Below are 57671 nucleotides of genomic sequence, written 5' to 3'. Positions count from 1 at the left end.
CTGAAGGCTGTTTTGACTATTCTGACGTTGGCCGCAGGGTTTCAGGGCGGGGAAGTGACGCCCCTGTTTTCGATCGGCGCCAGTCTAGGCTATTGGCTGGCCCCGTTCCTCGGCTTGCCGACAGAATTTGTGGCCGCACTGGGTTATGCGAGTGTGTTCGCATCCGCAACGAATACTTTCATGGCACCCATATTCATCGGGGCGGAGATATTCGGTTATGCGTATCTGCCTTATTTCTTTACAGTAGTGGGCATCTCCTACGTCTTTAACAATAACCGCTCCATCTACACCGGACAGTTGAACAATTTTATCTGACGAAAAAGAAGGCCGCCAAAATCAGCTTGTGATTTTGGCGGCCTTCTTTGCTTTTCTAAGGATATTTTTACGGCGATGGGTTCCGTTCTTTTCCGTACAGACTCACAATAACGAACCAGGTGCCGAGCAAGCCCAGAATGATGATGTAGGCGCTGATGACGCCAGCCGAGATGTAGCCGCCTAGCGTCAATCCCAGCGCGGCGAGGAGTTCCGCACCTTGGTAGGAGAGGGAACTGAAGGCCAGATAGGAGGCTTGTTTATTTTCAGGGATCAGATCCACTTTCCGGGCGTTGATATTAGGGGAGGAGGCCAATTCGCCGATCGTCGCCAAAATCATCAACGGCACCAGAATATAAATGCTGTTGAATACCGCAATCAACCCGTAGCCGATGACATACAGCACCAGTCCATAAAGAATGGCGCCCCGTTCCGATCTCTTTTCGGTCAGCTTGGAAATCAAAAAGGTGAAGCAGACAACCAAGATCGTATTGATCACCTGCAGGATACTGAGCATCCTTACTCCGTCGATGGGGACGGAGAAGAGCGTGATTGCTTCAAATTCCCGGGAAAGACGGACACCGGTATAGTTTTTCAAGGAAAATTCAGCCGCGTTGAACAGCGCCATGCCCAGGATGAGCAACACCCAACGTTTGTCTTTCGCCGCAATGCGGTAATTCAGCAAAAGGTCCTTCAAGGGATTTTTGTGCAGCTGCGCGGAAACCTGATTGTTGTAGTCCAACTTTCTCTGGAATGACAGGGCCAGCAGCAATTGCAGGATGGCTGTAACCAAGAAAAGATGGAGCAGAAAATGTTTGAATAGGAAGCCGCCGATCGAAAATCCCAAAGCCATCGAAAGATTGAAGGCCCAATATTGCATTTGATAGACCGTCTTGCGGTCAACGGGTGTGGTCGAGTCCATCAGCACGGCATCGAAGGCTGGGGAATAGAGGTTGAAAGAGATGCCGCAAATCCAATAGCCGATGACGAGCCAAAAATTGGCTGTCAGTATACCCGCAAACGTCAAGGCTATCAAGAGCAGAGATAAGCCGTATGACGTTTGGAAAATGAATAAAATCCGCTTTCTCTGGAAAGTATCGGCCAGATAGCCGCCGACGATCCCCGCGGTGAAGGCTGAAACGACATTCACCATGACGATGAGTCCGGTCCATTTTGGGCTGTAGATGCCGGCCAGATAGATGATCAAAAAAGGGATGGTGCAAGAATAGATTAAGCTACCCAAAAAGGAGGTAACCAAAGTTGTTTTGATGTTTTTTGAAAGAGGAGCGTACATAGATCACCTTCCTGTCGCTGATTGAAGAGCATATAGGTCAACATAGCACAATCCGTCGCTTTTTTCCAGCAATAGGAACGGGAACGGGGCGCTGAATGAAAGTCGGAATATAACAAAAATCGGACAATAGGTTATCATGGACAAAATATAAGTAACTGTTTATAATCAGTTAAGAAAATCAGACTTTAGCCATACGCATAATAACAAAGATGCTGATACAATGAGAATGCAGAAAAATGAGATATTTTAACGGAAGGGTTGCATTTCAGAAAAGCTTACACATAAATTACACAAAGCATATATTCGTCACGTATAATGAGATTGAACCGAGGAATAGGAATACGAGAGGTGATAGAGTGGAAATGGAAAGTACCCATCAAATGATTGATTTGAATCGCAAAATTATCCGAGGCTTGACGGTTGTGGGGTCAATATTGACACTTCTTTTGGGAATCTGGGTTTATCGTTCAGGCTTTTTCGAAGCGGAAGGCAGTTTCAAGGCCGTCCTGGAAGGAATGGGCATATATGGCCCCATCGCTTTCCTTTTGATTCAAATCATTCAGGTTGTCTATCCCGTCATCCCAGGAGGCATCACACTGGTCATAGCACAGTTGGTTTTTGGCCCGCTCTGGGGATTCGTGTACAGCTTCGTCGGGGTCCTGGTCGGATCGGTCATCAATTTCCTGTTAGCCCGCAAATATGGCAAAACTTTCGTCCGGGCATTCGTTTCTGAAGCAAGCTACCTCAAATACTACACTTGGCTGACCAAGGGCAAACGCTTCGACTGGCTGTTGGCATCGGCCTTCGCTTTGCCGGGCTTCCCCGATGATTTTTTATGCATGGTTGCCGGCTTGACAAAAATGTCCATGAAACGGTTCATGGCCATCTTCATGCTATTCAAACCCGTTACCCTGTACATTTATGGTATCGGGGGCGCCTCCCTTTTAACGTGGCTATTTCTTAATGTGCCGACCATCATCAAGGGATGGCTTGCTATCCAACCTGCCTTACATTAGACAAAAAATAATACTCTTCCTAAAAGAAAACGTGAAATCTTTTCCTTTTAGAAAGAGTATTTTTGTTAATCACATGCTTATTTTCTGCGGACCTTCATCAATGCTTTTGCAACGAAGGGAGCGATCAGGCCAGCGGCAACCGCTTCTCCGACGCCGTTTGTTGCAACAATTCCTGCTAATACTTTCAAAAGGTTAGAAGGATCGACATTAAGGGCTGCGGCGTATTCCGTTCCATAGAAGAGCGCGATGAAACCCAATACGAGAATGGTGTTGGTCAATGAGCCCATAACAGCGGCAACGACCATGCCGGTTTTTTCTTTCTTTTTTTTCAAAAAGGCTTGGTACACTAAACCGGCGACAAGTCCGACCAAAACACGTGGAACCACGGCGATGATGGGATTTGTCCATAAAAGCAAATCCAAAGGGGAAGCGGGCAGGGTATAGGCTTTGAACATGCGGGTCAATCCCCAGACCAATCCGACGATCATTCCGTCTTTTGTTCCCAAAACAAAGGCAGCGACGATAACGGTGATATGGATGATTGTCGGATTCAATGGCGGAATCGGAATGTTCCCCAAAAAAGGGACAAAGGTTTGGATGATGATAAAAGCAGATAAAATACCTAAAATTGCGATGCGATATGTTTTATTTCTACTATTTTGCACGAGACACAACCTTCCTTAAATTTCATGATTTTTCAGATAAACGTTAACTCATTGGTATTTTACCAAAAAGGCAGACAAAAAAATAGAAAGAGCCGACAAAATAAAAAAATGGATTCTGACCAGAAAAGTGTATTCGTTTTATTTCGACCGAAAAAAGGGTAAAATATAAATATAGTTGCAGGAAAGGAAAGGGAAATGAAAAAGATTTTTATCGGATTTATCCGTGGGTATCAAAAATTTATATCCCCGCTGTTTCCGCCGAGTTGCCGGTATTATCCGACATGTTCGAATTATGCCGTACAGGCAATCCAGAAACATGGCGCAATAAAAGGCAGCATCATGGGGATGACACGCATTTTGAGATGCCACCCATTTATAAAGGGCGGATATGATCCCGTACCGGATGCATTCAGCATCCATCACAACAGAGAGCATCAGCATAGTCACTCCGATCACGAGCATTTCCACGAACACTAGGATTTTTGCATATACCATTCCAACAATCAAAGGAGAGAGTAGTCATGGACGAATTAAAGAAAATTTTCTTAGCAGGTATCGGGTTCACCTCAACTTCAGTAGAAAAAGCAGAGAAACTGATCAACGAAATGGTTGAAAAGGGGCGCGTAACCGTCCAAGAAGGAAAAGAGCTGCAGGCGGAACTGACACGGAAAGCGACAGAATCGGTTCCGGCCACAAAAGCCGAAATGGAAGCATTGGATTTTGCGAAAAAAGAAGATGTTGAAGCCCTGACCGCAAAAGTCGATGCGCTCAATGAAAAATTAGATCAATTATTGAATAAATAGAAGGAAATTGGGTAAGGGGAGTTCGCGATGGTGAGAGACAAACGATTGAATGAAATAATAAGAATCCTTTCCACCTACGGGGTTCAGTTTGTCTACCATAATCAAGTGAAGACTAGCCATAAAGATCAAGACCCGGAAAACCTGCGTCTTGCATTCGAAAAACTGGGCCCCAGTTTCATAAAAATAGGGCAAATCCTCTCGACCCGCATCGATATCCTGCCGCAGGCATTTGTGGAAGAATTAGCACAGCTGCAGGACAAGGCGCCCGAGTTCCCTTTTTCGGAAGTGTCACGCATATTTATGGAAGAAACAAGCTTATCGTTGGGGGATGCTTTCCTGTCGATCGACGAGAAACCTTTAGCCAGCGCCTCAATTGCGCAGGTGCATAAAGCCATCTTGAGGACAGGCGAAGTTGTTGTCGTGAAAGTGCAGCGGCCAATCATCGATGAACTGCTGATCCGTGATTTGGATATCCTGATCCGGTTAAGCAAAAAAATTCCGGCAGGCTTGGTGGAAGTCATCGACCCGAAAGAGGCTCTGGAGCAGGTGAAAGCCAATACGTTGAATGAGCTGGATTTCCGCAACGAAGCCCATATGCTCCAGCGGTTCCGCGATTTGAACAAGAACATCGCCTGTATCGGCGTCCCCAAAATTTATCCAGGTTTGACGACCAGGCGCATTTTGGTGGAGGAATATATCGAAGGGACCAAAATCAACAATCATGAACAACTCGATTTGCTCGGCTATAATGAGGAGGATATCAGCCGTAAATTGATGTTGTCTTATTTAAAACAGGTATTCCATGACGGCTTTTTCCATGGCGATCCCCACCCAGGCAATTTCATCATCAAGGAAGGCAAGATCTATTTCATCGATTTTGGCATAATGGGTGAGCTGTCGGACAGTACAAAGGCATCTTTAAATGATATTATGCAGGGTTTGGCCTCGAGAGATATCGACAAGATGGTGAAGGTCTGCCTGGAATTGGGCACCCCCAGAGGCCGGGTCGACAAAAGAAAGCTATATGCGGATATTGAGCTGATGTTCGATATGTATTTATCGAATAATATGTTGACCGTGAATATGGCGACATTCATCACCGACTTCATCAGGATGTTCAAACGGCATAATATAGCCATCCCAAGCGACTTGACCATTTTGGCGAAATCCTTGTCGATACTGGAGGGCGTTTTCCAAGAGATATCACCGGAGTTGAAGCTTATCTCGCTTGCGAAAGACTACTTGAAGGAAAACATCAATGTGGCTACCTTGATGCAAAAGTTCTCGGCTGAAAAGTTGGCATTGAAGAGCTATGCCATCCTAAAGGACAGCAGCGAAATTCCGGGAAGCATCCTGACCTTATTGAAGCAGATGGCGAGCGGAAGGACGATGCTGAAGCTCGATGTGGATGAGTTGGATGAAAAATGGAAGGACATCAAAAAAATGTCCAACCGGGTGGTCATTTCCTTGATAGTGGCTGGCTTGCTCCTAGCCTCTTCGATCATGTCGGGTACACCGGGCGGCCAATTTTTGGGACAGGCTGGCTTCGTCATTGCCGGCTTGTTCGGCATTTGGCTGCTCATCTCCATATTCCGGTCGGGGAATCTCTGAATGACTGGCGGAAAGCAAGCGGAGCGGATGTGTTTTGCCTGCTTTCCTTTTTTCATTAAAAAAAACTAAAAATATTTTTTAAGGTATTGAAATAAATGGAAAGCTGGTATATTATATATTGGTCAGCTTTTGATGGAAAGCTTACGGAGGAGTAGCGAAGTGGCTAAACGCGGCGGACTGTAAATCCGCTCCTTAGGGTTCGGCAGTTCGAATCTGCCCTCCTCCACCATTGGGCTATCGCCAAGCGGTAAGGCAACAGACTTTGACTCTGTCATTCGTTGGTTCGAATCCAGCTAGCCCAGTCATGCAAAAACAGGAAAAATACATCCCACTGCGGGATGTGTTTTTCCTGTTTTTTTAGCAAAAAGTTCACAAATTAGTAAAAAGTTCATTGTAGAAATCGTGGTATGATAAGACATGTAGATGTTTACATGAAAAAGACAAATTAAAAATAGGAAAGCAGGGCAAACACATGGCTAAATGCGCAGATTGCAACATGGATTTAATGAAAGGTTTGACACTACATACACAAGGCGTTTATCAAGTTGAAGTTTCAAAAGGAAAAACATTGAATGATTCAGTAAGAGCATCTTTAGAAGCGGCTGTATGCCCTGGCTGCAGCAAAGTATCTTTCTACTTGCCTGAAGAAGAACTTGCAAAATTAGTCGACTGATGACGGCCGTTCTGTGATTGTCTTCATCCATTACAAATAAAACGAGTCCGGGAGCAATCTCCTGGACTCGTTTTTTTGGATACGATAATCAATGTTCGTTCGGATCGTTCCTTGCGTCATCATGTGTCGGGTGAACGGTACCCGGTACATGGTCGGGACCTGCGTAGATCGTATATAATTTAAGCGGCTGGTCACCCGTATTGGTGATATTGTGCCACATATCGGCAGGCACAAAGACAGCGTCATCATCAGATACGGCTTGTTCGAAGTTCAGGTTATTTTCAGCCGGCCCGATTTGGCACAGTCCTTGGCCTTTTTCGATGCGGATGAATTGATCGATGCCATGATGGACTTCCAAACCGATGTCATCTTTTGGTTGAATGGTCATTACGGTCACCTGCAATTTTTTCCCTGTCCAGATGGTTGTGCGGTAATTCTCATTTTGTAACGTTGCGTCCTCAATGTTCACTACATAGGGCGTTTGACCATGGTCCTTAAAATCGATAGTCATGCTGATTCCTCCTGTTTGAATGGATTGATTATTTATAATGGTTACAACCTAAGTACACCAAAATGAGAAAGTTGTGCAATCGATAAGCTTGATTGACCATTATTTTTTGTGCATCTTAATTGTACGCCTTTTGAAGCGCTTACTCAAGGAAACAATCTGCATTTTGCAATATCGTTTATGATATAATTGTATCTATAATATTAGCAGGGGGTGCACATGTGTCAATCGATTGGGGAGAAATGATCACTTGGAGCAATGCTTTTAATTTATTGGATATCTTGATTGTGTGGTATCTGGTCTATAAGCTGATCATGATATTTAAAGGGACGCGTGCCATTCAACTCTTAAAAGGGGTAGGCATCTTTGTGCTGATCAAATTTGCAGCGGTTTTTTTGCAGCTGCAGACCATCGATTGGATCATGAATAGCGTCATCCAATGGGGCGTTGTCGCCGTCATTATCGTATTCCAGCCTGAAATCAGAAAAGGATTGGAACATCTCGGGAAAACCGGGTTCCGGAAACGCTCCAAACGAACCATCAATGCAGGTGAACGGTTGGTGGCGGAACTGGACAAAGCCGTCCAGTACATGGCGAAACGGAAAATCGGAGCGCTCATTTCATTGGAAGAACAGGATTCCTTGGACGAGTATGCTTCAACTGGCATACCGATCGGAGGAGTGGTAACCAACCAACTGCTCATCAATATTTTCATTCCGAATACGCCTTTGCATGATGGCGCCGTCATCATCCAAGATTATAAAATAGCAACAGCGGCAAGCTATTTGCCACTTTCCGAAAGTTCCTTGATACCAAAAGAATTAGGGACACGTCATCGGGCGGCGATCGGCTTGTCCGAAGTCAGCGATGCCATCACAATCATCGTTTCAGAGGAAACGGGTGGCATCAGCATCGCCCATGGAAATAGACTGTTACGGGAAATGACAAGGGAAAATTTTGTGGCCTATTTGACGGACCAGTTGGTTGTGGAAGACCAGGAGGAAAAATCCACTAATTTCATTCAAGACATTTTTGACAATATGAAATGGGGGAGCTCCGAATGAAGAAAAAAGATGCCAAATTTTTCGAGAAAAAATGGGTTCTCCGGGGCGTTTCCTTGCTGGTTGCGTTACTGCTGTTCGCGTATGTCTATTCCGAAAACTACGGATTATCTACAATCAACAGGAACAGCTCCATCAGCACCAGCACGCAGGAGACCATTTCCAATGTGCCGATCCAAGTGGATATCAATACGGATCGTTATTTTATTTCGGGACTTCCCGAAACGGTTGTGCTCACTCTGAAAGGTCCCCAGAGTGTGTTGATGCAAACCATTTCCGCCGCAGATTATCGCGTGGTGACGGAGGATCTGAATGCTTTGGGGGCGGGGGAACATACCGTCCAACTGAGGGTGGAGAACCTGTCAAACGAAATAGAATACCAGCTTACGCCATCGCGGGTAAACGTGGTCATCGAAGAACGCGTGTCCATCAAGAGCCCTGTGGAACTCCGCTTCGATGAAAGTCTGGTCAACCCAGCATACAATGCAGGCAATCCGGTTTTAAGCGCCAATACTGTTACGCTTACAGGTCCGGCATCTACGATCGCGCGCGTCAAAAATGTATACGTGATCGTCCCTGCTGAAAATGGATTGACAAATTCGATAAATATGAATACAGTAGTACAAGTAGAAGACAGCGATGGCAATAAATTAAACGTTTCTGTCGAACCGCAAGAGGTAAATGTCAAAATTCCCATTACGCTTTATGGGAAGAAAGTACCGCTGATTGTGCAGCAAGTCGGCGTCCCTGTTGAAAACAAACAGTATGCGATTGAGATATCCGGCGACGATGTCGTCACCTTAACCGGTGATCGAGCCTTATTGGAAGGAATCGATCAAATCGCATTGCCGGTCAGCGTTACTGGCGTAGCTGAGAACAAGACGCAGACGATCGTCATCCCGCTGCCGAGCGGATCATTGACAGCGACGCCGGGCAGCGTAGAAGTCACGATAACGGTTAAAGATGCGAATGCAGCTTCAACGGCCGCTGAATCGAGTTCCGTTCCAACGGCTTCAGATACATCATCGGCAAGCGAGAGCAGCGTGAGTCCTTCGACGGAACAAGCCAGCAGTGGCAGCCAAAAGGACAGCAGTTCATAAAAATAATAATAATCCATGAAGACGAAATAAATATAAAATTTAAAGGAGATTACAGGTAATGGGTAAGTATTTTGGAACAGACGGTGTAAGAGGCGTTGCGAATAGCGAATTGACACCGGAATTAGCTTTCAAACTAGGCCGTTTTGGAGGATATGTCTTAAGACAACATGCTAAAGATATAGCACATCCACTCGTGTTGGTTGCGCGTGATACTAGAATTTCAGGACAATTGTTGGAATATGCACTGGTTTCCGGCTTATTATCAGTCGGTATTGAAGTGTTGCAATTGGGAGTCATCCCTACACCGGGTGTCGCTTATCTGACACGCATTCAAGGTGCCGTGGCAGGCGTCATGATTTCTGCATCGCACAATCCTGCCGGCGACAATGGCATCAAATTCTTCGGCGCTGACGGCTTCAAACTGTCGGATGAACAGGAATACGAAATCGAAGCATACTTGGATCAAGAAGAGGATACTTTACCGAGACCTTCCGCTGAAGGCTTGGGGACAGTGGATGAATATCCGGAAGGCGTTTTGAAATATGCGCAATACTTGCAAACGACCATCCCGGATGACTTATCCGGCATCACCGTCTGCCTGGATGCGGCAAACGGGGCAGCATCACCGGTCGTCAATCGTTTATTCGCAGACTTGGAAACAGACTTCTATACAATGGGTGCAAATCCAGACGGCATCAACATCAACAAAGGCGTCGGTTCGACGCATCCGGATGTCCTAGGTAAATTTGTCGTTGAGAAGAAAGCGGATGTCGGCTTGGCATTTGACGGCGACGCCGATCGCTGTATCGCGGTGGATGAGAATGGGCGCATCATTGACGGCGACAGAATCATGTTCATCTGCGGTAAATATTTGAAGGACCACAATAAATTGAACCACAACACAATCGTCTCCACTGTCATGAGCAACCTGGGCTTCCATAAAGCTATCGAAGCCGCAGGCATGATCGCTTTGAAGACGCAAGTCGGCGACCGTTATGTCGTGGAAGAAATGCGCAAAAATGGCTACAACTTGGGCGGCGAACAATCCGGACACGTTGTCTTCCTTGAAATGAACACAACCGGCGATGGCCTGTTGACTGGTATTCAATTGTTGAACGTCATGAAACAAACCGGCAAAAAACTTTCAGAGTTGGCTGATGAAGTAACCATTTACCCGCAAGAATTGGTGAACGTGCGCGTTTCCGATAAAGATGGCGTGATGGACATTCCGGCTGTGAAAGCTGTCATCGAAGAAGTTGAAGCGGAAATGAACGGAAAGGGCCGCATTCTGGTTCGCCCAAGCGGAACCGAACCATTACTGCGCGTCATGGCGGAAGCCGAAACAGACGAAAAATGCCATGAATACGTTATGCGCATCGTCAACATAGTGAAACAAGAAATAGGCATCTGATAAAGGCTGTCATATAACGTTCAGGGTCGTGAAACACTGCAGGAGTGGTGTTTCATGGCTCTTTTTATTCATGCACCGAGAACACCCGTGATTTCAATCATGGGATGAATCGGAATGATTGCAAAGCTATACAACCGCATGTTAAAAATGTATAATGCGCTAAAAGCGGCCGTTTTTTTGTAAGCGGAACCAAAGTTTTGGAGGCTAGTCCGACTATGACACGGAAATTTTTATCAAATCCTGATTCTGCCTGCCCTGCTGAAAATGAATAAGGAGGTGTGGCCATGACAAAACCAAAACGATTCCATGCAAATGAAGACCTTTTTGAGTTGCCGAACATAAGGAGGGTTGGCCATTATCTCAGCGGAATGATCATGCCGAATGTGAGTGTCTTCATCACTTGGGGTATCATTACAACTCTCATTCAATACCTTCAGGGTCCGCTCCAGCAATCCTTTATTGAAATGGATCACATCATGATTTATTTTCTCCTCCCGGTTCTGATTGCCTATACTGGGGGACGATTGATCGAGCAAAGAGCCGGGGTCGTGGCGGCCATCGCGGTGATTGGAATTCTTGTAGACTTTGAAGACCCGCAAATACTGGGAGCTATGGTAATAGGACCGTTGGCTGGCTGGAGTGTTTTCCTTTTCGATAAATATTTTTTGCCAAAGGTCAAAGCAGGTTATGAGATGCTGATCCGTAATTTTTCGGCGGGGATCATCGGCATGCTGTTCGGCTATTTGAGTCTGGTTTTTATCGGCCCGTTCATTGCGGGCGTCACTCAGAAAGCGGGTCTGTTCGTTGGCTGGTTGATCCAGCGGAACCTGCTTTTGTTGGCCAATATTTTTATCGAGCCGTTGAAAGTGTTGTTCTTGAACAATACGCTCAACCACGGTATCTTGACGCCATTGGGGATTGAGCAAGCGGGGGATACAGGAACTTCGCTGCTCTTTTTGATCGAAACGAATCCCGGGCCGGGGCTGGGGGTATTATTGGCATTTATTCTGTTCAGCCGTAAAGAACTGAAGGCCAATGCCAGCGGCGCATTAATGATTCATCTGATCGGCGGGATCCATGAGATTTACTTCCCGTTTGTTTTACTGAACCCTTTGTTGTTTGCGGCCGTCATTTTGGGCGGCATGAGCGGCACTTTGATTTTTGAATTATTTCAAGTGGGTTTGAAGGCTCCGGCTTCCCCGGGATCGCTCGTGATGATTTTAGCGAATGCACCGCAAAATATGCTGCTGGGGGTTACTTGCGGCATTTCAGTAAGCGCTCTGATTAGTTTTTTGATCGCCGCCATCGTGATCAGAAAAGATTACACAAAAAAAGAAATTTCAGAAAAGGTGACGAAATTGACGGAAGTTCAGAAGATTTTATTCGCTTGTGACGCGGGCATGGGTTCAAGTGCGATGGGAGCCAGCATGATGCGGCAACAATTGAAGGAAAGGGGCATTTCCATCCCCGTTGACTACACTTCCATTTACCGCGTGAATGATGATCCCCATCTTTTGCTTATTACCCAAAATGAGTTGAAGCATTTAGCCGAAATCCAAGCCCCCCACGCCCAAATAGTCACAATTGGAAATTTTTTGGATCAAGAGGAGTATACGAAAGTTGTGGCGTTGCTGACTGAGGAACATGAAAAAAATGTTAGTCCGGAACCGTTCGGAGAAAAAATACCGTATCAAAAGATCGTCTTTTTATATGCTGATGGTGTGCGGGGTTCCCAGACCATGGCGGTGCAGGCGTTCCGCAATTTAGCGCAGAAGTACAGCGTAGTGATCGACGTTGAAAAGCAACCCCTGGAACATCTGCTTTTGGATCAAAGGAATCTATATATCGTCACTGAAAAATTTGCTTCTGAAAACGCGCTGCCGAAGGGACCGCTGCTGATTGTGGAGCATCTTATTGCAACGAACAAATACGAGAAACTATTGAGGGGAGACTTGTCGGATGTTTCTAACGCCTAGAGAGACTATCATCTTAAAAGAATTGCTGCATACTGCCTCGCCGGTCACCGTGGAACACCTGATGAGTCTTCTTAAAGTCAGCAAGCGTACGGTTTACCGCGAATTGGCAAATCTGGAGCTGTCTTTGGAATCCATCGGTGCAAAGCTGGAAAAAGCGGGACTGGGTCGTTTCCGATTAATTGCTGAGGATAGCGTAAAAACAGAAATTCTCTCCGCCGTTTCTGAAGATGAGCCTTCCGAATTATCTGCCACCGAACGCCAACATGCCATTTTGCTGCAGCTATTGAACAGTGATCAGCCGATCAGCATGCAGACTTTTCTGGATGAATTCCTGATCAGCAACACCACGTTTTTTGCCGATATCAAACAGTTGGAAACGCGGTTGGCTCGCCTGCCCCTAACAATCACGAGAAATCGCGGCTATGAACTTGCCGGCAGCGAAAAGTATCGCCGTCTCTTATTGGCCAATATTCTGGGGATAGAGATCAATGAGTATCACTTCTTTCACTTTTCAGAATCGAAAGATAAAGAAAGTTTCTTTTTGCAATTCGTAAATCAAGAACAGCTGCTTTTTGCTCAAAAACTGGTACGGGAAATCGTAGAACCACGTTTTTCTGACTTGAGTGACCGGAAACTGGAATTTTTGATTTTGATGCTGACCATTGCCATGGATCGCGTCCCACGAGGCCACCAGCTGGTGGAAGATTCCTATGCGGGACAAATCAATAAAGAACTTTTGGATTTAGCGAAGCAAATTTTTGCCAAAATCGCAGCGCATACGAAGCAATTGTATGCGGTCAGTGAAGTCGTTTTCTTTGCTAATTTATTGGGCGATTTTTCCAAGTCCTTGGATGACGATTTTTTTAAGGAAAGCTTTGATACGCGCTTAGCTTATCAAGTGAAGCAATTGATCGAAAACGTCAGTCGCGATGCGGAAGTCAATTTCTTTGAAGATCCCAATTTGTACAAAATGCTCTTGACGCACCTTTCGGGGGCGTTAAGCCGAGCCATTTTAAACCAAGGAAACCTCAATAATCCCATCCTGGAACGAATCATGGCGCAATACTCGGAAGTTGCGAGTGCGATCCGCAACGCCTTGCCGCAAGTCTTTCCGCAGCAGCAATTTTCTGAAGAAGAGATCGCCTATATGGTATTGCATTTCGCTAATTCCCTGGAACGCAGCCCTAAAGTCATTGCAGTGGATATTGCCGGAATTTCCCCCAGCGGATTGGCTTCGACGCGCATGCTGGAAATGCGTTTGCGGAAACATTTTCCTTTCATCAATGATATCGTCTTTTTTCGCATAGCCGACCTGGGGAAACTCAATCTGGAAGAGAAGTTTGATTTGACCATCTCTACTTCATTGTTGCCGGGATACAGCGGGAAATATTTATTGGTCTCCCCTTTGCTTTTGGAGGACGAGGTCAAGCAACTCAAAGAAGCGTTTCGTGCAATCAGTCATACGAAGCGGAATGTCCAGCTTCCGGCGAAGCCTAGCTTGTCCGAAAATGATGACTATCAGGAAGTCATGACCTTTATCGATGAAATCAATCAGTTGTTGAAGCATTTTTTCGTCAAGCCGTTGGAGAATAACGCCAATGTTTTTGAAACGGTCTCTTTGGCTGTGAAAAGCATTGCAGCTGACACCATCGCCGATCCGGCAACGGTCCGGGATAAATTGATGAATCGCTATCAGCAAGCGCCGATCGGCATTCCCAATACCCACTTTGCCTTGTTCCACGCCTCCCACGCTGCGGTTCTACAACCCTGTTTTTGTGTCTTTGATTTGAAAACGCCACTTGAAATAATGGGTATGGACAAAAAAACAATGACTTTATCCCGGATGCTGGTCATGCTGGCCCCCGATCCGATCGAAGAGAATGTCGCTAAGATGCTGGGAAAAATCAGCGGAGCGATCATCATGAACGATTTGGGGATCGAGATTTTTAATTCCGGCAATGAAGCGATCATTTACCAATTGTTGTCCGCCCTCTTGATCGAAGAAGTGAAGAAGTGAGGAATCCTTATGATTACAATCAAAGATCAGCATATTCTGTTGAATCAAACTTACCGCACTGCCGAAGAAGCGCTTGTCGCCGCCGGGGAATTCCTGGTGGCGCAGGGGTTGGTATCACCGCCCTATATCCAATCCATGCTTGCGCGCCAGCGTAAAGTGAGTGTCTACGTCGGCAATTTTGTCGCCCTGCCCCACGGTGACAGCGAGGGACAGCCTTATATTGAAGAAGAGGGCATCTGCCTGATTCAAGTGCCTGACGGCGTTGATTTCGGCAACGGACAGGAACCGCAAATTGCGACTGTTCTTTTTGTGGTGGCCCTTAAGGAAAAACAATTGGAAGCCTTGCAGGATATCGCTTTTTTCTGCTCGGATCTCGAGAACGTGATGGCGTTGAGCGATGCCAAAGATTTACAAGCGATACAAGAAATTCTAAAAAACGGATAATATATCCAAATTAAACTAACTACAAAATGTAATCAGTCCTTCCACCGGATGGAAGTCTGATTGCATTTTTTTGCGCTTATTTCCTGCATAGGTCTTCCTGAACAAAAACTAAATCAAGGCTTGGCACAAATAAACGTGCCAAAGCACGACTATAAACCCAAGTGGGAAGCGCATACAATAAAGACATCAAAAGAAACAGTTTGAAGGGAGAAACAAAAGATGGAACAGACACAACAGGCATCGCTAAAGGCAAAAGTTCAAAAGTTTGGCAGTACGCTTTCAAGCATGGTGATGCCAAATATCGGGGCACTCATCGCTTGGGGAGTTTTAACGGCACTATTCATTCCCGATGGCTATTTGCCGAATGAATCCTTCGCTACGATGGTTGGCCCGATGATTACGTATTTAATTCCCTTGTTGATCGGCTATACCGGAGGAAAAGTAATCGCAGGCGATCGCGGTGCAGTTGTCGGCGCAATCGCCACAATGGGAGTCATCGTAGGGACTGACATTCCCATGATGCTGGGGGCCATGATCATGGGCCCGTTGAGTGGTTTTGTCATCAAGAAATTCGATGACATTTTCCAAAGTAAAATCAAAACCGGTTTTGAAATGTTAGTCAACAATTTCTCGGCAGGCTTGATCGGGTTTGCTTTAGCCCTTCTGGGATTTGTGGCGATCGGACCGGTGGTGGATGGTTTGACACAAGCAATGGCAGCCGGCGTAGAAACTATCTTGAATGCACACTTGATTCCTTTGGCGAATATCTTTATCGAACCAGCGAAAATTCTTTTCTTGAACAATGCGATCAATCACGGGATTTTGACACCGTTAGGAACGGAACAAGTCGGTGAAACAGGACGTTCGATCCTCTTCTTATTAGAATCAAATCCTGGTCCTGGGTTAGGCGTGTTATTAGCCTTCACTTTGTTCGGCAAAGGCTCAGCAAAATCGACAGCGCCAGGCGCTATGATCATCCACTTCTTCGGCGGAATTCATGAAATTTATTTCCCTTACGTCATGATGAAACCGCTGTTATTTTTAGCGGTTATCTCAGGCGGCGTTTCCGGAAGTTTTGTGTTCCAACTTTTAGGTGCCGGTTTACGGGCTCCGGCTTCACCAGGTTCAATCATCGCGATCTTAGCTATGACACCAATGGGGGGAAATCTACCCGTTATTTTAGGGGTCGCGGCAGGCGCAGCAGCATCCTTTGCGGTAGCAACCGTCATTTTGAAAGCCGACGCCACAGAAGCAGTCGATAATTTTGAAGAAAGCGTAAAAGCGACACAGGCCGCAAAATTAAGCGCGAAAGGGCTTGCGGGCCAAACAAGCATGGCGGGAATCCAACACATCATTTTTGCCTGCGATGCAGGGATGGGATCCAGTGCAATGGGAGCCTCTATCCTACGCAAAAAAATCAACACCGCCGGGTTACCCCAAGATGTTACCAATCGCGCCATCAATAATCTGACGGATGCGGCGAACACGTTGATCGTCACCCAGGAGGAATTGCAGGAAAGAGCCCAACAAAAAGCGCCAAGTGCAACTTTTGTCGCAATCGAGAATTTCCTGAACTCGCCAAAATACGATGAAATCGTGGCGACGCTATCCGGCATTAGCCACGAAGAAATAGTCGTTGAACCGGCAGCACCGACCCTTGGTTTTGACTTGGCAAATATCAGTGAAATCGTGTTGGTCCATGACGACCGCAAAGGCTCCGCCACGATGGGGCAAAAAGTAGTAGCACGGATTTTGGAAAGGGAGGCTTTGGCAATCCCTTTGAAAAAAATGCATATCAATGACTTGAAAGCATCTCCACAAACGTTGGTGATCAGCAAAAACAGTTTGACGCAAGCGGCCCAGAAAAAAGTTCCAAAAGCCGTGCATCTATCAGTCGACAGTCTGATCACCACGCCGAAATATGAAAGTATCGTCGCCAACTTGAAGGAAATAGCTTAGGGAGAGGAAGAATTAAGATGAAAAATTTAGATGCTGAAATGATCGTTTTGAATAAAGCTTTTGCTTCGAAAGAGGAAGCCATCCGGTTTTGCGGCCAAAAATTAGTGGAAGCAGGCTGTGTGGATGCGGATTATGTGGAGGCCATGGTGCAACGGGATCAAATACTGTCGGTGTATATGGGGAATTTCATCGCGATTCCCCACGGTACCGATGCAGCCAAAGACCACGTGAAAAAATCAGGCATTTGCGTTGTTCAAGTCCCTGATGGGGTTGATTTCGGCGACGGGCACGATGAAAAAGTGGCGACCGTTCTGTTCGGCATCGCAGGGGTCGGGGATGACCATCTGCAGTTGATCCAAAAAATCGCGCTGTATTGCAGTGACGTAGATAACGTCGTGATATTAGCGGACGCTTTAACAAAAGATGAAATCACTGGCAGCTTAGCCATTGCATAAGGAGAGATGAAAATGAAAGCAGTACATTTTGGAGCCGGAAATATCGGCCGCGGTTTTATCGGGGAAATTCTTAATCATAATGGGTACGCAATTACCTTTGTAGATGTAAACGAAAAAATTATCGAAGCCTTAAAAACGCGGGGCGGCTATACGATCGAACTGGCGGACGAGTCACGCGAACAGATCCAAATCCAGAACGTCACCGGCCTGAACAATGCCAAAGAAGCAAATAAAGTTGTGGAGGCGATCGTTGAAGCGGACATCATCACGACTGCCATCGGTCCCAATATTCTGCCTAGAATCGCGCAATTGATCGCGGAAGGAATAGCGGCGCGTGCAGCCCGGAAAATTAACCAGCCGATCGACATCATCGCCTGCGAGAATATGATCGGCGGATCGACTTTCCTGGGGGAAGAAGTAAAAAAATATTGCACGGATACTGCTTACCTTACTGAATACGTCGGATTTCCCGATGCGGCGGTAGATCGTATCGTTCCGATGCAGCAACATGCGGATCCTCTCTTTGTGCAAGTGGAACCTTTCAGCGAATGGGTAGTACAAGGGACCGCATGCAAAAGCCCGATCCGTCTGGAAGGCATCGCATACGTAAAGGACTTGGAGCCGTATATTGAACGCAAACTTTTCAGCGTCAACACGGGGCACGCAACGGTAGCCTATACCGGTGCTCTGCAAGGTTATGAAACAATCGATGAAGCGATGCAGGATAATCTGGTCGTCATCCAATTACGCTCTGTATTGCATGAAACCGGTAAACTGTTGATCGCGAAATGGGGATTCGATGAAGCAGAACACGAGAAATATATCGAAAAGATCATCGGCCGTTTCCAAAACAAATACATTTCGGACGCAATCACCCGTGTGGCGCGCACGCCTTTGAGGAAATTGGGCAACCACGAGCGCTTTATCCGCCCGATGGTCGAGCTTACCCAAATCGATGAGATGCCTTTCCACTTGCTGGAAACGATCGGCATGGTCTTCAATTATTTCGACCCTGAAGATGAACAATGCCAAGAGTTGAAAGAAATGATCCTGAAAAACGGCTTGGATAAAATCATTCCGGAAATAACCGGGATAGACAATCAAAAAATCTTGGGCAGCATCAAACAGAACGTCGAGAAGTACGCGTATAAGGTGGCGTAATTCCAGGGAATATTGCTTTGCGCGTAACTATCAGGTATACCCGTTGTGTCGTCAAACGGTCATTCGAGACATCTTGAGTGAAATCAAGCGGCACAACGAGTATAAGTTTTTCTTAAATAATGCTTTAAACTAGCGTTACAAGTGAAAGCGAATGAGAAACATTTTGACAATGTCACTGTTTGTAGGATAAAATACATGTATTCTGGAAAATTTATATATAGGAGGATAGAGGAAAAACATTTGGATAGCGCCAGACTTCGAGGATGTGCAGGTTTCGCTGGGAATAAGCCGGTTGAAACAATTTCTTGAAGTGACGAGGATTGGGTTTATCGAAGGATTCGGCGGATGACCCAAGGCAAGTGTAGTCTACAGGATTGAAAGAAAAGAGACCGTTCAGGCGTCAGCTGACGTTGAAAGGTCTTACAGAGATCAATCCCCACACCCAGAACACAAAAAACATAATAAAGGGGATTTTTGCGCTTATGTGTGGAATAGTGGGATATGTAGGAAAAGGCAATGTACAGGAAGTATTATTGCATGGATTAGAAAAATTGGAATACCGCGGCTATGATTCAGCCGGTATTCTTGTCGTTGATGCTGATAACAAAGGCCACTTGTTCAAGGAAAAAGGCCGCATCGCAGATTTGCTTGCAATCGTGGACATGGATATCGATGCGCATGTAGGCATCGGACATACAAGATGGGCAACACATGGCGTGCCGAGCGTAGAGAATGCGCATCCGCACCAATCAACGGACGGACGTTTTACATTGGTCCATAACGGGGTCATCGAGAACTTCAAAGAAATCAAAGATGAATATCTGCAGGATGTGACTTTCGTCAGCCAAACGGATACGGAAATCGTTGTGCAGCTGATCGGGAAAATCGCTGCAGAAGAAAATTTGAATGGAAAAGAAGCTTTGCGCCGCGCATTGTCGATCGTAAGAGGATCTTATGCCTTCGCGTTGGTGGATACACAAGCACCAAACGTCTTTTACGCAGCCAAAAACAAAAGCCCGTTGTTGATCGGCTTGGGCGATGACTTCAACGTTGTTGCCAGCGATGCGATGGCTACTGTTCAGATCACGAATCAATACGTGGAAATCCATGATGGTGAAATGGTCACTTTGACGGCTGAAGGCGTCACAATCGAAACATTGAACGGAAAAACGATAGCACGCAATCCATATACGGCTCAAATCGATGCCAGCGATCTGGAAAAAGGGACATACCCTTACTACATGTTGAAGGAAATCGACGAGCAACCCGCTGTTATGCGTAACATCGTGCAAAAGTATCAAAATGAAGAGGGTCGTCTGACTGTTCCGGAGGACTTGGTTACTGCTATGTTGGCTGCTGACCGTATCCATATCGTTGCATGCGGAACGAGCTACCATTCCGGTTGGGTAGGGAAACATTATCTGGAAAAATTTGCACAGATCCCGACGGAAGTGCATGTCGCCAGCGAATTTTCCTACAATCCACCATTATTAACAGGCAATCCGTTCTTCGTTTTCCTTACACAGAGTGGAGAGACTGCGGATAGCCGCCAAGTGCTGGTGAAAGTAAAAGAATGGGGATACCCATCTTTGACGATCACGAACGTAGCCGGATCGACATTATCGCGTGAAGCGGACTTTACCTTGCTGTTGCATGCAGGTCCAGAAATCGCGGTTGCTTCCACCAAAGCCTATACCGCACAGATTGCTGTCTTGGCTGTTTTGTCGGATGCTTTAGGAGCGAAATTAGGCCATGATATGGGCATCAATATGGTCCGTGAATTGGGAATCGTAGCGACTGCAATGGAAGCTGTCATCGACGATAAAGAACGCATCGGCGAATTGGCTAATATTTACTTGCCGAACACACGCAACGCATTCTATATCGGACGTGGATTGGATTACTATGTTTCCATGGAAGCAGCGCTTAAATTGAAAGAAATCTCCTACATTCAAACAGAAGGCTTCGCAGCTGGAGAATTGAAGCATGGGACCATTGCATTGATCGAAGAAGGCACACCGGTGCTGGCAATCATCACGCAAGCAAATGTAGCAAGCCATACGCGCGGAAACATCGAAGAAGTCCGTTCACGCGGAGCGAATACATGTGTCTTCGCGATGGAAGGCTTGGCGCACGATAACGATCAAGTCATTCTGCCTGCCGTCCATCCAGCATTGGCTCCATTATTGACGGTTGTGCCGACGCAACTTATGGCATACTATGCCACACTTGCCCGCGGTTATGACGTCGATAAACCAAGAAACTTGGCGAAATCGGTTACTGTTGAATAATCCTGGGCAGACTTATTGAGAAATAGATGAATTCATACAAGGGCGATTTCTTCTCCACCTATCGGGGTGTGGGAGGGGTCGCTCTTTTTCGCGCCCGCATTTGGCTGTGTTTGCAGATTGATGCGCACAGATTTACGTGACACATCCTTTTTTGAAACAAAAAAAACAAAAACAGATTACCGCCATCATGGCGGCTCTCTGTTTTCGTTCATTTTTAAGCCTTAAAAAACCATTGCATATGGTCATAGGGATGATGGCTCAGTATCCTTTCGGATGTGGTCACAAACCCAATTTTTTCATAAAGGCGTTTCGCCTTCAGATTATCCTGCTCGCAGTTCAACCCGATGATGCCCTCTCCCGACGCTCTGGCGACAGGGGGCAAGGCCTGCAGAAGCTCGGTGGCGATTCCCTTGCCGCGCGCCGTCTTCTTGGCTACGATGGAATCCAGATACCATTCCCCTGCAAAGGTTTCCGGATCAGGGAACAAAGCTTGTGCCGACGCGATGCCCATCTCGCGGAAGACAGTATACAGGGCATCATCGATCGTCTTTTCCAATTCCCCTTTGTAGCCAAAACAGCATCCGAGGATTTCGCCATCTTCTTCGAAAACCAAGCCATTCCGGTAGCTGAATCGATAAAAATCCTGCTGCATAGCACGGACGATTGCCGTCTTCAGGGTTTCAGGATCCAATAGGTCCAATAAAGGCAATTCCATATCCAAAAAAATCTCGTACAGCAAGTCATACAAAGCTGCACACTCCTCTTTTCGTGCCTCGCGTATCATAGAGTACCTCCTTTGTCTTGTCTGGCTATGATTTCCCTTCTATTATATCACCAACAGATTTGTAGAGGCGCTGCACCTTGTCGAATTACCCTGTAAATCAAAGAATATGATAAAATGATAGATGAAAAAGGCTACTACGTTAGGAAAGAAGGATCAGCGGTATGGCAATCATAACAGTTAATTTCCAATCGCAAGCTTTGGGCCGTAAAGTGACATTCAGCGCAATCATTCCCCTGCAGGCGCAAGGGTCACATGAGGGTACAGGGGAACGGGAGCCATTAAAGACAATCTACCTGTTGCATGGCTATCAAGGCGATCACAATGATTGGATGATGAAAACGAACATTGAACAGTTGGCGGATATCTATCGCTTTGCGGTCATCATGCCGGCAGGCGAAAATAGTTTCTATGTCAATCAGAGTACGGGTGGCCATTATGCAACTTACGTGGGGGAGGAATTGGTCCGGGTGACCCGCGAACTGTTCCCGCTGTCCCACAAACGGGAAGACACGAGCATTGTCGGGTTGTCGATGGGTGGCTACGGGGCTTTGCGGAACGGGCTGAAAAACCTGAATACCTTCGGGCAAATCGCAGCGTTTTCCAGCGTGATTCTCACCAAATCAGAAAGAATCGTAAAAGATAATCCGGTGGCACGCATACCGATGCTGGAATCTATCGTAGGTTCGAACGATATAAAGGACTTAGGTTTGGAAAATGACCTCGTCCAAATCGTGCATGATGCGCAGGAAAAGGGAACGATGCCGGCCATTTTTTTGGCTTGCGGTACGGAAGATGCCCTATGCGATGATAATCAGGCTTTTCATGAATTTCTGCTGGAAGAGAACGTCGAACATCAGTATATCGCCTATCCCGGCGAACACGATTGGGATTTTTGGAAAATGACGATCGAACAGATTTTCCCCTGGCTATTGAATCGATAGCCGCCCATCATTTCCGTAAAGCGAGTGAAGCAGCATTATCCGGATACGTCCTGATAAATGAAAAAGAAGAAGATCGGTGGGTTCCACCAAACTTCTTCTTTTTATCGATAACTATTATTGGTTTCCTTGACGGCGATATTGAGATGGCGTGCAATTGGACAATTCTCTGAATGTCTTAGAGAAATGGGACGGAGATTGGAATCCGACCAAATGTGCAATGTCAGCAATCGCAATATTCGTATTGCGTAACATTTTTTGTGCTTCATCGATACGAATATGGATCAAGTAGTCGATTGGGGACATCCCAACTTCTTGTTTGAAGATACGGATCAAGTAGAATTTGTTGATATGAACCAAATCTACCAAGTCATCCAACGTGATGTTCTTATGGTAATTTACCTTCATATAGTTCTTGACCGTTTGGATCTCTTTGTGGTTCTTTTTGTTCAGTGAATTCCGGATTGAGAATTCCTCTAAACGCAATAAGTGAATCAAAATAATCTCAATGAAACGTTTGCCTACTTCTTCATATCCTTGCTCTCTTGTACTCATTTCATCTAATAATAGATGTAAGAAAGTCGCCGTGTCTTTTGCGCTATCATTGTGGCGGTAGTAAGCGAAATCGCTTTCCGAATCGCCAATTTTAGAGAATTCAAGACCGTGAATCCCAACTTCGATAACTTCTGCAGTTTTGTCACCGGGTAAATCCCAGTAATATTCCACATTTGGATTCAACAAAACTAACTGATCCTTAGAAAGCTTTTCAGTTGTTTCCTTCATCGTTAACGCTAATTCGCCAGACGTTACATAGAATAATTTAACATATGGAAATTTTTGGTAAGTGGTTGGTTGAACAGGAGTAATCGTGTTTTTTTCGGCAAGTACAATCTTCAGGGAGAGATTTTTTATGTTGGACATAGTATACATAGTTATCCTCCTAACGTGTATGTGTAATGCTAGAGTGATGGTGCAGTTTAATAATTAATTGACTCAAATTCCATATTTTTCATCTCAGCCAATAACAATAATAATATACTATTTTTAAGATTTGTCTAGCATAATTTTTAAAAAAATAAAATTTTAATCATTGTTCTAAATAGGTTCTTTTTGTAATATATCTGTCATATTGGTTGGCCTGTATAGGCTGGATAAAAAATAAAGTAATTTTATTGCCGACCTTTTATTGCGGTTAATAAAACCAATTTTTCGAAAATTGTTAATTGGCATCAGGACAGGTGCTTCATCCCAATGTTTGGGCAACATAGACGAAATGATTTAGGCCAAGGGATGAGCTATGCGAGAAAGCTGAAGCCAGGAAAAGGAATAAACGAAGTGCTAGGAATGAAATCCGCAGCATAAGGGTAACTTATCATTTATTTATGAAATTTCTATGAAGAAGCATAAATTTCATAATAAAATCGTGGTCCGGGCAAGCCAATATTTACCAAACAGTTGGATCCGCTGCTTATTTTGAGTTGCTGTCCCATTTAATGGATAGATTTCGGTGTTTCTTTCACCCAAAAATTGGGGATTTTTCCTCACGGAAGAATCCATTCTGATTTGCGGATTGTGTTCATCAGATAGCTAGTCGATTCAAAATAGTCTCTGGTCAGTTGCCGGTTAAACATTTTTAAAAAAGCGTTCGAGGGGAAATTAACGACAAAAGCAATTTTTTAATATAATGATACGACAAAGGTACATCCGTTACGAACGGTTGCCATGCCATGGGGAATGCAATCATTCCCAGTAATCTGACAGGGTTTTCTCCACAAAAATCCAGAAAAAGTTGGATGACATGGAAAAAATGAGTTGCCTGCATTACGAGGATCCGAATGTTGCCTCGCATATAGTATAGCACCAGAACTTGAAAACGTCATTAATTAGCCGAATATTTTGATATGAAATGCATAAAATTTGTCCGAATTTTTACTGATTTTTTTGTCGGATGCTTGTTTTGAAGAATAACGCGCTACGCAATTTAGTCATGCTATGTCATAGCTTTTTCAGATTCAAATGGTATTTGCCTATGTTTCATCCGCGATATGTTAAAATAGAAATAAGAATTGTAAGGGGTTACACTCTGGAGGGCTGGAAGATGAAAGACGATTACGCTTTGTTTTATGAATATTACTATGCGTTATACGATTATGTGAAGGCGAATAAGTTCCCGGTCAATGAAAAGACACTCCAGGACTTCTCTCATGCAGATGACTTTTACCGCTTATCAAATGATGCCCAAAGGTTCGCAAAACAATTTGCTGAAAATAGCATTTCTGTGAATAACCTACTGTTGGATGCTAAGGAAGCGCACGATTGGTATATCTTCTTCTATAAACAAAACTTCCCTGATGGCTATCCCTTCAGCTATGCGAACGAGGAGTTCATAGAAGGAGAATATGAATTGAAGGATTTTTCGCCTGTAATAGGGCCATTGGGGCATCAGCCGCTTCATAGCGGTATTTTGAGGAAAAGAGTGAATGAAAAATATTTGATTTTCCCTTACTTTAAAAATCAAATGGGATTGTCCCATCTTATTCTTGCCCCTATCGTAAACAAATTAATAAAAGGGAACAAATTAACCGCCAGAAAAGCAATCGACTTTGTGCAATTATTCGGGTTTGAGGCTTCGGGAGCCGGTTGGAGTCCCTTGGCTATAAAAGAAGAAGTCGAGGTTTTATTGTGGGATCAACTAGCGGCTACGGAGAAGCCTTCCGATATAAAAAAATTATGGATGCAGCTGATTTTAGTCAGCTTCCTTTATGAGAAGCAACCGTCCAGCTATATCCAATGGCAGCGTTTCAAATATCCTGATACTGTGCAAAAAATGGAAAATTTTACAGCGGTGTTGGATGAGAATCCAGATTTGCAATTGCCGGAAGAAGAGGCGGCCTTATTGAAGTGGATCCGCTTTGTCATTTTTCGTTCGAACGGACTGCACACATTGGCGAAAAAGGAAGCGCATGATTTGTTGGAAAAGGAAGAACTGGTATTGGGGGCAACACGTCAGCCGTTATACAGCAAACTTGAGATTGTGCCGATCAATGATACTTATAAGGATTTGGTGATCCGCAAATTGGAGATTGATTTTCGGGATATCCTCGTCTCCTATCTGCTGGATTATTACATAACGGAAGGGAAATATGAAGCAGCCTTTTTTCTGTTGCAACAATCCGATCCCTATTTCAAGGAATTCATCCCTAAATATTATCGAAGCGCCGGCAGGAATGAGTGGCTAGCGGAGGATGAAATCTTATCTGCGGAAAAGCTCTTTAAAGAACAGATCCAACGTGTCCACATTGTGTTGGGAGATAATTGGATAGCTAATTTCCATAAAGAGATCGAAAGGGGAGCAGCGGCGGGGAAGAGCGTCAAAAGAGACTCCTTTGAATGGCTTCTGAGGTATATCCATAACTTGATGAGCATCTTCAAAGAAATGCAAGAAGATGAGCTGGCTGGGCAAATAAACGAATTTTATTTGCAGCTGCGTTCAGTGGAATAAGGCAAAATAAAGACAACCAAGACAGTCATTCTGTTCTGGTTGCCTTTATTTTGTTTTAACGGGATTCATTGTATCCTTTTAGTTGAGTTCTAAATCCCAGAAATCTCTGCCTAAGCTGACAATCACACACGGCCAAAAACCGGCCGTTTAGTGGTTGTCTTCTTAGTGCTCGATTTCTACCGTGGGATTTATCACATCCTGTTTAGTGAGTTCTGATTCGCAGATACCGCTAACGTTTCACGAAGCAAGTAGGGAACAAAAGAGGTTCCCTTCGTGCTTCGCTCCAACGTACGGGTATCTAAACGCGAATCATCACATCCTGTTTTAGTTGAACTCTGAATTGCAGAACGGACGTCACTTCACACCTAGTACTTAAATCTGAAAACCGCAGATTTTAGTACTAGGTGCTCCAGTGATTCCGTTCTAAGCGCAATTCATCGTATCCTTTAGTCGTGGCGTAGGGCTTCGACTGGATCGAGGCTGGCTGCTTTTTGGGCGGGCAGCAAGCCGGAGAGCATGCTGATGATGATGCTGGTTACGATTCCGAAAATGGCGAAAGCGGGTGTCATGTTCAGGATGGCTGTATCAAACAGATTTTGAACGATGATATTGCCGACAACGGTGATCAGGTAGGCGATGCCCACACCCAATAATCCGCTGAATAGACCGATCAGGAAGGACTCGGATACGAAGATGCGGCGGATATCTTTTTTGCGGCCGCCGATGGCTTTGATGACACCGATTTCCTGTGTCCGTTCCACTACGCTAATGTACAGCACCGTCAAAATCATGATGGCTGATACGAACAGGGAAATACCGGCTACACCGGATAGGATGTAGGTGAAGATATCCAACATCTTGGTAAAGGTCGAAGCAAGCATATCGGCTGAAGAGCCGCGGTAACCTAATGTAGCCACTTCATCTTTGATGGCTTGCGTATTTTTTGGATCGTCAGAAACCAAGTATACGACGTTCGGTTTCACTTCCAGGTTGTTTTCGGCTGTCAATAGATCGAAGGACTCAGATGATATATAGACAGACTCAAATGCCCCGATGGATTGGCCGGCAGTGTAGATGCCGCTGATCACATAATTTTTTTCAAGTTTTTCGCCGTCGATGGTAACACTCAAAGTCACTTCTTTTCCGATGGCTTCTTCCGCAGTGGCGCCCATTTGATTGGCGATGCCTTCGGTTACGAGTATTTCGCCTTCAGCCGGGAATGTGCCATATAGAATGTTGGAATCGGTCATGCCGGAAGTTGTCCCGAAAGTCATGAAGGCATATTTTGAACCTTCATAAATGACGTTATCGCTTCCGATGGTGAAGGATGTGTAGGCCAAATTCAGTTCGGCGACGTGCGGGATGTTCCGTAATTCTTGCAGATTCTCTTCCGCAAACGGATCGGATTGGGTTACGCCGGCAGGTGGTCCGGAAGGCCTCGTTCCGGCCGGTGTTGTGGCCATCACGGAAGAATCTGCAGCAACACTGCTACTTGCATTGGAACCCCTCGCAATTGGCATCTTCACCTCACTGACCAAAGGGTTGACGTTGGCGTTCATTGTTTTGGTCAGGTAATCATTTACCCCTGCACCGAGCGAGAGCATCACGATGACGCTCATGATGCCGATGCTGCCACCTAAAGCAATCAGGATGTTCCGACCCAGTTTCTCTTTCATGTTCAGAAGAGCCAATCGTATAGCTGCGAAGAAGGAAAGGTTTTTACTTTTGGCTTTTTTCTCCAATCCAAAGGTATTTTCGTGTGTCTGCAGTTCGCCTTGACGGACGTCCCCGATGATTTTCCCGTCGTCGATGGTCACGACACGGGTCGAACGGGCAGCCACTTTTTCCGAATGGGTAACCATGATGACCAGTTTGCCGGTTTTCGCGATCTCTTGAATGATGTCCAACACTTGGTCGGTTGTCTGCGAATCCAAGGCACCGGTCGGTTCGTCCGCGATGATGATATCTGGGTCATTGACCAAGGCGCGCGCAATCGCAACCCGTTGTTTTTGTCCGCCGGATAACTGGCTCGGTTTTTTGTGGTATTGTTCTTCCAGGCCCAGCTGCTTGAGCACTTCTTTTGCCCGTTCATTCCGGGTTTTTTTGTCGACGTTCGATAGCGTCATGGCCAGCGTCACATTGTCCAATACGGATAGATGGGAAACGAGATTGAAGCTTTGGAAGACGAAGCCGATTTTTTCTTTGTGGTAGTTTACGAAATCCTGATCTTTAAAGGTGCTCATCTTTTTGCCGTCTACGGTGATTTCGCCGGAGAACTGGCTGTCCAAGCCGCCCAGCAGGTTCATTAAGGTCGATTTACCGCTGCCGGATTCACCGATGATGGAAACCAGTTCGCCTTTGTCCAAAGACAGATTGATGTCCTTCAGGGCCTGGAAATCTTTTGCGCCGCTGATGGGGTAAAATTTGTTCAAGTGTTTCAGTTCTATAAAAGACATATGCTGTGGAATCCTCCTCGTGAGTGAAAATAATTGGTAATGAGTGAGTGTTTACTCACCACTTCATGTGGATAGTATATACTTTTAAAATAACGTCGTCAATGTAAGAAACTCTTAAGGCTGTAGGCCTTTTACGATTTGCTGCGTCAAGTAGTCGATGTCCGATTCATTGTCCCACTTCCGATCCGGTAAAAGGATGTGATGGGTCAGGTGGTGTCCGGATAAGATGCTCATGATGAACTGCCAAATGACGATATTGGGCCAATCGACGATCTCTTTTTTTGCTTTGTAATTGTCAAGGATGCTGGAAATCTCTTGGATGAACTCCGGCGGAATCATATCGACGAATTGCTTGCAGCGTTCTTTGTCGTAGATCATCTCTGTAAAGAAAATCTTTCCCGACTGAAAATGATCCTCCGGCATCAGTACGTTCTTTGTGACGATGTAGCGCACAAAAACTTCAAAAGGTGTGTTTTCCAGACACTTATGGATAATCCGAATCCGATTGATGGCTTCTTCAGAAATGGCATCCCGTAGAATCGGCAGGATAGTGGCGTACAATAAGTTTTCCTTCGTTCCAAAATGTTTATAAATCGTACCTTCCGCAACATTTGCGGCTTGCGCGATATCTTTTGTGCTGGTATTCGAGAAGCCTTTTGTGGAAAATAGGGCCACGCTGGCATCCAGGATATCCTGCATCTTGGGTGACAATCCTTCGTTGCTCCGGATTTTTTTCTTTAAAGCCTCGATAAACATCTCCATCTTTTACAACACCTGTTTCTCTCTTTATGATTATCTTCCTATAATATATGCCCAACTGGTTTTCTGCAAGTTTTCGCTCACTGGAAAGGCAAAAGGCCCAGGACGATTTGTCCTGGACCCTTTGCCCGCTATTTTTTTCGGATAATCGCATGAATATTCTGGATGTTCTCATTTCTCATTCAAGAGCTTTTGGGGGGAATTTGACAAAATGATGTGAATATCGGGGAATTGCCAATAAAATTACGCTGTTTGCCTTAAATGATCCCGCTTGATGAATGAACGGAGTGATATGCACTTTCTTTGATGGATATCCAGATATTACGATGGTTTTTTCCGGTATCCAAGCTGACAAACTTAGGTGATTTACTGCATTCTGTGATTTTCCTTCCCTAAAAGGAAACAATTTGACGACAGGAAAAAGAAATATTTTAAAAATGAGAAAATGGTGTTAGAATGATAATTAGATTAAAGATGGAGGGGAAAGAATGCATAAAAATAAATTAGTCGTCGTTGGTGTCGGTCACGTGGGTTCATACGTTTTGGCGGATGCGATGAAATTGCGACTTTTCTCAGAAATAGCGACAATAGACATATTAGAAGGTGTTTCACGCGGTGAGGCATTGGATCAGGCGCACGCAACCGCATTGACCTATATGTCCAATGTGGATGTGCATGCAGGCGATTATTCTGACTGCGCCGATGCGGACGTGATCATTGTGGCTGCCGGCCCAAGCGTCTTGAAGGACGACAACAATCCGGATGCGATACCGGACAGGGCCTCCTTGACGGGTATAAATGCTGAAGTCATCCGTGAAGTCATGGCGGGGATCTCAACATTCACAAAAGAAGCGATCGTCATCTTGATCACAAATCCGTTGGACACGATGACCTATATCGCAGCAAGCGAATTCGACTATCCTGAAGGACGCGTATTCGGTACAGGCACGATGTTGGATTCCGCCCGCTTAAGGAAAGTGGTATCCCAACATTATGGCATCGATCCGAAGAGCGTCACCGGCTATATGATGGGCGAACACGGCTTGACAGCTTTCCCCGTGATGAGCCGACTGAACATCAACGGCATCCGCTATGATGAATTCGGCACCTACTTCCCTGAAGTGCAACCGTTGGATCCAGAAGAAGTTGGCGCTGCAGTCGTGAAGGCCGCCTACGATGTCCTGAACGGAAAAGGCTGGACGAACGCCGGCGTCGCACAGGCTGCCATCACGTTGGCCCAAGCAGTCTTGTTGGATGAGAAGAGTGTCTACCCTGTCTGCACAATCTTACGGGGACAATATGGCCATGACGGCGACGTAGCTCTGAGTATGCCTTGCTTGATCGGACGCAATGGCGTAGAAAAAAAATACGGCGTCAGCTTGGATGAATGGGAGACAGCGAAAATGAATGCTTCCATCGACTATATTCAGCTAGCGATGAAAGATGCAAAAACCGGCCCGTTCAAAGGATAAAAATAGTTATAGCAGGGAGCGGAAGAACAACGCGCTTCCTGCTGTTTTTTGCTTTTTCCAGTGGCTGTAGCAGGCTATTGAGCCGCCGCAAAATTTGACAAACAAGGGGTCGGATAGCCATAATTATGGTGAAGAGGTCTCTTCTTTTCATTAGTAAATTTAAAAATAATAACGCTTACACGAAAGCGTCGGAAAGTCAGGTGGGGCGATGACAGCCATTATCGATGTGAAAGGTTTTTCCAAATATTATGGAGATTATCTTGCTGTAGCGGATGTCTCTTTTGAGGTGGAGGAGGGCAGCAGCTTTGCGTTTCTGGGGCCGAATGGCGCCGGGAAAAGTACGACAATCAATACCTTATGCACCATGATTGATAAAACAGCGGGTACCCTGCTGATCGACGGAAAAGATGTCTCTAAGCAGCCAAAAGAGGTCCGCAAAGCAATCGGCATCGTTTTTCAGGAACCAACGCTCGATCAAAAAATGACTTTGCAGGAAAATCTGGTCTCCCACTGCATTTTCTACGGTGTACCAAGAAATGAAATAGACGAGCGCATCGGCATGCTGCTGAATTTGGTCGATTTGGTTGAATGGCGGAACAAACTGGTTTCCACCCTGTCAGGAGGAATGAAGCGGCGGGTCGAGATTGTCCGGGCTCTGGTGCATTATCCGAAAGTCCTTTTCCTGGACGAGCCGACAACGGGTTTGGATCCGCAGACCCGGAACCGCATGTGGGAATATATTATGAAGCTGCAAAAAGAAAAAAATATTACGATTTTTCTGACGACCCATTATATCGAAGAAGCCGAAGTATGCGATCGGGTGGCGATCATGGATGGCGGAAAGATTGTCGTCAACGATACGCCCCAAGCGCTGAAGGAGCAATACACAAAGACCCGTGCCATATTGAAGGTAAAAAACGAACGGAAAGCGGAAATCCTGTTTCTCCAGCGAGAATTCCCATATGAGAAAAAGGGAGGTTATTTCCACCTGGAAGTGAAGGATTTAGGGAAATTCATCGAAGTGATCCATTCATTGAAAGAGACTATTCTGGATATCGAGATTATGAAAGGCAATTTAAATGATGTTTTCCTTGAAATAACGGGTAAGGAGATTCGGGAAGGCGGTGATGCGAAATGAGAGCCATCTGGGCATTGTGTCTGCGCAATCTGCGTAATTTTATGCGTGACCGACTGCGCCTGCTGATCACGATTTTGACGCCGTTCGGATTCATCTATGTCTTGACGTCCCTTTTCCAAACGCAGCTACAAGGCAATCCCATCGGCCATGTCATTGCCGGGGTAACGATTGCGACGGTATTCCAGACCTCCTTAAATATCGCGGCGACGACGATCGAAGATATCGGTTCGGGGTTTATGAAGGAAATCCTGGTCAGCCCCATCAGCCGCTTTCAAGTTGCCTTTGGCCAGATGCTGGCCGGTGCCACAATCGCAACAATGCAGGGGTTTTTGATCTTTGCCATCGGGATGTTCACTGGATTGGGGTTCCAAAAGCCGCATACCCTGCTTTTGGTCTTCCTTTCCATGTTCCTCGTCGGATTGGTCTATTCAGCGCTCGGTCTGTTGGTGGCAACGCTCGTCCGGGATGCGCAAACCTATCAAATCGTTGAACAGGCAGTCGTCCTCCCCTTGGTTTTTCTTTCGGGGGCGTATGTGCCGGTCAACCTCTTTCCAACTTTTCTGGTGTACCTGTCTTTTGCGAATCCGATGACGTACACAACCATGTTCTTCCGGGCGATCGTTTTGGAAAACAATGGAACCGATGCTGAGATGGTTAAGAACGGGTTGGCATTCAGCATCAATGGCTTCATATTCAAACCGTGGATGAGCGGTCTGGTCGTATTCGGCTGCGGCATTTTGTTCCTCATTCTGGCAACCGTGACGTTCCAGCGGGCAGATTTTACCCATACGCGAAAAAGGAAAAGAAAAAAAATGGAGGTTTCTGAGTAGTTGCTTTTATCAGGGGGAGCAAAGTATTTTACTGAAGGGGTGACTTAAAATGAAATTTAAGGATTCATTGCGGACGGCCTTTAAAGGCATGGGCCGATCCATTAGCCGCTATCCGCTGACCGTGTTCTTTTTGATTGCGGTTGCGGTGTTGAACGGCATCATGATTGAACAGCCGAAAGAGGACTATGCCCGCTACCTGTTTACTTTCCTGGTGGGGGCCCTGTTGAGTATTGTCGGACAAATGATATATGAACGCTTCTTCACGCAGGCGAATGCCCGCTATCTATTGATAGGCGGTGCAGCCTTGCTGGCGCTGGGCTACTACTTTGTGGTTGGGCCGCAGACGCTGTACAATCTAGCGATCAGCGTCAAGACCGGCGTGGCGCTCTTTGCCCTGATGATTGCGTTCATTTGGATACCTTCGATAAAAAGCGTGAAGGTTCCGTTCCATCGCAGCTTCCTGTCGGCGCTGAAGGCTTTCTTCATCACGATTTTGTTTACAGGCGTCTTGTCCGCAGGGGTCAGCGCCATCTTCTATGCGACGGATTATCTGCTGTTCAACATCGACTACAAAATATTGAGCCATCTGCTGAATATCGTAGTTTCCCTGTTCGCGCCGATCTATTTCTTGTCGATGACACCGCTCTATCCCGGCAAACGCGAAGAACTCATCCCGGATGAAGCGTGGGCAAAACGGGAAGAGACGCTGGAACGCCAATTCTCGGTCCCGCGCTTCTTGGATATCCTGATTTCCTACATCATCATCCCATTGACTGCGGTCTATACGTTGATTCTGTTGGCCTACGTCATCCTGAATATCCGCGGGGAATTCTGGACCAATAATCTGTTGGAACCGATGCTGGTGTCCTATGCCATCATTGTGATCATCGTCTATATTTTGGCCTGCAACCTGGAAAATAAGTTTGCGCTGCTTTTCCGCAAGATTTTCCCTAAAATCTTGGTGCCGATCGTCGTTTTCCAAACGATTGCCTCTTTCCTGAAGATTCAGGAAATGGGCGTCACCCACGGCCGTTACTATGTCATCCTCTTCGGCATTTTCGCTACGATTGCGGGGCTGATCTTCAGCTTCATGAAACCCAAACATAACGGGCTGATCGCCATTGCGCTGCTTGTCCTGTCGGCCATTTCCATCATCCCGCCGATCGACGCCTTTACCGTCAGCAAAAACAACCAGATCAGCTTCCTGGAACAGAAACTGACTGAGAATGATATGTTGGTAAACGACGCCATTGTCCCAAAAAGTGACGTCTCGTTCAAGGACAAAATTGTGATCACCAAGGTGGCTTCCTACATCGATAATATGGGCTACAATAAAGAAGTAGCTTTCCTGCCGAGCGACTTTTCTATCTACAGGGATTTCAGTGATACCTTCGGGTTCGATATGACCTATTCGGAAACGGAATATCCGCAAGGGGAAGGGCAATCCGCCTACTTGAACTGGGATGCCAATCCGGCAATCGGCATCACGGGCTTCGATATGATGGTCCACCAGTACTTGTACTATTCAACAGGCGAGCCGAATACCACCCAAGATGTGCCGTTGGAAGTGGGTGGGAAGAAGTATGTGTTGGCAAAAGAACTTGTCGACAAGTACTACCTGCTTATCTTGAAGGATGACACCGGTCAAGAGCTGATCCGGTATGACACCAAAGAGCTGTATGATGCCATTTTGGATAAAGGTGTGACATCTGGGTTTGATAAAGGCAATCTGAAGATGGAGGATGCCACCCTGACGACCGAAAACGATAAGGTCAGGATGAACATCCTGGTCGCTTCGCTTGAACGGTCCAACGGATATGCCGGTGGGGACATCTACCTGTTCATCGAATTCAAATAATGCAAGGACAGCAAGAAGAAACGAGCCTTGGCGTAGTGTAAATCCAAACACTCCGCTAAGGCTTTTTTTTATTTCCGCAGATTGCTGACTGGTGAATCGACAATGGCAACCATGACGAATGAAGCTTGTGTAACAAAGCATCTCTGATAAAGGAATCCCGAGACGGCTTCGCCAATGGTTGAAAGCAGGTGTGCTGGATGTAAAAATCAAGGACCCGCTTTTCAAATTTTTGTGAGAAAAATGCTCGGTTTTCATGGTTTAGTTGTGTTAGGATGATTTCAATCTTTTCGCATGTGAGATGTTCTTACGTCAGATTATTGACAAAAGTGGATTCCAGCAATATTTTCGCTATCTACCCATAAACAATGTGACATTTCGTTACAATGGTTGTTACGGGAAATTAGACAATCATTCAATAGGGGCTTATAGTTAGTAGCATAATAAATATCCATTAAAAGAAATCATCATCCCAATAATTCGGATGTAACTTTTTATAATATTGAGCGAAGGAGGAATTAAGATGGTCTATGAAACAGAGACACCAACCAGCAGAAAGGTTTATGATTTTGAGACCTTGGTGAATCGAAAAGGGAAAGGGTCTTCCAAATGGAATCAAATGATCCAATGGAATCCGGATGTATCAGACGGTGTCATTCCTCTGACAGTGGCGGATATGGAATTCAAGACCGCTCCGGAAATCACGAAGGGGTTACAACTTTTTTTGGAGGATGCCGTATTGGGATACAGCGTCCCTACAACAGGCTACTATGAAGCGGTCATCGACTGGCAAAAGCGCCGTCACGGTTTTGCTGTGGAAAGAGAATGGATCATCAACAGTCCGGGGATAGTCACAGCCCTCTTTGCGGCGGTAAGGACCTATACACAACCGGGAGATGGCGTCATCATCATGCCACCTGTCTACTATCCGTTTTATGCGGCCATTGAAAACGCCGGCCGCAAACTTGTGAAGAATCCGCTGATTAATCATGGTGATGCTTATGCGATCGATTTTAAGGGGCTAGGCGAGCTCTGTAAGAAACAAAAGAACAAATTGATCATCTTCAGCAGCCCGCATAATCCGGTCGGCAGAGTATGGACAAGGGAAGAATTGGGTGAATTAGCAGAGATAGTGGTTAAAAACGACATGATCATCATTTCGGATGAAATACATAATGATTTGATTATGCCGGGCTACGAGCACACGGTATTCCAAACCCTTTCCGATGAGATTGCGGAAAAGACAATCACGTGCACGGCCCCATCCAAGACGTTCAACTTAGCCGGATTATGCAACTCAAACGTAATCATCAAAAACGAAACATTACGGGCGAAAATGGTGCAGGCTTTAACCGATACCGCATCCGGCATGGTCGGGATTATGGGGTTGGAAGGATGCCGCATCGCCTATGAGGAAGGGGAAGCATGGTTGGACCATCTGTTGCCGGTCATCGACAGGAACCAACATCTGGTACGGGATTACTTCAAGAATAATTTCCCTGAAATAACAGCGCCGCTGGTTGAAGGGACCTATCTGCAATGGGTGAACTTCAATAAGTTAGGAATGACCCCGCAAGAACTGGAAAAATTTATGCATCTGGAGGCGGAATTTTTCACCGATGAAGGCTATATTTTCGGAGAGGAAGGAGCCGGCTACGAACGCATAAACCTCGCGGCACCAACGACGGTCATTGAAGGTTCGTTGAATCGTCTGGGTGCTGCTTTAGATAGATTTTATCAACAGAAGCTGGAAAAATAACATTTATAGCAGGAAAGGAGCTTCATTATGAAAAACTTTCTTAAGCGGGAATATGCAGGTCATTATTTTTCTGAAACGCTCTCAGCGGTGCCGGTGATGTTGTCCATTGCCTTCGCGGTATCCTTCACAGGGATGCTGTTGGGTGGTTATTTCGTGGAGACAGTCATCTTTGCCGGGTTGAGCATCATACTGGTACGCGAGTTTACCGAAATAGGTAAAAAAATGGATTATCAAAAAGTCGAAGGGGAGAAATCTAAAAAAGTCCGCTTTTTCGCCCTTGAGGAAGAAGAACGAGAAGCCTCCATCCTGACTACTGCAGTAGACTAGGTAACCCTCATGGGGAATGGTAATAGGAATCGCGATTGTTTTATCGGTCTGGAAAAAATACCGATTCTGAATCTTTTGTCAAAAATCTAGGCATCCTTTTTTGGGGGAACGCTAAAATAAATTTTCGAAAATCCCCAAGAGGAGCGCACAAAATAATTTTTGACAAGATTCACTTACGAAATGAATGCTTAATCTTAACCCGTACAATCTAAATTTGCAGAATCTGTCCCCAATACAGAATCTGCAAATTTTTTTCTGCGTAGATCCCTTCGGAGGCTGAGCTGGCGCATAAAAGTGATGATAGTGACCCGCCTTATATGTTATGATGGTTTTATTATTTTTACTCATGTATGCGGAAGGTGTTGAGGATATGTCGAACGGGAAAGTGAAAGTAGTGATCGCGATGCTGATATTTGGGACAATCAGCATTTTCGTCAAGAATATCGATTTGGCGACCAACCAGATTGCGTTTTATCGCGGGGCATTGGGCAGCCTGTTCCTCTGGGGGACGTTGCTGGTGCGCAAGGAAAGGATTCCGATGCCGCTGATAAAGGCGAATGCGAAGTTTTTGCTCCTGTCTGGTTTTGCGGTCGGGATGAACTGGATTTTGCTGTTTGAAGCCTATCGGTACACGACGGTATCGAACGCGACCTTGAGCTATTATTTCCAGCCGATTTTCATGATGTTGTTGGCCCCGATCATCTTCAAGGAATCCCTGACGGTGAAGAAACTGGGCTATGTCCTTTTGGCGATGCTGGGGATGTTCCTGATCATCGGAGTCAGCCAAAACAATGGGACCTATAACCATCCGGTTGGGGTAGGGTTTGGTTTGGCCGCAGCCCTCTTTTATGCCATCGCCATCATTTCGAATAAAAAAGTTACCGGTTTGAGCGGTATTCAATTGACGTCATTGACGTTGGTCATCGCGACCGTTATCCTCATCCCTTACGTAGCCCTGACTTCCGGATTCGGTCTCAGCCGCTTGGGCGGAACCTCCATCCTGGCTTTGTTGATTCTGGGAATCATCCATACCGGAGTCGCGTATGTCCTGATGTTTTCCGGTTCGCAGGAAATAGAGAGCCAAACCTTTGCGGTGCTTAGCTACATCGATCCGGTGACTGCGATTGCTGTATCGTCCATCTTCCTCCAGGAAGACCTATCGACCCTGCAAGTAGCGGGTGGGATGCTGATCCTGGCGGCGGCATTTCTGAATGAATATACCGGCAAAAGGGAAAAAGCTGTTTCAGTGGGTAACGATTGAACCGAGAGTGAGACTGAACACGTTTACGATTAATTTTTAGAAAATAAGAGGCTGGGATTTTTTCCCGGCCTCATCTTTTTGTGAATTATTTTGTAGCGCGGACTTTTTGCATCAACGTGGAAAGCGGAATGGAGATAAAGATCCCCACAACATTCTGAACGATGTTTCCCGGAATGGAGGCTAAAGGCACAAGCGCATTTCCGTATAAAATCCATTCACAAAGGTAATAGCCGGCCAACATAATCGGAACCGAAAGGATGGTAGCCAGTAGATTGACAGCCACACTGCTTCCCTGGCGGCCGTTCGACCAGGCAAGTTTCCCGACCAAATATCCCTGCAAGCCGCGCGTCACGATTGTGAAGGGCGCCCACATCACCCAACCTGACAATAAGTCAAAGATACCCATACCGACAGCGCCGGCGATGGCTCCTTTTTTAGGGCCGAATAGGATGGATGCGATGAAGAGCATGGCTGTCCCAAGGTGGATCAACCCGCCGTTTGCCCCGATAGGCAATTTGATGTTCAAGAAGACGGTTGAAACGAATACGAGTGCAATCAAAATTGCCGTCAATACCAAATCATAAGTGCGTGAATTTGAATAACCCTGTGTTTTTTGCATAATGATACCTCCCTATTTTTCTTTATACGCATCAAGGAAAAGTTGAGCAAGGTTGCCGTTTCCTTTGAAGCCTAAATCGCGCAAACCGTTATCGATAATGGTCAATACGAACACAACTTTGTCGACGAAAGCATTTTCGCCCATATGGCCGATCCGCAAAATGACATCGGCATATTGCGCCAAAGAGGTAGCGATAAGCAGGTTGTATGTTTCGCTGATGTGTTCCTGCAAGCGCAGGGCGCCGATTTCTTCTGGGATGACGATGGCAGTGACCGTATTGGAACGTTCCGATTCCAAAAACAAGGTTAGCCCGTATGCTTGTACGGATTTGCGCACGGCGGAGGCAATTTTATCATGGCGTTTGTAGACCGCTTCTTGGCCCTCTTCCAAAATATTATCCAGAGCTACGTCCAATGCTTCGACATCGCTGGCAGGCATGGTGTAAGGCAAGTATTCTTTTTCTGCGTAGCCTTTGAAAATTTGTAAATTTGCATAGAACGAAGTGATGGGCGTCTTGCGGTTGTCCATCGCTTTTTTGGCGTCCTCGCTGATGGAAACGATGGCTAACCCGACCGGTGCAGAGATCGCTTTTTGCGTACCGCCGCAGCAGATATCGATTTGGTTTTGATCGACTGCAATCGGTTCGCCAACCATCCCAGCTACCGAATCGACCACTGTCAGAATGCCGTATTCCTTCAGCAAGGGCGAGAGCTCGGTGGCGGCATTCAGGACGGATGTGGGTGTATCGCAATGGACGAAGGTTGCATATTTGAAATCATGATCCATTTTTAGGTATTCGCGCACTTCTTCAACCGGGATGCCTTTATGATGATCGAAACTCAGGACAACCGGTTCTCCGCCGTAGATGCTGACAAAATCTTTGAAGCCTTCGCCATAGATGCCGTTATCGAGCACAAGGACACGGTCTCCCGGTTCAGTCAAGCTTGCACAAGCGGCTTCCAATGCCAATATGCCTTCCCCGGCAAGCAGCAGGACGTCATTCTTCGTACCCATGATCTGTCCCATCTTTTGGCATACTTCATGGTAATAGTGCACAAACTCTCTATCAAAATCCGTGTTATTCGTCCGTTTTGTGCGAGCCAAACGGACATTTTCGCGTACTTCCGTTGGTCCCGGCGCATAGTTTGGTTTAAATCGCATCTAAAATCCTCCCTGGTTAAATCGATTATCTTATTGCTGATAATTTTAGCAAAGGATGGGTAGACTTAAAACCACCAATTCAGCATAATGTGAGGGGTCCAATTTGCAGAAAAAGGCAATTCTGCCGTTACTTGCGGGAATGAAGAATGGAGAGAATCCACTTCAATTTAATCATTTATTTTCATACAAAAGCAAATCCATTCCCAATAGCAGCGCTTGTTCCTGTACGCAAAAAATAAGCCTGGACAATGAAACCATTGTCCAGGCTTATTTACGTATTAAGAATGGCTTCCATCTAAATATGGCAGTACTTAGGTAGAAGCCATTCCAAATGAATAGGATGGGTATTGCAAAGCAAGTGTACAACTACTCATTACCTTATACACTTGGGAAGGGGATACAAAGGAAATAGTTTGCTGATTTTCGGTTACCCTTTTATTGGAAGTAACTTTCTAAGAAATTACCGATGCCGTCATGGTCATTATCATTGGTGATGACATCGGCAGCTTTTTTGGTTAACGTGCTGCCATTTGCCATGGCAACCCCCAAGCCGCTGTCGCGTGTCATTTCATAATCATTATTCGCATCACCGAACGTCAAGAGATTGTCCATAGTCAGTCCGTGTGCGGCCATCACTTTATGCAAAGAGGCGCTTTTCGAAATATGGGGATCCATGAATTCAAAAAGAATGGGGCCAGTTTGAATCCCATAGTAGTTTTCGCTCTTGATTTCATCGCCGCGTCTCTGAACGCTGGGCATATCTTCTTCTTCGCAAAGAATGATCAGTTTGTTGTGCGGTTTCTTCAATAGTTCATCAAAATCGACTACTTCGTAAGGGATCTGATCAACGTCACTTAATTTTTGGATGAGAGCATCATCTTGATAGGTTTTGAAGATGCCTTCATCAAAAATGGTGAAATTTACATTCAGGTGATTGTATAAGTCCATGACTTCACGGATATAACCGCCATCCAGAAGATGGGAAATGGTTTCTTTTTGCAGGATGCTATCTTTGACATGGATGCCGTTCATGCCCATGATGATGTCGACTAAGCCGTTCAATCCCCATTTATCTAGGCAATTCTCTACAGATTCTACGGCTCTTCCCGTCGCTAAGCCAAAAAGGATATTTTTATCGGCTTTAACCCGTTTGATTTCATGAATCGTTTTAGGGCTGGCCTTGCCTTCCGAAGTGAGTAAGGTGCCGTCGATATCGCTCATAATAATTCTAATATCTTTACCGGTCATATGCGAACCTCCGTCTGTTTGTATAACTGAGTATACTGAATGAAATCGATTGAAGGAAGACGAAAAGGCCATTATGAAAAGAATCTTTCAAAGTTTACGCCTGTTGTTTCGGAATGATGAGAACTTCCCCTCACTGAGGCTGGCAAAAAAGAAATCATGCGTCCACATCCCGTCTTCTAATAGAGAGAAATTGGGATGCCGACGCATGATTGCACAAATGATTGAGAATAGGGAAGGTGCATACCGGTTACTAGCTGCTCCCTATGGCTCTGACTCAAGGTGCATCACCATTCCGTCTGGATAGTTTTTTGTAGGCGGCCATTTTGAAATCCACATTATGGTCATAATCAAGTTTAAAGTAACTTGTATAGAGACAATCCAATAGGTAAAGCAAAGAAAGCCGCGTTGAAAAGGAAGAAATTTTATTATAATGGCTTTCGTTTGAACTCAGATAGAGATGGTTGGTAGCATGTTTGGCCCAGGGAATATCTTCTGTAGAAGAAATCAAAAGAATGGGTGACTTGTTTTTCCTTAGGATTTCCACAATATCTGGGATAATGGTTCCCCGGCCGCCAAACGATACAATGATGGAAAGGTGTGAAGCATCGCTGGCTGCTGCCGTCAATCGTTGATGGTATTCTTCGACCGGAACATTGACGAATCTTCCGATTTCCTGCATCTGAAATTTAAAGTTTTCGGCGAAGAAGATATTTCCGGCTGAGGTATAAAGATCGATGGAGGGCTTTTTTTTCATCAATGAAGCAGCCTTTCTTAATTGCTCCAAATCGATATTGTTGAGCGATGAAACGAGCGTTTGTTCGTAGAGTTCTTTCATCGTCAATGTGATCTGGTATTGCGTTTCATTTTGATGGATGGGATAGTTAAAATCGAGTGCCGTATTTTCTTTCAAATAATCGCTCACGGATGCCGAAACGAGTATTTTTAATTCAGAAAGCCCTGATAGTTCTAATTTCTTGCACAATCGATAGATGGTTGCGTTTGAAACAAAAGAGGCTTCGCTGATTTCTGAAGAAGTCATCTTTATAAAATTATCAGGATTACTTTTTATGAATGAAACCAGAATTTTTTCGTTTTCGGTTACATTGACTAAATTTTCCATCTTATTGAAAATATTCATGACACCATTTCACCTCTACTGGATAATATAACGTAGTTTTCGCGTATGACATAGAGCGGCTGGGGCATAAATCAGGTTTCATGATTCGTGCCTTAGCCGCTCTTTATGGGTTTTGAAACGGATTCCCGTTATTTGGATCAAAACGATTTTTTGCCGCTGCCTTATTCTTCAGAAAATCCTCAAAAAATCGGATTCGGACAGCATCGTCACATTCCGGCCGCCGCCCTGGAGTTCGCGGACAGCCTGGATTTTGCTGCTTTCGCCCGGGGTGCCGATCTTCCGCCAATCGCTGTCGGACACGACCAAATAAGTCGTTTCATAGGACAGTTGGGAGTCAAAGTGTCCGCCCGCATCGATGACGAGTTGGGCAGCATCGTTGCGCTTCAGCTTCTGCAGCCTGCCGGTGAAGCAAACGTGTTTGCCGTAGAAGACGTGCTCCTTATCGAAAAATAAAGATTTCGGCTTTAAGGCAGGCGCCGCTTTTTTCTTGGCAGGAGCTTTCTTACCCCCTTTTGCCACGCCGAACGGATGGGAGAACAGTTTCCCCATTTGGTATTGGTACTGTTCCAGAAATCCGGCGATATCATAATCGTATTGTTTCAGCATATTGCTGGTGATGAGGCCGCAGGCGACGGCGTCGTCGCTGGCGTTGTGGTGGTTTTCGATCGTCAGGCCGAAATAGTCCAACACTGTAGGCAAGCGGTTATTGTGCAAATCCAACATGCGCTGGGCCATTTTACAAGAGCAGAAGAATTCGTTCTGCATCTTCGGCAGACGGTAGGTTTCGATCGTTTTCTGCAGACAACTCATGTCGAACTGGGCGAAGTGCGCCACTAATGGCGCATCGCCGATGAACGAACGGATTTCCGGATAGAGGTCATCGAAGAAGGGCTTGCTGGCTACATCTTCCTCCGTGATGCCGTGGATGAGGATATTCGATTGGCTGAAATATTGGCCCGGATTGATGAGCGCATAATAGCGGTCGATCTCTTTCCCGTCCGAAAAGCGGCTCAAGCCGATCGAACAGACACTGTCACCACGTCCGTTTGCAGTCTCAAAGTCAATGGCAACATAATCCATTTGCATACCCCTTTTTTCTTTTAATCTTTTCTATATGTACCGTCTATTGTAGTCGGAAAATGGAAAAGTGCAACTATTTTTGCTGTGTTTCCATGATCATTTGATAATAAGGAACCATCCCGCCCAAAGCGGCGCCGATGACGAAGAACAGCAGCATGCGGAGCAAAAGGTAAACCCAGCTTTCCGTATAGTCAAAGCCCGCCTTTTTATTGGAGATTCGGAACAGGAAGAACATGCCGATACCGACCATCATGCCAAGGGCGGATAAAAGGGCCTGCGATGCGACCGGATTTAGGTAGCCGATCACAAGGCCGACCATTGCGGCAAAGGAAAGTAAAAGATTTGTTTTAATTTTAGATGTCATACAGGATCATCCCCTATTATTTTTGTAAACTTATTCTACCACAAAGCCGTCCGGTGGATACAGGAAGGATTGATTAGTAGGAATAACGAAGAGGCTAGGACTCTTGTCCCAGCCTCAATGCCGTTAAACCAGCAACAAGCCATCCAGATCCAATAGCTTGATTTTTTTATGATTCAATTGTTGGATGAGGCGGCGGTCTTCCAATGACCCCAATTTCCGGCTGATGGTTTCCGGAGTCGTTCCCAGATAGGAAGCCAAATCCTTTTTCGACATGGGCAGGGTGACTATTTCATCGCCCGGTTCCAACAATTCTGCCAGATACAGGGCGAGCCGGGTCTCCACCTTTTCCGTCGCCACATAGGTCGTCTGCTTCTCGGACCTTTCCAGCCGGTTCGAGAATTCCTGCAGCAGCTTCAACGAAATGACGGGGTACTTCATCAAGAACCCCTGCAGGTCGGAGCGCTGCATCAAGCAGACTTTCGTATCTTTTGCGGCTTCCGCGAAGGATTCATGCTCCGATTCGCTGAACAACGCCAATTCCCCCGTGAAGTCGCCGGGATGGAGGAAGCGGACCAATTGTTCCTTGCCGGATTCCGCCAAACGGTAGATCCGGATCAGACCGGAGTTGACGATGTAGAGCGTGTCGGATGCCTCACCGGGGCGATAGATCGTTTCGCCTTTTTTATAGGCAGCCGATCGGGTCACCGACATGATCTCATCCATCTGCTCAGGTTCAAGATGATTGAAGATCGGCACCAAAGATATGCAATAAGTATGGGCTGGCCGGCATTGCCCGTTGCATTGACTGTGAGGGTGACTGCTGCGGGCCGAATGGTTATCTTCCATTTTGCAGATTTCTCCTTCCGTTTCCTGTATTTGTTTAAAGTGTACATCATACCGTTTGCTTTGCGCCAATTTTTAGCTGTCCGGAAATCCTCGTTTTGCGGTTGAAACCGATCAGCCGCATGGCATTCAGGATGACGGCCAGGACGCTGGCTTCGTGGATGAACATGCCGCTGGCAAGGTGGACGGAGCCCGTCAGAACGCCGGTCAGTAGAAGGATGACGACAGCCACCGCGATGAAGATGTTTTGCTTCATGTTCCGCATCGTCGCTTTGGAAAGGGAGTAGGCGTGGGAGAACTGCATCAGTTTATCCGCCATCAGGACGACGTCGGCTGTTTCCATGGAGATGTCCGTTCCGCCATCGCCCATCGCCAGGCCGATGTCGGCGGTCGCGATGGCGGGAGCGTCATTGATGCCGTCGCCGGCCATCGCCACGACGGCACCGGCGGCCTTCAACCGGTTGATGAAGGCCACTTTGTCTTCCGGCAGCAGTTCGGCATGGTATTCATCCAACCCCAGCTGTTCCGCGACGGCTCGGGCGGTATGCCGATTGTCCCCGGTCAGCATGACGATATTCTTGATGCCGTTTTTCCGCATTTCCGCCAAAGCCTGCGGGGCGTCTTCGCGGATCTGGTCCGCGACGGAGATAATCCCTTTGACGGTGCCGTCCACCGCCGCGAAGATGGCCGTGTTGCCGCCTTTTTCGCGGCCGACTGCGTAGGCTTCGACAGAAGGTTCGATCACGATTTTTTCCGAAGCCAGCAAGTTACGGTTGCCGACGACGAGCCGATGCCCCGTGACGGTTGCCTTCAGCCCGTTCCCTTTGATGACTTCCGCATCCTGGAGGGCTGCGTCGACAGCGAGGTTCTCCCGTCTGGCCTGTTTCACGATGGTCAGACCTAGGTGGTGCTCCGAGATGGTTTCGGCGCTGGCCACCCAACGCAGGAGCTCTTCGCGGTTCTGGCCGCCGAACAGGTGGATATCGGTCACTTCCGGTTTGCCTTTCGTCAGCGTGCCGGTCTTGTCGAAGACGAGGGTATCCACTTTGGAGAACCTATCCATGATTTCCCCGCCCTTCACCAAGACGCCGTTCTTCGCGCCGTTGCCGATGCCGGCCACGCTCGAGACGGGTGCACCGATCACCAAGGCACCGGGGCAGGCGATGACGAGAAAGGTGATGGAGAGATGCAGATTCCGTGTGGCAAGGAAAACGATGCTGGACAGGAGGACAACGGCCGGTGTATAGATGTTGGCGAATTTGTCCAGGAATCGCTCCGCTTTGGATTTTGATTCCTGCGCTTCTTCCACCAAGGCGATGATTTTCGCGAAAGTCGTATCGTCGCCGACTTTTTCCGCGATCATTTCGATGAAGCCGCTGTCCACCAACGTTCCCGAGAATACTTTGTCATCCAAGGATTTATTGGCCGGGACCGCTTCGCCGGTGACCGTCGCTTCATTGATGGCAGCCTGTCCCTTTACGATGGAGCCGTCGACAGGGATTTTGCCGCCGGGTCTGATGAAGAGGCGGTCGCCGACTGCGACAGTTTCGACCGGAACGGTCACCTGTTCACCGCCGCGGATAAGGATAGCTTCCTGCGGGGCCATATCGGTCAATGCGCGCAAGGAAGAGCGCGTCTTTTCCAAGGTGCGGGCTTCCAGGAAATCGCCGAAGAGGAACAGGAAGGCCACGATCGAAGATTCCGTATATTCATGGATGAACAGGGCGCCGATGACGGCGATCGTCACCAGCAGTTCGATGCTGAAGGCCCTCATCCGCAGCGCCTGATAGGCTTTGATGGCGATGGGCACTGCGGCGATGAGGGTGGCGATGAACAGGGACAGGTCGCCGGCAACGACGTTACCAACGCTCTTCAGAATGAACCCCGCCGCGATCAGGATGCCGGTCAGGGCGGTGATGTGATTTTTATGGTGATGGATATGTTTGAACATGGCTGTCTTCCTCCTATGGTGATGTCTTTGTTGTTCCCATCTTACGGCATCCGCCGGGAAAACAACTTGACCGCCGTCAATTTTTGGAGAAAGAAAATAGGCAAGGCCAACACTCAGAGCGAATCTGATGTTGGCCTTGCCTATTCGTTTCGATAGATCGTTAGATGGCATCCCCATCAATGATGGCATTGCCGTCATTCAAGACAGAGGAGTCGAATTGCCCGATGGCACGGGAGGATACGACCCCGGCGACCATGCTGTCATTGACGTTCGTCATCGTGCGCATCATGTCGATGACCGGCTCAACCGAGATGACCAGACCGGCAATGGTAACCGGCAAATTCAAGGCGCCCAAGACGATAAGGGCTGCGAACGTTGCCCCGCCGCCGACACCGGCAACACCGAAGGAACTGATTGTTACGACCAGGATCAGTGTCAATACGAAGCCGATGCTGGTTACATCGATTCCTAAAGTAGGGGCCACAATGGTCGCTAACATGGCAGGGTAGACACCGGCACAGCCGTTTTGCCCGATGGACAATCCAAAGCTCGCGGAAAAGTTTGCTGAGGCATCATCGACACCCAATGCTTTTGTCTGTGTTTCAACGTTCAACGGCAAAGCGCCGGCGCTGGAGCGGGCAGTGAAGGCGAAACTCAAGACCGGGAATGCCTTTTTGAAGTATGCGATCGGGTTAACGCCGGCAGCCGCCAAAATCAGGCTGTGGACGAGAAGAACGACGATCAAGGCTGCGTAGGAAGCGACCACGAAAAGTCCCAGATTCACGATGGCTTGGTAACTGGATGTCGCCATCATTTTTGTCATCAGAGCCAAAATGCCGTAAGGCGTCAGGCGCAGTACCAAAGTGACGATGCGCATCACGATGGCATGGATGACGTCCAGGCCGCTCTTGAACAACGAAGCCTGTTCCGGCTGTTTTTTCTTGATGCCCATATAGGCGATGCCCACAAAGGCAGAAAAGATGACGATGGCAATCGTGCTTGTGCTGCGCAGCCCGGCAAGATCCTGGAAGATGTTCGTCGGGATGAAGTTAAGGATTTGGCCGGGGATGGTTAAGCCTGTAACTTCCGTTTGTTTCAGCGTCAAGGCTTCGATCCGCGCTGTTTCAGCGGCTCCTTGCGTGAATTGGGCACCGTCAAGATTGAACAGGATAACGGAGCCCCAACCGATGAAAGCCGCAATGGCGGTTGTGCCAAGCAAAGTCCCCAGAACGGATCCGCTGATTTTTCCGAGATTTTTTGTTTCTTCGATTTTGGTGAAGGCACCGACGATGGAAACGAAAATCAAGGGAATGATCAACATTTGCAAGAAGTGGACATAGCCGCTGCCGACGATGCTGATCCAATCGATGGCAGTGGTTGTCACGACGCTGTCGGGCGCAAAAATCAATTGAATGGCGGCACCGAAGATGATTCCGAGCGCCAACGCGATGAATACGCGTTTCGAAAACTTAACGTGCTTGGATCCCAAGCGGTAGAGTGAAAAGACTAATGCCGCAAAGACGGCTAAAATTAATATAATGGATATAATTTCCATGAAAATCCTCCTTTTGATATAAACGTGCTGTTGAACAGGCGCAGTGGCCTTGTTTTTTGAATACGATTGCTGCATACGGTTTGACTGCTGACCACCGTTTGAAAACTCCCTGCATCAACAACATCGCTGGCTTTCCAGATACAACCGGAATGCCGAAAACGGAACTTCCTTCTTTATCATGAGCACCCTCCTTTTCGAGACAAAAAAAGCCCTCGTCCCTATATTCCAAATAATTGAAATACAGGGACGAAAGCTCTTCGTGATCCACCCTTATTCGCATCGTCTTCACAGACAATGCCTTATGAAGTACGCAAAACAAGCCATACTCCTGTACAATATCGGGTACAAACCGAAATGACACTAACGCATCATTTTGCTCCGAGACGCATTTTCGCTTCCTTAACCATGCCCCTTCCCACCTAACGAGGCTCTCTGAAATGATCGTAAAAGGTACTTCTTCTCTTCAACGCTCTTTTATTAATGTAAAAACAATATAGCACGCTTATTTTATAAAAGCAACTATCATGCTCCCAGCCAAAATAATCATAATGACAAAACGGGAACCCAAGGCGTTTCGCCCCGGGCTCCTGAGTTGGCCTTCCCTTTTAGGAAACTTTCACGGTCTGGATGCTGTAACCCAGTTTTTGGATCGTTGCGCTGATCGCATCGGCGGATGTCGTCTTTTCATCGAATTCTGCCTTCACTTTGCTGGAGTTGAACAGCACCTTCGCGTTTGCGACGCCAGCCATTTTGCTGACAGTGGATTCGATTTTTTTGATGCAGGACGGGCAGGTCATGGGTTCCAATTGAATAACAGCTTTGCTCATTTTGTATTCCTCCTATTTGTTTGGTATGACCCTAGTATAGGACTTGGGCGCATAAAATAACTTGATCGTTATCAAGTTTTCCAAATAAGGGAGGCCTCAAAAAGAATCCATAGCCGGGTTAGCCATTTGAAGCAGCATTTCTCTTCGCAAGGGGGCTATTCTATTTGCTCCAAAACGACACGGGGAAGCTGCACTTGGATTTCTGACGCCGTAGCGATATCCGACGAAAAGGCGGTGGCGGTCCCGCAAGCTACGGCAACTCTAAAGGCTTCGACCGGATCATGCATTTTGAGGTAGGTGCCTACAAAACCCGCCACCATCGAATCCCCTGCGCCGACGGGATTTCCCACCTTGCCTGGAACTGGGGGAGCGTAAATGACCTCGCGGGGGGTGAACAACAGGGCGCCATCGCCTCCCAATGAAACGATAGCATGCTGCGCACCGGCTTCAAGCAGCTGTTTTCCGTAGGGGACGACTTCCTGCCACGTTTCGAATTTTTTGCCGAACAAATCGCCGACTTCCTTTTGGTTTGGTTTGACGACCAACGGGTGGTATTGGAGGCTGTTGCGCAATTCTTCTTTGGTGATGTCACAAGCGAAGGGAACACCTTCTTCGGCGAGCAATCGGATCAATTGCTCGTAAAAATCGGCCGGCATCGATGGCAACTTGCTTCCGGAAAGAACGACAAAATCCTGCGGGGAAATCCCGTCAAACTGCTCCATGAACTCCTTGACTTCAGCCTCGCTGGCGGAGGGACCATAATCGCTGATTTCCGTATCCTGATCGGATTTCAATACCAAATTGATGCGCGTCCGTTCAGCGATTTCGGTGAAGGAGTTGATGATCTGCAATTCATCCAAGTAGTCTCTAACGAATTCCCCGGTGAAGCCCCCCCGGAAACCAAGCGCGATGGAGGGGGTATCCAATTCCTTCAACACCCGCGAAACCAGGAGGCCTTTGCCGCCGGGCCTGATTAATTCGCTTTGCATATGATGGGACTTGCCTAGGGTTAAGTTCGGAACATTCACAATATAGTCGATCGTCGGGTTTAAGGTAATGGTGTAAATCATCGTTCATCCCTCCAAATTTTGTGCTGGTGTTTCTCTTTCCTATAGTATACATCAGAAAGCGCTTTTCTTCGCGTTTGAGGCAACTGGCCGTAACTTTTCAAAAACCGCAATTTTTACATGGTATTAAACAATTTCCACATTTTCGGAACCCTTTTCATTTGGTAATATTCTTTTTGTGGTAGCGCTTAAACGGAAGGTATCTATCATAAAGGGATTTAGAGAAACAAAGCATCATGAAATGGAAGGGGTTCAAAATATGGAGGCACAAGGAAAAGCAGGGGTGTTCGGTCCCGCTGCAACAAAAGAAAAAAGAGCGTTCGGTTGGAGAGACAAAGTAGGGTATTTATGTGGAGATTTAGGCAATGATCTCTTCTTTGGCTTTATAATGTACTATTTAATGGTATATTTTACCGATTCGCTATATATTAACCCAGCAGCTGTTGGGGTACTGTTTTTAGTAGCACGGTTATGGGATGCTTTTGCCGATGTCACTTGGGGGCGTTTTATCGATACAAGAAAGACTGGAAAAAATGGTAAATTCAAACCATGGATTTTCCGGATGTCATTCCCGCTTGTCATTACAGGTATATTGTTGTTCACTAAAATACCAGGTATGTCTAACGGTTTTTATATGGCATGGGCTTTCGTCACATACATTTTATGGGGAACTTTATATAGCACTGTAAATATTCCTTATGGTTCTATGGCCTCAGTCATTTCAAACAATCCGAACGACCGTACAAGCTTATCGTCTTGGAGAACATTAGGTAGTAGCATCGCCTTCTTATTACTCGGCGCAGTCGGACCAGTAGTCTTGTTTACTAATAATGAAGTAAATTCGAGCCATTTCTTCATGGCTGCAATCGTTTTGGCTATCCTTGCGCTGGCTTGCTACATTTCATGCTACAAATTATCGACGGAACGCGTTGTTTTACAAGAGCAAACAGAAAAAACAAACTTGCTTAAAACACTGAAAGGCGTCAGCAAAAACAAACCGTTCTTGGTACTGATTCTTGCTGCCTTGGTTTTACTTGTTGTTTCAATGTTACAAGGTGCAGTTACTACTTATTTATTTAAAGCTTATTTTGGTAACATGGATGCATTAAGTTTTATCTATACGAGTCAAAGCGTTCTTGCAATCTGTGCTATTCCGCTGGTTACACCGCTTGCTAAAAAGTTTGGCAAAAAAGAAATGGCCGGTGTATCGACCATCGTTGGCGGACTCATTTATACGGCTTTATATTTCATTCCAAATGTATCTTTAACAACGTTCATCGTTATTTCATCAATTGGATTTTTCGGGCTCTGTTTCTTCCAAACCGCGATTTGGGCATTTGTAACGGACTGCATTGACTACCATGAATTAGTAACGGGTTTACGTGAAGATGGATCTATCTATTCTATCTATTCTTTCATCCGTAAAGTAGGCCAAGCAGTTGCCGGTGGTTTAGGCGGTTTTGCCCTTTCCGTTATTGGCTACGATGCTACCAATAAAGTTCAATCTGCAAGCACCCTTCATGGGATTTATTCACTTAATACGCTTGTAATGGGCATCGGCTACATGGCTGTTGGGGCAATCATCTTATTCTTATACCCATTGAATAAAAAACGCACAATCAAACTTACAGAAGATATTGTAGCAAAACGTGAAGCATAAAAGGTTAGTAACTTTCTGGTCGGGGCGTATGACGTCCCCTCTTTTTATGGCAAAAAATGAAAAATTAAATGAAAAGCAGGTAATAGAAATGACAGTTGGGTTGAAAAGAAAAACAGTTGACTTAAAAGCAAAGCCGTTTTATTTGAAAGAGGAAGCTATCCGATGGGTGCAGGACACCATCCAAGGGATGACGTTGGAAGAAAAGGTAGGCCAACTATTCATCGGCTGTTCCGAATCGGGAGATGTTTCAGAAACACTGGATTTGGTTCGCGATTATCACATCGGCGGCATCCGCTACATGAACAAACCTGCCAGTGAATTGCGTGAGGAACATGTGCAACTTCAAAGTGCAACGAAAGTTCCTTTGCTGATTGCGGCCAACTGCGATTCAGGCGGAGATGGTGCGATGTCCGATGGTACTTATATTGCCACGGCAGCTGCTTGCGGGGCAACCGATGGAACAGAAACCAGCTATCATGTCGGACAAGTGAGCGGGCGCGAAGGCTCCGCCATCGGGTGCAATTGGACGTTCGGACCGGTTGCGGATATTCTGTTCAATTGGCGCAACACGATCGTCAACACCCGCGCCTACGGGGATGAGGTAGCGGCCGTTCTGGGAAATGCGCGTGCCTATATCAAAGGCGTCAACGAAAGCGGCATGGCTGCCTGCGCGAAACATTTCCCCGGGGACGGAGTGGAAGAGCGGGATCAACATTTGATCATGGGCTTGAATGATTTGAGCATCGAGACGTGGGACAAATCATTCGGAAAAGTATACCAAGAATTGATCGATGACGGCTTGCAAAGCATCATGGTAGGGCACATTGCCATGCCGGACTATTCGCGGAAATTCAGACCGGGCATCAGGGATGAAGACATCCTACCGGCTACGCTGGCACCGGAATTGCTGCAGGATCTCTTGCGCGACCAACTGGGCTTCAACGGCTTGCTTATGACGGACGCCTCCCATATGGCAGGGATGACAAGCCAATTGCCAAGAAGCGAACAAGTTCCCCGGGCTATCGCAGCCGGATGTGATATGTTCCTATATTTCAACGTAGTAGCGGAAGATTTCCAATATATGCTGGACGGCTACAAGGCAGGCATCCTCACGGAAGAACGCCTGCAGGAAGCATTGGAAAGAATACTTGGCTTGAAAGCATCGCTTCGCTTGCATGAAAAACAAACAGAAGGGAATTTGGTTCCACCAGTTGAAGGTTTGGCGGTCATCGGGAGTGAAGAACATCTGCGACTTGCCAAAGAAGCGGCGGCTGCATCGATCACCCTGTTGAAAGACACTAAGAACCAGTTGCCGATCAGTCCGGAGACGCATAAACGGGTCAGATTATATTATGTGAATGCCGCCCCTCAATCAAGAGACTACCAATCCGATCCGATCAAGAAATTGTTGGTGGAGGAATTGGAAGCGGCCGGCTTTGAAGTCGATCCATATGAAAATTATTATGATCTGGAGCAGAAGGAAAGCAAGTTTGAAAACATGATAACGGCGACGACCGTCGGGAGCGTGGAGGAATTCAAGGCGAAATATGATGCCGTCTTCTACTTTGTCCATATGAAAGGCTATGCGCAGGAAAATGTAGTCCGATTGAGCTATTCGACGGGACATGCGGCGGAAATCCCGTGGTTCTGCCCGGAAGTTCCGACAGTGGGCATTTCCTTGAACTATACGACGCATCTGAACGATCTGCCGATGATGCGCACTTTTGTGAATGCCTACGCGCCTACCAGAGCAGTCATCCGCGAGACAATCCAAAAAATAGCCGGGAAAGCTGCTTTCAACGGAACCGCAAACAGCATCGTCTTCTGCGACCGTTGGGATACAAGACTCTAAAAATTGTAAAATGAGAAGAGCGGGCCATCCATCAGAGTTTGATGGATAGTCCGCTCTTTTTCTATTCAGGGAGACCGGATCGGTGTTTTTTTAGGTATTCGGTAGGGTTTTCATCGAATTCCTTTACGAAGAGACGGTAAAAATTCGAGTAGTCGGAAAACCCGGAGAGGGTGACGACTTCGTTGATCGGATAGTTCTGGCTCAGGTATTTTGTGGCGAGCACCAACCGGTTATAGTTGATGTAACGATAGAGCGGGATGCCGATGTTGTCTTTGAAATAGTGCGACAGATAATATTTGTTGAGATGGAAGGCAGCGGCGATGGTTTCCAATGACAGGTCACGGGAAGACAGATTATCTTCGATAAACGCCAACATGTTGAACAAACGTTTGTCCGCCGTATTTTCGACATCGTTTTCACCCATAAAATAGGCGATCAGATTGAAACAGCCTAACAAATTGGCAAAAAGGCCGATTTCCCTATGGTTAGCGTTATCTGCGATTTCATGGATGGTCTTCTGCAGTAAATAATCGACATCCTTCTTTCCTTCGAAGGGCAGTTGAATCAGATAATGGCGCTTCTCCTTCAATAGTTTCACAAGATTCAGGATATCCAAACCGGCATTGTTGTAATCATCGATCAGCCTATCTGTAAAGGAAAGGATGATTCTCCTGTAGTTGCCGGGATCACACTTCGTCATGCAGTGGACGGTAAAAGGAGGGATGAGCAAGATGTCCCCAAAATGAAGCGTGTGCTTAAAACCGTCAACCAGAAACTCGCATTCTTCGCCCTTGAAGAAGAAGAATTCATAGTGGTCATGAAAATGCAGGGACAAATAAATGTCCCAATCGGAGTCATCGTGATAGCTTTTGTTAAACTTGGGCAGAACCGTTCCCTCGTCTTTAAAGGTCAGGGACTCCATTATTTCGAAGAATTCATTATAAATTTTGGTGCTGGATGGCAACTTGGACATCCTATCCCTCCTAGGGTCATGCAATCCGCAATAATCGCATGTTATTGTTCGATTCTAACACTTTATGAAGGCCTTTTCAATGGTGTTTTTCTGCAAAGGGAAAGGCATAGGGGTAGCTGGATCCATTGCGGAAGTTATGAGATGGAGATAGGGAGAGGATAGGAAGGATGAGTCAGCCTGGTGCCTATCCTTCTATTTCGGCCTCCAGGGATGGAGACAGCAATTTTAACATGTTGTTGAACAGCTTTCGCATTTTGGAACGTTGATTGATTTGGTACGATAGAGGACGTAAACGATTAGATGGATAGGATGATAATGATCATCCGTTTTTTTTAGGAAAAGAGGATGGGAAATGTGGAAAAGAAAAATAAAAGCAATGTGCTCTTGATGGTCACGCTTTGCTTGGCGAGCTTCGGAATCATGGCAGATATGGTGATCATTCCGGCAGCAGGGGGGATTGCCGCTGCCTTCCCGGCTGCGGGGCCAGGGATCATGAACTATATATTGACTGGACCGACCTTGTTCATGGCTATTTTTTCCCTGCTCTCAGGGAAATTTTCGCAATATATCAGCGATAAAAAACTGATGATCATCGGATTCGGTGTTCTGACGGTAGGGGCGATTTTCGGGGCGGCCTTTCAAAATATTTATTACCTCGCTTTTATGCGCTCGCTGGTCGGCATCGGTATGGGGCTTCTAGGGGTAACGGCGATGGCGATCATTTCAAAGACGTTTGTTTCCGAGTCGAAGCGTGTCGCCATGATCGGCATCTATAATGGCGCCATGTCCGCTATCGGGGCAGTGATGGGGTTGGTCGGCGGATTCGTCGCGGGCTTCGGTTGGTCCTATGTGTTCTACCTTTACCTGATTTTGATCCCTATTTGGATCATGATGTTCTTCTTTGTTCCGGATGTGAAAACGAAGCAGGAACAGGCAGATGAAACGATTTTCGAAAAAGACGAGAAAATATCTTGGCTGAAGGTTTCGGGATTGAATGGCGCCTTTTTTGTATTTTGCATGATGCATGGGCTTGTGTTCTATCAAATCGCCATCCTGGTTATGGAAATGGGTGTCGGGGAAGCGGTCCAGTCTGGCGTTGCGGCCTCTTTGGGGACAGTCGGCAGTTTTGTGGGCTGTGTCACGTTTGGTTTCAGCTACTCTTTGTTTAAGCGATTCACGCCGTTTGTCTGCTTCTTCATGATGTCCTTCAGTTACATACTGCTGTTGATTGCTTCCAGTTTTATGGTTGTGGCCATTGTGAGTACACTGCTTGGTGTTGCGTTTGGATTGGGGATGTCTTATTACATGATGCAAAGCACAATGGTTGTTCCGATGTCGAAGGTCTCTCTGTCAATCGGGATCACTACAAGTGTGTCCGCAATCGGCGCCTTCCTTTCCACCTATGCCACGACATTCCTTCAGCGTATCCTGCATGTCGACACGATAGTGGGCATCATTCCAGTGGCAATCGGAGTGTTGTTGGTGGGGGCTATTCTTTCCTTTAGATTTGGCATGAAGGAAACAAAACAGCAAATGGCAATCAAAAAAGCGGCAGCAGTCAGTGCAATAGGGAAACAACGAATCGAAAATTAAAGAATAGATGCCAAAGAAACCTTGGGAAGCATGATTTCACTTACGATTCAAAAAAAGCCAATAATTCGATAAATAGAAGTTTGAGGCTCATGATGCAGAAAGATTGTGAAAAGATAACAGGCTGAAAGAAGCATAGAATTTGATGAAAGGAGTTTTTTTCTCCTGTGTATGTGAAGTGTTTGTCATTTTTAAAACACCTATAAAGCAAATGTTTTATGAAATTTACAAGGAATAGTATAATTTATGCGGTGGACTTTAGTTACATTTGCATTTACAATGATAAATGCAGATAAGGCATAACAGCAAGGGGAGGAATCAGCCATGATTCTCATCGCAATATTACCAATCATCCCAGCCGTCATCATCCTTGCATATGCAGGAATCTGCATGATCCATGACAGCGCAAAAGCTGACGCATAATCAACGCATTTTATTTCCTGATGGCAACCTTGGAATGGCCATCGGATGCTATAAATAATCCCGATTGAATTCGCAATGGCTGTTTAAGCTATTGTGAGAAGGTTTGGGAATCTGTTGTTGGAGGGAGCCTCGAAGACAGATTCAAAGAGTGACCGAGCCGGATACGCAAACTTACTGTACTCTACATGAAAAGCAGATTAGCCTTCAAAAAAATGGAGGCTGATCTGCTTTTTTTGTCATGATTCCTGCGGCTTCAGCATTCAGAACGGCATGCCGTCATCCCAACTGTCGTCTATGCCATACTCCTCGTTGAACTCAAGATTGGTATCTTCAAAGTCGGTGTTCGTCAAAAAGGCGAATTCCAAATTGATGGAGGCAACAATTTCCTCGGAATTTTCGTAGGCCAGTTTGATTTTCTTTTTCCGGATAGCTTTGCGCGTATGCTCCTCTTCCGGCGCAAGGTTCTCCGCGCCTGTGCAGATCGGATAGACCGTATCTTCCGCAGGCGCGACTATTTTCGTCAATACAATTTCGTGTTCCCATTTCTCTTCGAAGTTATAGGTATAGACGGCGGTGTCGCCCTGTTTTTGGAAGTAGTCCCGCAGGGGGTGATACTCTTCGATTTCAGCCTCATCCGGTTCAAAATGTTCATCCTCATCGTCCAGCGATTCAAGGAGGATGGGGGCTATTTTTTTGCCTTCCGACACAATCAGCTCGAATTGGTGCAGTTGGAAATCCAACCAGTTGAAGGCAGCCTGGATGGCAAAATGCAAATCGGAGAAACTGGATCCGTCATCGATCTGGATGTCGCGCCACACCGGTACGCCTACATCCAATAGGGTGATTCGGAATTCATAGATCATGGGAAAGCCTCCTCGTTTTTATTTTAGTATAGCGTTATCAATCGGCGAGTTCAAGTGAACTACTCACGACTAAAGTCGCGAGCTTCCTACGAACTCCTTCCTTGCCTGCGTATGTCTTTGCAGACAGTGGGAATGGATATGGGTAGGCTCAAAAGGCAGTCCCTGCCTCAGTAGTTTCCTTTTACTTGGCTAACGCCAAGAGGTTCAGGCTGGCATTGATGTCCCGGTCGTGGTTTGCACCGCAAATCGGACAGGTCCAGTCGCGGATATGCGGGGCTTTCTTGCCGTCCCGATGTCCGCAAACCGAACAGAGTTGGGTGGACGGGTAGAACCTGTCCGCCTTGATGAGCGTTCGGCCTTTCCATTCGGCTTTGTATGTCAATTGCCGGCAGAATTCGGACCAACTGACGTCCCCGATCGCTTTCGCAAGTTTGTGGTTCTTCATCATATTCGAACTGCGCAGCGTCTCGATCACGATGACTTGGTTTTCGTCCGTGATGTGGTTGGAGAGTTTGTGCAGGAAGTCCTTGCGTTGGTTCGCAATCTTTTCGTGTTTCTTGGCCAGTACTATGCGTGCTTTTTCCCGGTTCTTGCTGCCTTTTTGCTTGCGTGACAACGC

Annotated in this window: 49 protein-coding genes and 2 tRNA genes (1 of these 51 running past the window's edge); 30 read left to right on the top strand and 21 right to left on the bottom strand. The window is 46.4% G+C overall.

Going from position 1 to position 57671, the window contains the following annotated elements; genetic code table 11:
• Positions 1-315, top strand: the end of a protein-coding gene (locus BM101_RS10950) for a chloride channel protein (RefSeq protein WP_087034159.1). It extends 876 nt beyond the left edge of the window; 315 of the gene's 1191 nt are visible here — the last part of the coding sequence; the start codon falls outside the window, past its left edge; it ends in the stop codon at positions 313-315.
• Between the two features lie 67 nt (positions 316-382).
• Here BM101_RS10950 and BM101_RS10945 read toward each other — a convergent pair whose 3' ends face one another.
• Positions 383-1606: an MFS transporter gene (locus tag BM101_RS10945; RefSeq protein WP_087034107.1), complete on the bottom strand. Its 1224-nt coding sequence runs from the start codon at positions 1604-1606 to the stop codon at positions 383-385.
• A 362-nt stretch (positions 1607-1968) separates the two neighbouring features.
• On the opposite strand from BM101_RS10945, the gene BM101_RS10940 reads away from it, so the two are divergent.
• Positions 1969-2622 (top strand): TVP38/TMEM64 family protein, encoded by a 654-nt coding sequence (locus tag BM101_RS10940; protein ID WP_087034160.1) that lies wholly within the window; start codon positions 1969-1971, stop codon positions 2620-2622.
• A 77-nt stretch (positions 2623-2699) separates the two neighbouring features.
• Here BM101_RS10940 and BM101_RS10935 read toward each other — a convergent pair whose 3' ends face one another.
• A complete protein-coding gene (locus tag BM101_RS10935; protein WP_087034108.1) occupies positions 2700-3287 on the bottom strand; it encodes an ECF transporter S component in 588 nt (195 codons plus the stop codon).
• Positions 3288-3482: 195 nt separating this feature from the next.
• Between BM101_RS10935 and yidD the strand changes: the two genes are divergently transcribed.
• The 6 genes from yidD to BM101_RS10905 all read left to right on the top strand — a co-directional run bounded on the left by yidD (position 3483) and on the right by BM101_RS10905 (position 6374).
• Positions 3483-3764 carry a membrane protein insertion efficiency factor YidD gene (gene yidD / locus BM101_RS10930; RefSeq protein ID WP_087034109.1) on the top strand — a complete coding sequence of 94 codons (282 nt, stop codon included), beginning with the start codon at positions 3483-3485 and terminating at the stop codon, positions 3762-3764.
• A 44-nt stretch (positions 3765-3808) separates the two neighbouring features.
• The gene (locus BM101_RS10925) at positions 3809-4090 is read left to right on the top strand and encodes a phasin family protein (RefSeq protein WP_087034110.1); all 282 of its coding nucleotides are present in this window, start codon (positions 3809-3811) and stop codon (positions 4088-4090) included.
• Between the two features lie 27 nt (positions 4091-4117).
• The gene (locus BM101_RS10920; RefSeq protein WP_087034111.1) at positions 4118-5701 is read left to right on the top strand and encodes an ABC1 kinase family protein; all 1584 of its coding nucleotides are present in this window, start codon (positions 4118-4120) and stop codon (positions 5699-5701) included.
• 145 nt (positions 5702-5846) lie between these two features.
• Positions 5847-5930: transfer RNA gene (locus BM101_RS10915), tRNA-Tyr, on the top strand.
• A gap of 1 nt (position 5931) precedes the next feature.
• Positions 5932-6003 (top strand) — tRNA-Gln (locus BM101_RS10910).
• Between the two features lie 170 nt (positions 6004-6173).
• Positions 6174-6374, top strand: coding sequence for a hypothetical protein (locus tag BM101_RS10905; protein ID WP_087034112.1), 201 nt, complete (start codon positions 6174-6176; stop codon positions 6372-6374).
• Positions 6375-6462: 88 nt separating this feature from the next.
• Here BM101_RS10905 and BM101_RS10900 read toward each other — a convergent pair whose 3' ends face one another.
• Entirely contained in the window at positions 6463-6885 is a 423-nt protein-coding gene (locus BM101_RS10900; RefSeq protein WP_087034113.1) for a cupin domain-containing protein, read from the bottom strand.
• Between the two features lie 218 nt (positions 6886-7103).
• Here BM101_RS10900 and cdaA point away from each other — a divergent pair, with 218 nt between their 5' ends.
• The 10 genes from cdaA (at position 7104) to glmS (ending at position 20757) form a co-directional block, all read left to right on the top strand.
• Positions 7104-7946 carry a diadenylate cyclase CdaA gene (gene cdaA / locus BM101_RS10895; RefSeq protein WP_087034114.1) on the top strand — a complete coding sequence of 281 codons (843 nt, stop codon included), beginning with the start codon at positions 7104-7106 and terminating at the stop codon, positions 7944-7946.
• Positions 7943-9043, top strand: coding sequence for a CdaR family protein (locus BM101_RS10890; RefSeq protein ID WP_177194489.1), 1101 nt, complete (start codon positions 7943-7945; stop codon positions 9041-9043). The genes cdaA and BM101_RS10890 overlap by 4 nt, the downstream gene beginning before the upstream one ends.
• Positions 9044-9101: 58 nt before the next feature.
• Complete coding sequence (glmM, locus tag BM101_RS10885) at positions 9102-10454, top strand: phosphoglucosamine mutase (protein WP_087034116.1); 1353 nt, start codon at positions 9102-9104, stop codon at positions 10452-10454.
• 284 nt (positions 10455-10738) lie between these two features.
• Complete coding sequence (locus BM101_RS10880; protein ID WP_087034117.1) at positions 10739-12430, top strand: PTS transporter subunit EIIC; 1692 nt, start codon at positions 10739-10741, stop codon at positions 12428-12430.
• Complete coding sequence (locus tag BM101_RS10875; RefSeq protein WP_087034118.1) at positions 12414-14447, top strand: BglG family transcription antiterminator; 2034 nt, start codon at positions 12414-12416, stop codon at positions 14445-14447. Before BM101_RS10880 ends, BM101_RS10875 begins: the two co-directional genes overlap by 17 nt.
• A 9-nt stretch (positions 14448-14456) precedes the next feature.
• On the top strand, positions 14457-14891 hold the full coding sequence (locus BM101_RS10870) for a PTS sugar transporter subunit IIA (protein WP_087034119.1): 435 nt from the start codon (positions 14457-14459) through the stop codon (positions 14889-14891).
• 219 nt (positions 14892-15110) lie between these two features.
• A complete protein-coding gene (locus tag BM101_RS10865; RefSeq protein ID WP_087034120.1) occupies positions 15111-16850 on the top strand; it encodes a PTS mannitol transporter subunit IICBA in 1740 nt (579 codons plus the stop codon).
• 17 nt (positions 16851-16867) lie between these two features.
• A complete protein-coding gene (locus BM101_RS10860; RefSeq protein WP_087034121.1) occupies positions 16868-17305 on the top strand; it encodes a PTS sugar transporter subunit IIA in 438 nt (145 codons plus the stop codon).
• A gap of 12 nt (positions 17306-17317) precedes the next feature.
• Positions 17318-18466, top strand: coding sequence for a mannitol-1-phosphate 5-dehydrogenase (locus BM101_RS10855; protein ID WP_087034122.1), 1149 nt, complete (start codon positions 17318-17320; stop codon positions 18464-18466).
• A gap of 482 nt (positions 18467-18948) precedes the next feature.
• On the top strand, positions 18949-20757 hold the full coding sequence (gene glmS, locus BM101_RS10850; protein WP_087034123.1) for a glutamine--fructose-6-phosphate transaminase (isomerizing): 1809 nt from the start codon (positions 18949-18951) through the stop codon (positions 20755-20757).
• 214 nt (positions 20758-20971) lie between these two features.
• Here glmS and BM101_RS10845 read toward each other — a convergent pair whose 3' ends face one another.
• Positions 20972-21541 (bottom strand): GNAT family N-acetyltransferase, encoded by a 570-nt coding sequence (locus tag BM101_RS10845; protein WP_087034124.1) that lies wholly within the window; start codon positions 21539-21541, stop codon positions 20972-20974.
• 161 nt (positions 21542-21702) lie between these two features.
• Between BM101_RS10845 and BM101_RS10840 the strand changes: the two genes are divergently transcribed.
• Entirely contained in the window at positions 21703-22482 is a 780-nt protein-coding gene (locus BM101_RS10840; protein WP_087034125.1) for an alpha/beta hydrolase, read from the top strand.
• A 114-nt stretch (positions 22483-22596) separates the two neighbouring features.
• Here the strand turns inward: BM101_RS10840 and BM101_RS10835 are convergent, their stop codons facing one another.
• Complete coding sequence (locus tag BM101_RS10835; RefSeq protein WP_087034126.1) at positions 22597-23409, bottom strand: AraC family transcriptional regulator; 813 nt, start codon at positions 23407-23409, stop codon at positions 22597-22599.
• Between the two features lie 1168 nt (positions 23410-24577).
• On the opposite strand from BM101_RS10835, the gene BM101_RS10830 reads away from it, so the two are divergent.
• A complete protein-coding gene (locus BM101_RS10830; protein ID WP_087034127.1) occupies positions 24578-25981 on the top strand; it encodes a hypothetical protein in 1404 nt (467 codons plus the stop codon).
• A 446-nt stretch (positions 25982-26427) separates the two neighbouring features.
• Here the strand turns inward: BM101_RS10830 and BM101_RS10825 are convergent, their stop codons facing one another.
• Both BM101_RS10825 and BM101_RS10820 read right to left on the bottom strand, forming a co-directional pair.
• Positions 26428-28437: an ABC transporter ATP-binding protein/permease gene (locus tag BM101_RS10825; protein ID WP_087034128.1), complete on the bottom strand. Its 2010-nt coding sequence runs from the start codon at positions 28435-28437 to the stop codon at positions 26428-26430.
• Positions 28438-28551: 114 nt separating this feature from the next.
• Positions 28552-29199, bottom strand: a complete 648-nt coding sequence (locus BM101_RS10820) for a TetR/AcrR family transcriptional regulator (protein ID WP_087034129.1) — start codon at positions 29197-29199, stop codon at positions 28552-28554.
• Between the two features lie 485 nt (positions 29200-29684).
• Between BM101_RS10820 and BM101_RS10815 the strand changes: the two genes are divergently transcribed.
• From BM101_RS10815 to BM101_RS10785, 7 genes are all read left to right on the top strand, one after another.
• Positions 29685-30668, top strand: a complete 984-nt coding sequence (locus BM101_RS10815) for a lactate/malate family dehydrogenase (protein WP_087034130.1) — start codon at positions 29685-29687, stop codon at positions 30666-30668.
• Positions 30669-30876: 208 nt separating this feature from the next.
• Positions 30877-31806, top strand: a complete 930-nt coding sequence (locus BM101_RS10810; protein WP_087034131.1) for an ABC transporter ATP-binding protein — start codon at positions 30877-30879, stop codon at positions 31804-31806.
• Positions 31803-32636, top strand: a complete 834-nt coding sequence (locus BM101_RS10805) for an ABC transporter permease (protein WP_087034132.1) — start codon at positions 31803-31805, stop codon at positions 32634-32636. The genes BM101_RS10810 and BM101_RS10805 overlap by 4 nt, the downstream gene beginning before the upstream one ends.
• Positions 32637-32685: 49 nt before the next feature.
• On the top strand, positions 32686-34494 hold the full coding sequence (locus tag BM101_RS10800) for a DUF4153 domain-containing protein (protein ID WP_087034133.1): 1809 nt from the start codon (positions 32686-32688) through the stop codon (positions 34492-34494).
• Between the two features lie 520 nt (positions 34495-35014).
• Positions 35015-36250 (top strand): MalY/PatB family protein, encoded by a 1236-nt coding sequence (locus BM101_RS10795; protein WP_087034134.1) that lies wholly within the window; start codon positions 35015-35017, stop codon positions 36248-36250.
• 27 nt (positions 36251-36277) lie between these two features.
• Complete coding sequence (locus BM101_RS10790; RefSeq protein WP_087034135.1) at positions 36278-36577, top strand: hypothetical protein; 300 nt, start codon at positions 36278-36280, stop codon at positions 36575-36577.
• Between the two features lie 370 nt (positions 36578-36947).
• Positions 36948-37838 (top strand): DMT family transporter, encoded by an 891-nt coding sequence (locus BM101_RS10785; RefSeq protein ID WP_087034136.1) that lies wholly within the window; start codon positions 36948-36950, stop codon positions 37836-37838.
• Positions 37839-37923: 85 nt separating this feature from the next.
• Here the strand turns inward: BM101_RS10785 and BM101_RS10780 are convergent, their stop codons facing one another.
• The 11 genes from BM101_RS10780 to pfkB all read right to left on the bottom strand — a co-directional run bounded on the left by BM101_RS10780 (position 37924) and on the right by pfkB (position 49694).
• A complete protein-coding gene (locus BM101_RS10780) occupies positions 37924-38457 on the bottom strand; it encodes an ECF transporter S component (protein WP_087034137.1) in 534 nt (177 codons plus the stop codon).
• A gap of 12 nt (positions 38458-38469) precedes the next feature.
• On the bottom strand, positions 38470-39618 hold the full coding sequence (locus BM101_RS10775) for a pyridoxal-phosphate-dependent aminotransferase family protein (RefSeq protein ID WP_087034138.1): 1149 nt from the start codon (positions 39616-39618) through the stop codon (positions 38470-38472).
• Positions 39619-40053: 435 nt separating this feature from the next.
• Positions 40054-40866, bottom strand: coding sequence for an HAD-IIB family hydrolase (locus tag BM101_RS10770; RefSeq protein WP_087034139.1), 813 nt, complete (start codon positions 40864-40866; stop codon positions 40054-40056).
• 274 nt (positions 40867-41140) lie between these two features.
• Positions 41141-42004, bottom strand: coding sequence for a MurR/RpiR family transcriptional regulator (locus BM101_RS10765; protein WP_087034140.1), 864 nt, complete (start codon positions 42002-42004; stop codon positions 41141-41143).
• A gap of 168 nt (positions 42005-42172) precedes the next feature.
• Positions 42173-43084, bottom strand: coding sequence for an exonuclease domain-containing protein (locus tag BM101_RS10760; RefSeq protein ID WP_177194487.1), 912 nt, complete (start codon positions 43082-43084; stop codon positions 42173-42175).
• A 73-nt stretch (positions 43085-43157) separates the two neighbouring features.
• Positions 43158-43448, bottom strand: a complete 291-nt coding sequence (locus tag BM101_RS10755; RefSeq protein WP_087034142.1) for a hypothetical protein — start codon at positions 43446-43448, stop codon at positions 43158-43160.
• A gap of 123 nt (positions 43449-43571) precedes the next feature.
• Positions 43572-44294, bottom strand: coding sequence for a Crp/Fnr family transcriptional regulator (locus BM101_RS10750; RefSeq protein ID WP_087034143.1), 723 nt, complete (start codon positions 44292-44294; stop codon positions 43572-43574).
• Between the two features lie 46 nt (positions 44295-44340).
• Positions 44341-46242 carry a heavy metal translocating P-type ATPase gene (locus BM101_RS10745; RefSeq protein ID WP_087034144.1) on the bottom strand — a complete coding sequence of 634 codons (1902 nt, stop codon included), beginning with the start codon at positions 46240-46242 and terminating at the stop codon, positions 44341-44343.
• 160 nt (positions 46243-46402) lie between these two features.
• Positions 46403-47797 (bottom strand): L-cystine transporter, encoded by a 1395-nt coding sequence (locus BM101_RS10740; RefSeq protein ID WP_087034145.1) that lies wholly within the window; start codon positions 47795-47797, stop codon positions 46403-46405.
• 605 nt (positions 47798-48402) lie between these two features.
• Positions 48403-48624, bottom strand: coding sequence for a heavy-metal-associated domain-containing protein (locus BM101_RS10735; RefSeq protein WP_087034146.1), 222 nt, complete (start codon positions 48622-48624; stop codon positions 48403-48405).
• 155 nt (positions 48625-48779) lie between these two features.
• Positions 48780-49694: a 1-phosphofructokinase gene (gene pfkB, locus BM101_RS10730; RefSeq protein WP_087034147.1), complete on the bottom strand. Its 915-nt coding sequence runs from the start codon at positions 49692-49694 to the stop codon at positions 48780-48782.
• A gap of 256 nt (positions 49695-49950) precedes the next feature.
• Between pfkB and BM101_RS10725 the strand changes: the two genes are divergently transcribed.
• Positions 49951-51351 (top strand): MFS transporter, encoded by a 1401-nt coding sequence (locus BM101_RS10725; protein ID WP_087034148.1) that lies wholly within the window; start codon positions 49951-49953, stop codon positions 51349-51351.
• An 88-nt stretch (positions 51352-51439) separates the two neighbouring features.
• On the top strand, positions 51440-53203 hold the full coding sequence (locus BM101_RS10720) for a glycoside hydrolase family 3 protein (RefSeq protein ID WP_087034161.1): 1764 nt from the start codon (positions 51440-51442) through the stop codon (positions 53201-53203).
• 61 nt (positions 53204-53264) lie between these two features.
• Here BM101_RS10720 and BM101_RS10715 read toward each other — a convergent pair whose 3' ends face one another.
• Complete coding sequence (locus tag BM101_RS10715; protein ID WP_087034149.1) at positions 53265-54176, bottom strand: AraC family transcriptional regulator; 912 nt, start codon at positions 54174-54176, stop codon at positions 53265-53267.
• Positions 54177-54530: 354 nt separating this feature from the next.
• Here BM101_RS10715 and BM101_RS10710 point away from each other — a divergent pair, with 354 nt between their 5' ends.
• Complete coding sequence (locus BM101_RS10710) at positions 54531-55769, top strand: MFS transporter (RefSeq protein ID WP_177194485.1); 1239 nt, start codon at positions 54531-54533, stop codon at positions 55767-55769.
• A 680-nt stretch (positions 55770-56449) separates the two neighbouring features.
• Here the strand turns inward: BM101_RS10710 and BM101_RS10705 are convergent.
• Together BM101_RS10705 and BM101_RS10700 are read right to left on the bottom strand one after the other, a co-directional pair.
• Positions 56450-57052: a plasmid pRiA4b ORF-3 family protein gene (locus BM101_RS10705; protein WP_087034151.1), complete on the bottom strand. Its 603-nt coding sequence runs from the start codon at positions 57050-57052 to the stop codon at positions 56450-56452.
• A gap of 181 nt (positions 57053-57233) precedes the next feature.
• Positions 57234-57671 (bottom strand): RNA-guided endonuclease TnpB family protein (locus BM101_RS10700; RefSeq protein WP_143084460.1); only part of this gene is annotated, 438 nt, incomplete at its 5' end.

This window comes from Trichococcus palustris (assembly GCF_900114465.1).
Classification (GTDB): Bacteria; Bacillota; Bacilli; order Lactobacillales; family Aerococcaceae; genus Trichococcus; species Trichococcus palustris.
This window is presented reverse-complemented; position numbering and strand designations above follow the sequence as displayed.

Bases quoted from the DNA above. Each gene is read 5' to 3' on its own strand.
- BM101_RS10875 (WP_087034118.1), top strand. From the start codon at position 12,414: ATGTTTCTAACGCCTAGAGAGACTATCATCTTAAAAGAATTGCTGCAT.
- BM101_RS10945 (WP_087034107.1), bottom strand. From the start codon at position 1,606: ATGTACGCTCCTCTTTCAAAAAACATCAAAACAACTTTGGTTACCTCC.
- BM101_RS10735 (WP_087034146.1), bottom strand. From the start codon at position 48,624: ATGAGCAAAGCTGTTATTCAATTGGAACCCATGACCTGCCCGTCCTGC.
- BM101_RS10890 (WP_177194489.1), top strand. From the start codon at position 7,943: ATGAAGAAAAAAGATGCCAAATTTTTCGAGAAAAAATGGGTTCTCCGG.
- BM101_RS10740 (WP_087034145.1), bottom strand. From the start codon at position 47,797: ATGGAAATTATATCCATTATATTAATTTTAGCCGTCTTTGCGGCATTA.
- BM101_RS10715 (WP_087034149.1), bottom strand. From the start codon at position 54,176: ATGTCCAAGTTGCCATCCAGCACCAAAATTTATAATGAATTCTTCGAA.
- BM101_RS10765 (WP_087034140.1), bottom strand. From the start codon at position 42,004: ATGAATATTTTCAATAAGATGGAAAATTTAGTCAATGTAACCGAAAAC.
- BM101_RS10780 (WP_087034137.1), bottom strand. From the start codon at position 38,457: ATGCAAAAAACACAGGGTTATTCAAATTCACGCACTTATGATTTGGTA.
- BM101_RS10750 (WP_087034143.1), bottom strand. From the start codon at position 44,294: ATGGAAGATAACCATTCGGCCCGCAGCAGTCACCCTCACAGTCAATGC.
- BM101_RS10755 (WP_087034142.1), bottom strand. From the start codon at position 43,448: ATGACATCTAAAATTAAAACAAATCTTTTACTTTCCTTTGCCGCAATG.
- BM101_RS10720 (WP_087034161.1), top strand. From the start codon at position 51,440: ATGACAGTTGGGTTGAAAAGAAAAACAGTTGACTTAAAAGCAAAGCCG.
- BM101_RS10705 (WP_087034151.1), bottom strand. From the start codon at position 57,052: ATGATCTATGAATTCCGAATCACCCTATTGGATGTAGGCGTACCGGTG.
- BM101_RS10810 (WP_087034131.1), top strand. From the start codon at position 30,877: ATGACAGCCATTATCGATGTGAAAGGTTTTTCCAAATATTATGGAGAT.
- BM101_RS10835 (WP_087034126.1), bottom strand. From the start codon at position 23,409: ATGTATACTATGTCCAACATAAAAAATCTCTCCCTGAAGATTGTACTT.
- BM101_RS10865 (WP_087034120.1), top strand. From the start codon at position 15,111: ATGGAACAGACACAACAGGCATCGCTAAAGGCAAAAGTTCAAAAGTTT.
- BM101_RS10820 (WP_087034129.1), bottom strand. From the start codon at position 29,199: ATGGAGATGTTTATCGAGGCTTTAAAGAAAAAAATCCGGAGCAACGAA.
- BM101_RS10920 (WP_087034111.1), top strand. From the start codon at position 4,118: ATGGTGAGAGACAAACGATTGAATGAAATAATAAGAATCCTTTCCACC.
- BM101_RS10940 (WP_087034160.1), top strand. From the start codon at position 1,969: ATGGAAAGTACCCATCAAATGATTGATTTGAATCGCAAAATTATCCGA.
- BM101_RS10925 (WP_087034110.1), top strand. From the start codon at position 3,809: ATGGACGAATTAAAGAAAATTTTCTTAGCAGGTATCGGGTTCACCTCA.
- yidD (WP_087034109.1), top strand. From the start codon at position 3,483: ATGAAAAAGATTTTTATCGGATTTATCCGTGGGTATCAAAAATTTATA.
- BM101_RS10725 (WP_087034148.1), top strand. From the start codon at position 49,951: ATGGAGGCACAAGGAAAAGCAGGGGTGTTCGGTCCCGCTGCAACAAAA.
- BM101_RS10900 (WP_087034113.1), bottom strand. From the start codon at position 6,885: ATGACTATCGATTTTAAGGACCATGGTCAAACGCCCTATGTAGTGAAC.
- BM101_RS10785 (WP_087034136.1), top strand. From the start codon at position 36,948: ATGTCGAACGGGAAAGTGAAAGTAGTGATCGCGATGCTGATATTTGGG.
- pfkB (WP_087034147.1), bottom strand. From the start codon at position 49,694: ATGATTTACACCATTACCTTAAACCCGACGATCGACTATATTGTGAAT.
- BM101_RS10790 (WP_087034135.1), top strand. From the start codon at position 36,278: ATGAAAAACTTTCTTAAGCGGGAATATGCAGGTCATTATTTTTCTGAA.
- BM101_RS10870 (WP_087034119.1), top strand. From the start codon at position 14,457: ATGATTACAATCAAAGATCAGCATATTCTGTTGAATCAAACTTACCGC.
- BM101_RS10805 (WP_087034132.1), top strand. From the start codon at position 31,803: ATGAGAGCCATCTGGGCATTGTGTCTGCGCAATCTGCGTAATTTTATG.
- glmM (WP_087034116.1), top strand. From the start codon at position 9,102: ATGGGTAAGTATTTTGGAACAGACGGTGTAAGAGGCGTTGCGAATAGC.
- BM101_RS10840 (WP_087034125.1), top strand. From the start codon at position 21,703: ATGGCAATCATAACAGTTAATTTCCAATCGCAAGCTTTGGGCCGTAAA.
- BM101_RS10770 (WP_087034139.1), bottom strand. From the start codon at position 40,866: ATGACCGGTAAAGATATTAGAATTATTATGAGCGATATCGACGGCACC.
- BM101_RS10815 (WP_087034130.1), top strand. From the start codon at position 29,685: ATGCATAAAAATAAATTAGTCGTCGTTGGTGTCGGTCACGTGGGTTCA.
- BM101_RS10775 (WP_087034138.1), bottom strand. From the start codon at position 39,618: ATGCGATTTAAACCAAACTATGCGCCGGGACCAACGGAAGTACGCGAA.
- BM101_RS10860 (WP_087034121.1), top strand. From the start codon at position 16,868: ATGAAAAATTTAGATGCTGAAATGATCGTTTTGAATAAAGCTTTTGCT.
- BM101_RS10845 (WP_087034124.1), bottom strand. From the start codon at position 21,541: ATGATACGCGAGGCACGAAAAGAGGAGTGTGCAGCTTTGTATGACTTG.
- BM101_RS10795 (WP_087034134.1), top strand. From the start codon at position 35,015: ATGGTCTATGAAACAGAGACACCAACCAGCAGAAAGGTTTATGATTTT.
- BM101_RS10745 (WP_087034144.1), bottom strand. From the start codon at position 46,242: ATGTTCAAACATATCCATCACCATAAAAATCACATCACCGCCCTGACC.
- BM101_RS10880 (WP_087034117.1), top strand. From the start codon at position 10,739: ATGACAAAACCAAAACGATTCCATGCAAATGAAGACCTTTTTGAGTTG.
- BM101_RS10825 (WP_087034128.1), bottom strand. From the start codon at position 28,437: ATGTCTTTTATAGAACTGAAACACTTGAACAAATTTTACCCCATCAGC.
- BM101_RS10830 (WP_087034127.1), top strand. From the start codon at position 24,578: ATGAAAGACGATTACGCTTTGTTTTATGAATATTACTATGCGTTATAC.
- BM101_RS10855 (WP_087034122.1), top strand. From the start codon at position 17,318: ATGAAAGCAGTACATTTTGGAGCCGGAAATATCGGCCGCGGTTTTATC.
- BM101_RS10905 (WP_087034112.1), top strand. From the start codon at position 6,174: ATGGCTAAATGCGCAGATTGCAACATGGATTTAATGAAAGGTTTGACA.
- BM101_RS10760 (WP_177194487.1), bottom strand. From the start codon at position 43,084: ATGGATTATGTTGCCATTGACTTTGAGACTGCAAACGGACGTGGTGAC.
- BM101_RS10800 (WP_087034133.1), top strand. From the start codon at position 32,686: ATGAAATTTAAGGATTCATTGCGGACGGCCTTTAAAGGCATGGGCCGA.
- glmS (WP_087034123.1), top strand. From the start codon at position 18,949: ATGTGTGGAATAGTGGGATATGTAGGAAAAGGCAATGTACAGGAAGTA.